Annotated in this window: 51 protein-coding genes and 1 tRNA gene; 39 read left to right on the plus strand and 13 right to left on the minus strand. The window is 68.7% G+C overall.

The features are described 5' to 3' along the window. Positions 1-444: 444 nt before the first annotated feature. The 6 genes from htpX to ABD481_RS19475 all read right to left on the minus strand — a co-directional run bounded on the left by htpX (position 445) and on the right by ABD481_RS19475 (position 7968). Positions 445-1329 carry a zinc metalloprotease HtpX gene (gene htpX, locus ABD481_RS19450; RefSeq protein ID WP_344667118.1) on the minus strand — a complete coding sequence of 295 codons (885 nt, stop codon included), beginning with the start codon at positions 1327-1329 and terminating at the stop codon, positions 445-447. Positions 1330-1480: 151 nt separating this feature from the next. Continuing rightward, positions 1481-2278 carry an ABC transporter permease subunit gene (locus ABD481_RS19455; RefSeq protein WP_344667119.1) on the minus strand — a complete coding sequence of 266 codons (798 nt, stop codon included), beginning with the start codon at positions 2276-2278 and terminating at the stop codon, positions 1481-1483. A gap of 10 nt (positions 2279-2288) precedes the next feature. Continuing rightward, complete coding sequence (locus ABD481_RS19460) at positions 2289-3572, minus strand: LolA family protein (protein ID WP_344667120.1); 1284 nt, start codon at positions 3570-3572, stop codon at positions 2289-2291. Continuing rightward, positions 3569-4060 carry a YajQ family cyclic di-GMP-binding protein gene (locus ABD481_RS19465; protein WP_344667121.1) on the minus strand — a complete coding sequence of 164 codons (492 nt, stop codon included), beginning with the start codon at positions 4058-4060 and terminating at the stop codon, positions 3569-3571. The genes ABD481_RS19460 and ABD481_RS19465 overlap by 4 nt, the downstream gene beginning before the upstream one ends. Before the next feature lie 100 nt (positions 4061-4160). Further along, on the minus strand, positions 4161-5780 hold the full coding sequence (locus ABD481_RS19470) for a S53 family peptidase (protein ID WP_344667122.1): 1620 nt from the start codon (positions 5778-5780) through the stop codon (positions 4161-4163). 97 nt (positions 5781-5877) lie between these two features. After that, complete coding sequence (locus tag ABD481_RS19475) at positions 5878-7968, minus strand: S53 family peptidase (RefSeq protein ID WP_344667123.1); 2091 nt, start codon at positions 7966-7968, stop codon at positions 5878-5880. An 81-nt stretch (positions 7969-8049) separates the two neighbouring features. On the opposite strand from ABD481_RS19475, the gene ABD481_RS19480 reads away from it, so the two are divergent. Continuing rightward, positions 8050-8712 (plus strand): SIMPL domain-containing protein, encoded by a 663-nt coding sequence (locus ABD481_RS19480; protein ID WP_344667124.1) that lies wholly within the window; start codon positions 8050-8052, stop codon positions 8710-8712. A gap of 8 nt (positions 8713-8720) precedes the next feature. Here the strand turns inward: ABD481_RS19480 and ABD481_RS19485 are convergent, their stop codons facing one another. After that, positions 8721-10829 (minus strand): alpha-galactosidase, encoded by a 2109-nt coding sequence (locus ABD481_RS19485; protein ID WP_344667125.1) that lies wholly within the window; start codon positions 10827-10829, stop codon positions 8721-8723. Positions 10830-10918: 89 nt separating this feature from the next. Here ABD481_RS19485 and ABD481_RS19490 point away from each other — a divergent pair, with 89 nt between their 5' ends. The 6 genes from ABD481_RS19490 (at position 10919) to ABD481_RS19515 (ending at position 23678) form a co-directional block, all read left to right on the plus strand. Further along, positions 10919-12850, plus strand: a complete 1932-nt coding sequence (locus ABD481_RS19490) for a glycoside hydrolase family 5 protein (protein WP_344667126.1) — start codon at positions 10919-10921, stop codon at positions 12848-12850. A 184-nt stretch (positions 12851-13034) separates the two neighbouring features. Then, positions 13035-15023 (plus strand): DNA/RNA helicase domain-containing protein, encoded by a 1989-nt coding sequence (locus ABD481_RS19495; RefSeq protein ID WP_344667127.1) that lies wholly within the window; start codon positions 13035-13037, stop codon positions 15021-15023. A 93-nt stretch (positions 15024-15116) separates the two neighbouring features. Beyond that, positions 15117-16973, plus strand: coding sequence for a DNA/RNA helicase domain-containing protein (locus ABD481_RS19500; RefSeq protein WP_344667128.1), 1857 nt, complete (start codon positions 15117-15119; stop codon positions 16971-16973). 158 nt (positions 16974-17131) lie between these two features. Continuing rightward, complete coding sequence (locus tag ABD481_RS19505; protein WP_344667129.1) at positions 17132-18946, plus strand: sigma-70 family RNA polymerase sigma factor; 1815 nt, start codon at positions 17132-17134, stop codon at positions 18944-18946. 158 nt (positions 18947-19104) lie between these two features. After that, the gene (locus tag ABD481_RS19510) at positions 19105-22029 is read left to right on the plus strand and encodes a glycosyl hydrolase 2 galactose-binding domain-containing protein (RefSeq protein ID WP_344667130.1); all 2925 of its coding nucleotides are present in this window, start codon (positions 19105-19107) and stop codon (positions 22027-22029) included. Continuing rightward, positions 22026-23678, plus strand: a complete 1653-nt coding sequence (locus tag ABD481_RS19515; protein WP_344667131.1) for a beta-N-acetylhexosaminidase — start codon at positions 22026-22028, stop codon at positions 23676-23678. Before ABD481_RS19510 ends, ABD481_RS19515 begins: the two co-directional genes overlap by 4 nt. A 132-nt stretch (positions 23679-23810) precedes the next feature. On the opposite strand, the gene ABD481_RS19520 is transcribed toward ABD481_RS19515, so the two are convergent. Continuing rightward, complete coding sequence (locus ABD481_RS19520) at positions 23811-24491, minus strand: TetR-like C-terminal domain-containing protein (protein WP_344667132.1); 681 nt, start codon at positions 24489-24491, stop codon at positions 23811-23813. Between the two features lie 140 nt (positions 24492-24631). Here ABD481_RS19520 and ABD481_RS19525 point away from each other — a divergent pair, with 140 nt between their 5' ends. The 6 genes from ABD481_RS19525 to ABD481_RS19550 all read left to right on the plus strand — a co-directional run bounded on the left by ABD481_RS19525 (position 24632) and on the right by ABD481_RS19550 (position 30240). Then, a complete protein-coding gene (locus ABD481_RS19525; protein ID WP_344667133.1) occupies positions 24632-25645 on the plus strand; it encodes a zinc-binding dehydrogenase in 1014 nt (337 codons plus the stop codon). Positions 25646-26089: 444 nt separating this feature from the next. Then, on the plus strand, positions 26090-27037 hold the full coding sequence (locus ABD481_RS19530; protein WP_344667134.1) for a YdcF family protein: 948 nt from the start codon (positions 26090-26092) through the stop codon (positions 27035-27037). A gap of 103 nt (positions 27038-27140) precedes the next feature. Then, positions 27141-27728: a 3'-5' exonuclease gene (locus ABD481_RS19535; protein WP_344667135.1), complete on the plus strand. Its 588-nt coding sequence runs from the start codon at positions 27141-27143 to the stop codon at positions 27726-27728. A 73-nt stretch (positions 27729-27801) separates the two neighbouring features. Then, complete coding sequence (locus ABD481_RS19540; RefSeq protein WP_344667136.1) at positions 27802-28383, plus strand: hypothetical protein; 582 nt, start codon at positions 27802-27804, stop codon at positions 28381-28383. A 90-nt stretch (positions 28384-28473) separates the two neighbouring features. Continuing rightward, positions 28474-29520 (plus strand): redoxin domain-containing protein, encoded by a 1047-nt coding sequence (locus ABD481_RS19545; protein WP_344667137.1) that lies wholly within the window; start codon positions 28474-28476, stop codon positions 29518-29520. 51 nt (positions 29521-29571) lie between these two features. Then, the gene (locus ABD481_RS19550) at positions 29572-30240 is read left to right on the plus strand and encodes a TetR/AcrR family transcriptional regulator (RefSeq protein WP_344667138.1); all 669 of its coding nucleotides are present in this window, start codon (positions 29572-29574) and stop codon (positions 30238-30240) included. Positions 30241-31214: 974 nt separating this feature from the next. Here ABD481_RS19550 and ABD481_RS19555 read toward each other — a convergent pair. Further along, positions 31215-31291, minus strand: a tRNA-Tyr gene (locus tag ABD481_RS19555). Between the two features lie 423 nt (positions 31292-31714). Next, positions 31715-32509, minus strand: coding sequence for a hypothetical protein (locus ABD481_RS19560; protein WP_344667139.1), 795 nt, complete (start codon positions 32507-32509; stop codon positions 31715-31717). 355 nt (positions 32510-32864) lie between these two features. Here ABD481_RS19560 and ABD481_RS19565 point away from each other — a divergent pair, with 355 nt between their 5' ends. After that, positions 32865-33524, plus strand: a complete 660-nt coding sequence (locus ABD481_RS19565; RefSeq protein WP_344667140.1) for a GntR family transcriptional regulator — start codon at positions 32865-32867, stop codon at positions 33522-33524. A 2-nt stretch (positions 33525-33526) separates the two neighbouring features. On the opposite strand, the gene ABD481_RS19570 is transcribed toward ABD481_RS19565, so the two are convergent. The 3 genes from ABD481_RS19570 to ABD481_RS19580 form a co-directional block, all read right to left on the minus strand. Beyond that, a complete protein-coding gene (locus ABD481_RS19570; protein WP_344667141.1) occupies positions 33527-34075 on the minus strand; it encodes a GNAT family N-acetyltransferase in 549 nt (182 codons plus the stop codon). Then, entirely contained in the window at positions 34072-35997 is a 1926-nt protein-coding gene (locus ABD481_RS19575; RefSeq protein WP_344667142.1) for an FAD/NAD(P)-binding protein, read from the minus strand. Before ABD481_RS19575 ends, ABD481_RS19570 begins: the two co-directional genes overlap by 4 nt. A gap of 111 nt (positions 35998-36108) precedes the next feature. Next, positions 36109-37476, minus strand: a complete 1368-nt coding sequence (locus ABD481_RS19580; protein ID WP_344667143.1) for an NsdA family TPR-like regulatory protein — start codon at positions 37474-37476, stop codon at positions 36109-36111. 295 nt (positions 37477-37771) lie between these two features. Here ABD481_RS19580 and ABD481_RS19585 point away from each other — a divergent pair, with 295 nt between their 5' ends. From ABD481_RS19585 to ABD481_RS19705, 25 genes are all read left to right on the plus strand, one after another. Continuing rightward, positions 37772-37975: a hypothetical protein gene (locus tag ABD481_RS19585; protein WP_344667144.1), complete on the plus strand. Its 204-nt coding sequence runs from the start codon at positions 37772-37774 to the stop codon at positions 37973-37975. Positions 37976-38228: 253 nt separating this feature from the next. Beyond that, complete coding sequence (locus ABD481_RS19590) at positions 38229-38759, plus strand: hypothetical protein (protein WP_344667145.1); 531 nt, start codon at positions 38229-38231, stop codon at positions 38757-38759. 142 nt (positions 38760-38901) lie between these two features. After that, positions 38902-39264 (plus strand): hypothetical protein, encoded by a 363-nt coding sequence (locus tag ABD481_RS19595; protein ID WP_344667146.1) that lies wholly within the window; start codon positions 38902-38904, stop codon positions 39262-39264. Next, the gene (locus ABD481_RS19600) at positions 39264-39512 is read left to right on the plus strand and encodes a hypothetical protein (RefSeq protein WP_344667147.1); all 249 of its coding nucleotides are present in this window, start codon (positions 39264-39266) and stop codon (positions 39510-39512) included. The genes ABD481_RS19595 and ABD481_RS19600 overlap by 1 nt, the downstream gene beginning before the upstream one ends. 179 nt (positions 39513-39691) lie before the next feature. Next, the gene (locus ABD481_RS19605) at positions 39692-39850 is read left to right on the plus strand and encodes a hypothetical protein (RefSeq protein ID WP_344667148.1); all 159 of its coding nucleotides are present in this window, start codon (positions 39692-39694) and stop codon (positions 39848-39850) included. Next, complete coding sequence (locus ABD481_RS19610; protein ID WP_344667149.1) at positions 39850-40374, plus strand: ATP-binding protein; 525 nt, start codon at positions 39850-39852, stop codon at positions 40372-40374. Before ABD481_RS19605 ends, ABD481_RS19610 begins: the two co-directional genes overlap by 1 nt. Further along, positions 40371-41195 (plus strand): hypothetical protein, encoded by an 825-nt coding sequence (locus ABD481_RS19615; RefSeq protein WP_344667150.1) that lies wholly within the window; start codon positions 40371-40373, stop codon positions 41193-41195. Before ABD481_RS19610 ends, ABD481_RS19615 begins: the two co-directional genes overlap by 4 nt. Next, positions 41183-41587: an RRQRL motif-containing zinc-binding protein gene (locus ABD481_RS19620; protein WP_344667151.1), complete on the plus strand. Its 405-nt coding sequence runs from the start codon at positions 41183-41185 to the stop codon at positions 41585-41587. Before ABD481_RS19615 ends, ABD481_RS19620 begins: the two co-directional genes overlap by 13 nt. Before the next feature lie 96 nt (positions 41588-41683). Beyond that, entirely contained in the window at positions 41684-42079 is a 396-nt protein-coding gene (locus ABD481_RS19625) for a hypothetical protein (protein ID WP_344667152.1), read from the plus strand. A 102-nt stretch (positions 42080-42181) separates the two neighbouring features. After that, positions 42182-42625, plus strand: coding sequence for a hypothetical protein (locus ABD481_RS19630; RefSeq protein ID WP_344667153.1), 444 nt, complete (start codon positions 42182-42184; stop codon positions 42623-42625). A gap of 326 nt (positions 42626-42951) precedes the next feature. Continuing rightward, positions 42952-43251 (plus strand): hypothetical protein, encoded by a 300-nt coding sequence (locus ABD481_RS19635; RefSeq protein WP_344667154.1) that lies wholly within the window; start codon positions 42952-42954, stop codon positions 43249-43251. Next, a complete protein-coding gene (locus tag ABD481_RS19640) occupies positions 43248-44168 on the plus strand; it encodes a hypothetical protein (protein ID WP_344667155.1) in 921 nt (306 codons plus the stop codon). Before ABD481_RS19635 ends, ABD481_RS19640 begins: the two co-directional genes overlap by 4 nt. 85 nt (positions 44169-44253) lie before the next feature. Continuing rightward, positions 44254-44853, plus strand: coding sequence for a hypothetical protein (locus tag ABD481_RS19645; protein ID WP_344667156.1), 600 nt, complete (start codon positions 44254-44256; stop codon positions 44851-44853). Then, on the plus strand, positions 44850-45782 hold the full coding sequence (locus tag ABD481_RS19650; protein ID WP_344667157.1) for a hypothetical protein: 933 nt from the start codon (positions 44850-44852) through the stop codon (positions 45780-45782). Before ABD481_RS19645 ends, ABD481_RS19650 begins: the two co-directional genes overlap by 4 nt. Beyond that, positions 45779-46234, plus strand: coding sequence for a hypothetical protein (locus ABD481_RS19655; RefSeq protein WP_344667158.1), 456 nt, complete (start codon positions 45779-45781; stop codon positions 46232-46234). Before ABD481_RS19650 ends, ABD481_RS19655 begins: the two co-directional genes overlap by 4 nt. Before the next feature lie 84 nt (positions 46235-46318). Further along, a complete protein-coding gene (locus ABD481_RS19660; RefSeq protein WP_344667159.1) occupies positions 46319-47281 on the plus strand; it encodes a phosphoadenosine phosphosulfate reductase domain-containing protein in 963 nt (320 codons plus the stop codon). 1284 nt (positions 47282-48565) lie between these two features. Then, a complete protein-coding gene (locus ABD481_RS19665; protein WP_344667160.1) occupies positions 48566-49276 on the plus strand; it encodes a hypothetical protein in 711 nt (236 codons plus the stop codon). Between the two features lie 108 nt (positions 49277-49384). Further along, positions 49385-51613, plus strand: a complete 2229-nt coding sequence (locus ABD481_RS19670; RefSeq protein ID WP_344667161.1) for a hypothetical protein — start codon at positions 49385-49387, stop codon at positions 51611-51613. Positions 51614-51957: 344 nt separating this feature from the next. Next, a complete protein-coding gene (locus ABD481_RS19675) occupies positions 51958-52128 on the plus strand; it encodes a hypothetical protein (RefSeq protein ID WP_344667162.1) in 171 nt (56 codons plus the stop codon). 97 nt (positions 52129-52225) lie between these two features. Beyond that, positions 52226-53203, plus strand: a complete 978-nt coding sequence (locus tag ABD481_RS19680; protein ID WP_344667163.1) for a DUF5131 family protein — start codon at positions 52226-52228, stop codon at positions 53201-53203. Continuing rightward, a complete protein-coding gene (locus ABD481_RS19685; protein ID WP_344667164.1) occupies positions 53200-53583 on the plus strand; it encodes a hypothetical protein in 384 nt (127 codons plus the stop codon). The genes ABD481_RS19680 and ABD481_RS19685 overlap by 4 nt, the downstream gene beginning before the upstream one ends. Beyond that, positions 53580-54839, plus strand: coding sequence for a DNA cytosine methyltransferase (locus ABD481_RS19690; RefSeq protein WP_344667165.1), 1260 nt, complete (start codon positions 53580-53582; stop codon positions 54837-54839). Before ABD481_RS19685 ends, ABD481_RS19690 begins: the two co-directional genes overlap by 4 nt. A gap of 11 nt (positions 54840-54850) precedes the next feature. Beyond that, positions 54851-55285 carry a single-stranded DNA-binding protein gene (gene ssb, locus ABD481_RS19695; protein WP_344667166.1) on the plus strand — a complete coding sequence of 145 codons (435 nt, stop codon included), beginning with the start codon at positions 54851-54853 and terminating at the stop codon, positions 55283-55285. 121 nt (positions 55286-55406) lie between these two features. Next, the gene (locus ABD481_RS19700) at positions 55407-55580 is read left to right on the plus strand and encodes a hypothetical protein (protein ID WP_344667167.1); all 174 of its coding nucleotides are present in this window, start codon (positions 55407-55409) and stop codon (positions 55578-55580) included. A gap of 162 nt (positions 55581-55742) precedes the next feature. Then, the gene (locus tag ABD481_RS19705; RefSeq protein WP_344667168.1) at positions 55743-57590 is read left to right on the plus strand and encodes a DUF927 domain-containing protein; all 1848 of its coding nucleotides are present in this window, start codon (positions 55743-55745) and stop codon (positions 57588-57590) included. Positions 57591-57671 lie beyond the last annotated feature (81 nt).

Raw genomic sequence — 57671 nt, forward strand, 5'->3', positions numbered from 1 at the left:
GCCCAGGCGGTATCAAGGCGACCCTTCAGGCTTGTGCCCCAGCTCATGCGAGCCTTGACACCGCCTGGGCGGCGCGATTGGCTACGCCCGCCGAAGCGACGGAAAGACCGGAACCGAAGACCTAACTCTGGGTCAAACCAAAACCGGGGCGACCGGTCGTGATGGTGTCCCGTTCTGCTGGCCGCCGCCGGTCGCGATGCTGGTAAGGCGACCAGTCGCGATGCCAATCGGTCTGGCTGGCCGCCGCCGGTCGCGAGGCTTGCCGGTCCTGCTCGTCGCCGCCTGTTGCGATGTCAATTGTTCGGTTGCTAGCCGACACTGTCCTGCTGGCTGCTGCCGTTCGCGATGCGGGCAGCGCGGTTGGTCGCGGTGCCGAAATCATCTTGCTGGCTGCTGGCTGCTGGCTGCTGGCTGCTGGCGGCGATGGCGGTCGGGCTGCTCTCCCTACCGCAGCGACTGTCCCGCCAGGTCCTCCAGCCGCCGGACCCGGTCCGGGATCGGCGGGTGGGTTGAGAACAGCTTCGACATTCCGGCGCCGCCGCCGAAGGGGTTGGCGATCATCATCGAGCTTGTTGTCATCAGTTCCGGCTCGGGCGCCAGGGGCTTGTTCTTCGTGCCGTGTTCCAGCTTTACCAGGGCGGAGGCGAGGGCTAGGGGGTCGCCGGTCAGGCGGGCGCCGGAGGTGTCGGCTTGGTATTCGCGGGAGCGGCCGATGGCTAGTTGGATGAGGCTGGCGGCCAGGGGGCCGAGGAGCATGATGGCCATCATGCCCAGGAGGCCGGGGCCGTCGTCGTCGTCCGAGCGGCCGATGGGGATCAGCCAGGCGATGTTGACCAGCCACATGATTACGCTCGCCAGGGCGCCTGCTACGGAGGCGATGAGGATGTCGCGGTTGTAGACGTGGGACAGTTCGTGGCCCAGGACGCCGCGTAGTTCGCGTTCGTTGAGGAGGTTGAGGATGCCGGTGGTGCAGCATACGGCGGCGTGGTGGGGGTCGCGGCCGGTGGCGAAGGCGTTGGGGGCGTCGGTGTGGGAGATGTAGAGGCGGGGCATGGGTTGGCGGGCTTGGGTGGACAGTTCGCGGACGATGCGGTACATCGCCGGCTGTTCGACTTCGCTGACCGGTTGGGCGCGCATGGAGCGTAGGGCCATCTTGTCGCTGTTCCAGTACGCGTAGGCGTTGGTGCCGACGGCGATCAGCAGGGCGATGGTGATGCCGGTGCGCCCCCAGAAGCTGCCGATCACGATGATGATCCCGGACAGCAGGCCCATGAGGGCCGCGGTCTTCACCCCGTTGTGCCGGCCGTGACCGATAGTGCTGGCTGTCATCGATGTCCTTGCCCGTTTGTGGTTCCTTTCGTTCCCCTTGTGTCCAACGTAGGTGAAGATCTCTTCAGTTCCCGGATGTGTGGGCCGGGAGAGTGAGGTGGCGTTCGGTGCGCTACCCCGCGCCGGTGGGGGCGGGGGTGCGCCGTCCGGGTCAAAGGGCCAGGTCGCGGGAGGTGAAGCGGGCCCAGGCCAGGGAGGTGCAGATGAGGGCGTAGACGGCCTGGACCCAGAGGCTGTGGGTGATCGTGGTCCAGTACATCGGGGTGCGCAGGAGGTCGGCGAAGGACAGCCAGTCCTCGGAGAACAGCCAGGGCTGGAGGGTTGCGAGCTGGGGGATCGAGCCGGCGATCTCGGCGGCCACGATCAGGGCCACGGTGCCGGCCAGGGCGGTGGAGGGGGAGTCGGTCAGGGTGGAGATGGTCAGGCCGATGATGGCGACGCCGGCCATGCAGCAGGTCACGACCAGGGCGATCAGCAGGGCTCGGGCGAAGGCGGAGCCGAGGGGGATCGTCGCTCCGCTCAGCAGGGTCACGTCGCGCATGGGGAACAGCGCCGCGCCGGCGGCCAGGGCGGACAGGGCCACGGTGAAGGTCGCGGCCACGGCGAAGGCCACCGCCGCCAGCAGCTTGGCGGCCAGCAGGCGGGTGCGGCCCACGGGCCAGGCGAGCACGGTGCGCAGGGTGCCGTCCGCGGCGTCGCCGGCGACCTGGTCGGCCGCCACGGCGCCGACGGCCACCGGCAGGAACAGCGGCACGGTCAGGGCGAGGGAGGCGAAGACCAGGAACAGGCCGTTGCGCGCCACCTGGTTCAGCATTCCGGTCCCGGTCCCGGCGCCGAGGCCGGCCACCCGGACCGCGATCCCGACCAGGACCGGTAACAGGGCCAGGACGGCCAGGATCAGCAGGTTGCGGCGGCGCCGGAAGGTCAGCGCGAGTTCGATGCTGGGCATGGCTGCCTTCCTAGTTCCGGTCGGCCGGGGCGGGGGCCGGGGCGACGCCGGGAATGTGGCCCGGGGCGACGCCGGGAATCGGGCCCGGGGCGGGCACCGTGATCTGTTTTTGGTCCGGCGGGGTGCCGGTGGCCGGCCGCAGGCCGTCCGCGGGCGGCTGGGCCTTGTCCGCGGCGACGGTCGCCACCAGGGACTCCGGCGTCGCGAACGCCGCGTAGAGCCGCTGGTCCGGCGTGAAGACCAGGCTGACCAGGCGGCTGCTCCACACCAGCCCCACGGCGCTCTTGTCCCCGGCCGCCATCATCATCCGCAGGTAGCTCTGCAACGGCGTGCCCGGGGTGCCGGCCAGGGCCGCCAGCACGGCGGCGGTGCCCTCCGGGGCCGGCTGGTTCTTGGACTTCTCGGTGCCCAGCCCCGCGATCAGGCTGTCCGGGTCCACCCCGCCGATGGCGACGGCGGCCGTCCAGCCCTTGCCCGCGCCGCGCACGGGGTTCGCCGGCAGGTCCGGCTCCGGCTCGTCGACCACGGTGGCTCCCGGCGGCGGGATGAACCGCAGTTCGGCGGGATCGGCCTGGAAGCTGAGGGATTCGAACTCGGCCTTGATGGCGGGCTTCGAGGATCCCGTCGGGTAGACGGTCACGCTGACCGGCACCCCGGTCGCCGCGTCGACCGCGACGCGTACCGAGCCGACCGTGGTGCCCGGGCTGTTCGGCGTGATCCGCAGGACGTAGCAGTCACGCCCGGCGACGCGGGTCGTCCGCCCGGCCATGTAGTCGGTGTCGAACACCGCGGTCTGGATCGCCGACGGGCCGGTGAAGGTCTTGGCCAGCTCCGCCGGCGAGGCGAAGGACAGCAGCACCTCGGTCAGCGCGTCGACCGTGCCGTGGCGGGCCAGCTGCCGCGTGGAGTCCCACATCCACAGCTCGCTGTCGTCACGGACGATGTCGTACTCCGACATCGTGTCCAGCAGCGCCACCCGCTCCCGCTGTTCGCCGTCGGTGGCGTCGGCCACCACGCGCACCAGGTGGTTGCCGGACAGCAGCCGCAGGGGATCCGCGCCGCCGTCGGTGCCGAGCTTCGGCAGCCGGGGCAGTCCGATGTCGACGCTGAGCCGCACCGTCCCGGAGAACGCCCGGGCCGGCGACTTCCCCACCTTCTGCACCAGCCCTATCAGGGATATCCGGGGCAGGGCGGGAGAACCGGGCGCGCTGAGCACCTGCGAAAACGTGGTGACGGCCACGACTGCGACCGCCACCACGACAGGGGTCAGCAGACGCCAGCGCGGTCGTCTCACCTGTAGTTGGTGAACTGGATCGCGAAGTCGTAGTCCTGCTCCTTCAGGAGGGTCTGCGTCGCCTGGAGGTCGTCGCGCGACTTCGACGACACCCGCAGCTCCTCACCGATGATCTGCGCCTTCACACTCTTCGGCGCCTCGTCCCGGATCAGCTTGGAGATCTTCTTCGCGTTCTCCGAGGAGATCCCCTCCTTGATCGCGACGCTGATCCGGTATTCCTTGCCGGACACCCGGGGCTCCGAGGCGTCCACCACCTTCAGCGAGATCTTGCGCTTGATCAGCTTGTCCTTGAACACGTCGAGTACCGCCGCGACCCGCTCCTCGGAGTTGGCCCGCATCTCGATGCCCTCACCGGACCAGCGGATCTCGGCGTCCACCCCGCGGAAGTCGAAACGCTGGGCGATCTCCTTCGACGCCTGGTTGAGCGCGTTGTCGACCTCCTGGTGCTCGACCTTGCTCACCACGTCGAACGACGACTCCGAAGCCACAGTCCGGACCTCTTCTCTCTAACTCTCATCAGCGTCCACGTCCAGCGACGGACGTCCACATCCAGCGACGAACTGTCGTCGAACGATCCTAGACGCGTCCTCACCGCCATGAGCGCAAGTAGGACAGCGAAGGCGATCCCAGCCCGGTCACGGCGTCGTAACCGGCGCCCGTGCTGAGCAGGCCGTCGTCCCCCATCTGGTAGAGCCGGGCCTGGTGCACCCCCGCGCTGTCGTCGCCCAGGTCGACCACCGTCGCCGGGGGCATTCCCGGCCGTGACAACCCGGGGCACAGCGAAGTCGGGGTCACATCGTGGAACGCACCGGTGGCGGCCTTTCCGTAGAGTGCCGGGTTCAGGAACCCGAACGGATGACCCGCTCCCTGCTGCGCGTCCGCCATCAGCCCGGCGAACAGCGGCGTGGCCAGCGAGGTGCCGCCGATCGACGCCTCGCCGTACCCGGGCAGCCCGTTCGCCTGCTTCGTGGTGACGCCGACCAGGAAGCCGGTCATCGGATCGGCGTCCAGGGCCACGTCCGGCACCACCCGCATCGGCTTGGTCGCCTTCGCCCCGGACATCAGCGTCGTGCTCAGCGCGGTCGGGACCACCCCGTCCTGGTACGCCGGCTGCGGCACGTCCTCGCTCGTCCCGCCGCCGCCTCCGTACCGCCACTGCCCGGCCCCGGCCGCCGGGGCCCAGCCCTGGCCGTCCGGCGCCAGCATCGAGCGCCGGTCGCCCCAGCCGACCTCGCCGCCGTAGTTGTCGAACGGCCCGATCGCCAGGCTCGTCCCGCCGACCGCCGTCACCCACGGATCCTGCGCCGGATACTCGGTCTGCGGCCGTGCCGAGCCGGTGGCGCACTCGGCGGCCGGATCCACGGCGCCGCAGTCGCCGGAGGCGAACAGGAAGCTGATTCCCTGCTGTCCGCCGCGCTGGAACAGGGCCGAGTAGGCCGCCATCGTTGCGGGATCCTCGTCGCCGTAGATGCTGTGCGGGACGCCGCCCCACGAGTTGGAGACGATCGTCGCCAGGTGCTGATCCACGACCTTCTGCAAGGCGGCCATCAGATCGGTGTCGTCGCAGGAGGCGGCGGCGACGTAGACGATGTTCGCCTGCGGGGCCATGGCGTGCACGGCTTCGACGTCCAGAGCCTCCTCCGTCGCCCACGACGACGGCGACTCGCAGACGCCGTCGGTGAGGTGGTTGTAGGAGGGCGGAAGGACTTCGCGGTATTGCAGCGGTGTCAGCAGACGCTCGTCGTGGTTCATCGCGTAGCGGTTGGCGTCGGCGAGCATGGTGGGGGAGGCGTAGGCGTCGACGATGGCGACCGTCACGCCCGCGCCGCGTTCATGCGCCTGCGTGACGCCATAGGCGAAGCGCAGCTGCTCGGGGGTGTAGCCGCAGACGGAGAGCGGGTTGTGGCCGCCGAAAGCGTCGGGGACGTTCCTGGCCCGGTGCTCGCCGTAGTACCCGGAGCAGAGCTTGGGGCCCAGGTAGTGCGCGTCCGGATCGTTGGGCTCGTCCGTCTCCTCGGCCTGGTCGGTCTCTTCGAGGCTGTCGAGCTGGACATGGTTCGTGCGCATCGCGAGATGGTGCGGGGCGCCGTGCGGCGGCGTCGGCGGTGCCGCCGATTCCGACGGCGCCGCCGACGAGACCGGGCTCAGCGCGACGGATATCAGGGCCGCGGCCGCGACGGCGGCGGCCAAAGCGGTGCGAACGGACATGGACCCTCCCGGACAGTACGTCGATGTCCGTTACGTACCGTCCGGGTGATCGCGGGATGCGCTGACACCTCGAAAGGATGACCGCGCGTCCCGCTTTCTAGTGTTTGAAGGATTCGAGGTAGCCCGCGCGAGGGGCGCCGAGGCCGGTCGCCAAGTCGTAGCCGGGTCCGGCGGGCAGGCCCTGGTCGGATCCGAGCTCGAACAACCGCGTCCGGGCCTTGCCCTGCGCGTCCGGCCCGAGGTCCAGGACCGCGGAGATGATGGTCGGGGCGCCGGCCGGATGCGCGACGACGTCCATGAACGTGTTCTGGTTCGCGTGCTGGTAGATGACCGGGTTCGCGAAGCCGATCGCCCCGCCGCCGGCCGCGACCCTGGCCTGCTGGGCAACAGCCTGCACGCCCGCGAACATCGGCGTGCTCGCCGAGGTGCCGCCGATCGGGGTCTCGTCGTACCGGCCGGTGGTCGCGTCCGTGGCGCCGACCAGGACCGCGGTCATCAGGTCGCCGTTCATGGCGACGTCCGGGAGCGTGCGCATCGGCTTGGCCGCGCGGCGCCCCGTGGAGAGGGTGCGGGCGAGCCGGTCGGGCACCACGCCGCGCTGGTAGGACGGCTGCTGGAAGTCCTCGCTGGTCCCGCCGCCGCCACCGAAGTAGAAGTCGCCGGGGAACGGCACCCAGCGCTTGCCGTCGTCGGACAGCACCGACCGCCGGTCGCCCATCGACGACTCCCACAGCGGAGCCGCGTCGGGTCCGAGCGCCAGCGCCGTCCCGCCGACCCCGGTCACCCACGGCGAGGACACCGGCCACTCGGTCTGCGCCCGCGCCGACTCCGGATCGCAGCTCGGACCGGTCCGCACCGAGTCGTTGCCGCAGTCCCCAGTGGCGTAGTAGAAGCCGATGCCCTCGGCGGCGCCGTACGCGAACAGCTGCGTGGCCTGGGAGATCAGCGCCGGGTCGATTCCCCCGGTGGTGCGGTGCATCGTCTCCCCCAAGGACGAGGACACGATGTCGGCCGCACGGGTGTCGACGATCTGCGCGACGGTGGCGTTGATGTCCTCGTCGGAGCACGAGTTCGAGCCGAAGTAGTGGACCGTCGCCCCGGGCGCCATGCCGTGCACGGTCTCGACGTCCAGCGCCTCCTCCCCGGCCCAGTCCGCCGGCGTCTGGCACACCTTGTCGTTGGTGTGGGTCCACCTGGCCGGGGTGACCGTCTCCAGGTACTGGCCATCGGCGAACGGCGCGTCGCCGTGCGCCCGGGCGAAGCGATCGGCGTCGGCCCGCATGGTCGGCGAGCCGTAGGCGTCGATGACGGCGACCCGCACCCCGGCGCCGGTGAGGCCGGAGGCGGCGACGCCGTAGGCGGTGCGGAGCTGCGACGGGGCGTAGCCGCAGACGTCGAGCGGCTCCGGGGTGGTGTAGCCCGGAGGGAGCTTCGGGTCGGCGGTGACGGCGCCCCAGGTGGGGGAGCAGTTGATTTTGTTACTGCTCGTGGTGGTCGGTTTGGCGCCCGGCTTGGCGCTCGGTGCGGCCGGGGTGGTGTCGGCGGGCGGGTGGGCGGTCGGCTTGGCGCTGGGAACTGCTCCAGGCGAGTGAACGCCGTCCGTCGCGACACCACTGTCGACGTGCGCTGAGACCCGCGTGGGCCCACCCATTACGCCGCCCGAGTGACTCGTCCTCTCCTTCCGGGCCTGGAGGGCGGCGCTCGCACCCTCGCGCACACCCCGCTGCCGCGCCTGCCCGATCCGTGCCACGGTCGTCACGGCTCCGGTGACGTCGGCGGGCAGCGTCAGGGTCCGTAGGCCCAGGCCCAGGCTGCTGCCGAACGCCGTCCGCGCCGCTACGGGGCTCCCCGTGGCGTCGATCCAGTGCGTGCTTTGCCCGGTCACGCTCATCCCGGCCCGGCCGAGCCACCGCCGTACCGCCGACACCTGTGTGTCCGTCGCCCCGAACCGGGCCCGGGCCTGCTCCGGCGTCAGGAACCGCCCGTACTCCGGGCTGCCGGGCGTGGACACGGCCCGCGCGAACGCCTCCAGCCCGGCGGGGTCCCGCCCGGCCAGACCGATCCGCACACTCACCGATCCGTCACGGTCCGCCGACGCGCCACGGTCCACAGGCCGTCCGGTGGCGCCCTGCGCCGTCCCCGCCGTCAGAGCGACCGCCGCGACGGCGCATCCCAGATATCGAAGCATGAAACGGTCTTTTCCATCACGAAACGTTTCATGTCGGCAATCCATGAGTATGCCAATGGGTTCATCCGCTTTCCTGTCCTCATGACGCAATCCATCAAGAAGCCCTGGGGCATCTCCGTGTTCGGCGCCGCCAGCGTCGACGCCGCGCCCGACCTCGCCCGCCTCCGCCTCGCCTGCAACCAGACCGAGCCGACGCCCGCCGCGGCCTTCGCCGCCACCCGCGCCGCGACCACGGCCATCCGCGAGGCGCTGCGCGATCGCGGCGTGGCCGACGCCGGCATCTCCTCCTCGCGCCTGAACCTGAGCACCGCCTGGCGTTACCAGGAGGGCACCCGCATCCAGGCCGGCTACGACTGCTCGGTGTCCTTCGTGATCGAGATCCGGGATCTCGACTCCCTCGAACAAGTCCTCATCGACGCGGTCGCCGCCGGGGCGAACTCCGTCGAGGCGGTCGAGTTCGACGTGTCGACGAAGAAGGAGCTGCGGGCGAAGGCGCGCGCCAAGGCGGTCGCGGCCGCGCGTGAGAAGGGCGCGCTGTACGCCGAGGCCGCGGGCGTCGAGCTGGGCCCGGTCGTCCACATCGAAGACGTCGACTCGGACGCGTTGGTCAACACCTACCGGAGCCACACCCGCGACAGCGCCGGCGGCGACGCCGAGAGCAACCTGACTCCGGGCCGCATCACTGTGCAGGCGGCGGTGCACCTCGGGTTCGCGCTGGCCGGGGCTGTCGTGACGGATTTCTGAGTGCTTCCTCAGTCCACCCGCCGCAACCGGATCAACCGGCTCGCGTAGTCCCCCGCTGGCAGCCCCAGCTCCAGTCCCCGCTCCCGCAACAGCCGCCCCGAATACACCGCGCCCCAGAACAGGTCCTGATACGTCGACTCGTCCCGCAGCCCGACCAGCCGCACCGGTGCCGGCTCGTGCCCGAACCGCATCGTGGTCCGCCACACCAGCACCGCGTGCTCGGCGTCGTCCTGCGCCGCGTAGTGCACGCCGTTCACGCCATCAGCACTCTGCAACCGGTACGCGATGCCGCGCTGCACCAACGGCCGCACCTCCTTGTACTCGGCCACCAACTCCGCCGCCTCGGCCAGTTCCTCCGCTGACCACTCCGTCAGATCGCCGCCGATCCCGAGCACGCCGGCCATCGACACGTGGAAGCGGAACCGGAGCGGCGTCTCCCGGAACGTCATCGGGTTCGGGCTGTCCGTCACCCATGCCACCATCGCCGCCGCCGGATACAGCTGCCCGAACCCGGCCTGGATCCCGATCCGGTCCACCGGGTCGGTGTTGTCCGACGTCCACGCCTGATCGGTGCGCGCCAGCATGCCCAGATCCACGCGCCCGCCGCCGCCCGCGCAATCCTCGATCCGCAGCCCGGGGTGCTCCGCGCGCAACCGGTCCATGATTTCGTAGACGTTCCGCACGTGGTCGATCCACAGCCGGTCCGGATCCGCGTGCCCCGGCCACCCGGCCTCGGTCACCACCCGGTTCGCGTCCCACTTCAGGAAATCGACGGCGTGCTCCCGCACCAGCCGGTCCAGCGTCGCGTACACCCACGCCGCCACGTCCGGGCGCCCCACGTTCAGCATCAGCTGGTTCCGCAACTCAGTGGCCTGACGTGTCGGCGCGTGCACCACCCACTCCGGATGCGCCCGGTACAGGTCGCTGTCCGGATTCACCATCTCCGGCTCCACCCACAACCCGAACCGCATCCCCAGCCGGTGCACCTCGTCGGCGAGCGGTCGCAGCCCGTGCGGGAACGCGTCCTGGCGCGGCGTCCAGTCGCCCAGACCGGCATGGTCGTCCCGGCGCGCGCCGAACCAGCCGTCGTCGACGACGAACAGTTCCGCGCCGATCCGCGCGGCCAGTCGCGCCAGCTCGGTCTGCCCGGCCTCGGTGACGTCGAAGCCGGTGGCCTCCCACGAGTTGTAGACGACCGGCCGGTCCTCGTCCGGATGCGGCAGGACGTGGCGCCGGACGTGGTCGTGCCAGGCCCGGCTGGCCCCGCCGAAGCCGTCGGGGGAGAAGAGGCCGGCGAACACCGGAGTCACGACGCGCTCCGACGGCGCGAGGCTGAACGTCAGCGCCTCGTGTCCGAACCCGCCGGTGAACGTCACCCGGCCCACCGCGTCCCGGTGCACCGTGATCCGCCAGGTCCCGCTCCAGGCCAGGGCCGCGGTCCAGACCTGGCCGGAAGTCTCGGTGGCCTCGCCGGCGTCGAGGGCCAGCCACGGGTGCGCATGGTGGCTGGTGATGCCGCGTCGGGAGGTCAGCACGGTCTCGGCGACGGCCAGCCGGTCGCGCTGGAGCTGCATCTCGCTGGCCCAGCCGCCCGCGAGGTGGGTGAGGCGGTAGTCGGCGCGCTTCGGCAGCGCCCAGGCGGCGCTGTCGCAGCGTTCGACGACGATCGGGGCGGAGTCCGCGCCACCGGTGTGCGAGATCTCGGTCCAGCGCTCGATCACGTCGCTGTCGGGGCGGACGCGGTAGACGAGTTCCAGAGCCAGGGGATAGACGCGGTCGCGGAGGCGGAGACGCAGAACTCTGCCTTCCTCCTCGATGTCGTGCTCCACGAACGTCCACTGCGCCCCGCGGACGCCGTCGCCGAACCGCACGCGCAGCCCGGCGGGTCCGTAGCGGGCGCCGGTCTCGATCGGCATCTCGTCGGGGGCCGGGTCGGCCTCGAAGACGCTGTCGGCGGGGGAGCGCCAATCAGGGAGCTGTGTCACGTCGAGCGGCGGGCCCCAGTAGATGTGCCGCGGACTGCCGTCGGTGCCGATCCGTAGTGCGTAGACCGAGTTTGAGGTGCTGAGGAGTGCGGTTCCGTGGTCGGCGTCGAAGGTCACTTGCGAGGGGCTCATGGCGGCCGACCCTAAAGCTGCGTGATCGGTCTTGTCCATGTTTGTTGATTCCCCCACTATCAATGCGGGTTGATTCATAGGGAGGGTTCATGAAGGTCCGTTCCATCCTTTGTTCGTTGGCGTTGCTCGGTTCTGGGTTGTTCGCGCCTGGGTTGTCGGTGTCGGCGGCCTCGGCGGCCTCGGCGGCGTCGTCGGTCGCACCCTCGCCCGGGTCCTCGCTGGCCGCGTCCTGGACCGGGCCGCTGAGCACCAGCGGACGCTACGTCGTGGACGCGAACGGCAACCGCTTCAAGATGATCGGCGGCAACTGGGACGGCGCGCAGGGCCACTACCTGGGCAGCGGCTCTACCACCGACCCGGCGGACAACCAGGCCGGGGAGGTGTCGTACAACGTCCCGCTGGCCCTGGACCGGACGCCGATCGCGCAGATCCTGTCCGATTTCCACACCCTGGGGATCAACACCATCCGCCTGCCGTTCGCCGACGCGCTGATCCACGACACCTCGACCGTTCCCGACGCCGCCGTGGCGGCCAACCCGCAGCTGCGCGGCGAGACGCCGCTCCAGGTGTTCGACGCGGTGGTCAAAGCCCTGACAGACGACGGCTTCGCGGTGGTGCTGAACAACCACACCACCTCCTACCGCTGGTGCTGCGGGCTCGACGGCAACGAGCGCTGGAACAGCGGCCAGAGCACGCAGCAGTGGGAGTCGGACTGGCTGTTCATGGTGAACCGCTACAAGGCGAACAAGCGCGTCGTCGGGGCGGACCTGCGCAACGAGGTGCGGCGTGACACGTGGGACGACCCCAACTGGGGTTGGTACGACGCCCACGACGAATACGCGGCCTTCGAGGAGGCGGGCAACCAGATCCTCGCCGCCGACCCCGACCTGCTGGTCGTCATGGAGGGCATCAACTGGTACGGCATCCCCTTGGCCGGCCTCAACCACGGCCGCCCGATGCTCACCCCGGTGGCGAACCTGTCCAACACCCTGATCACGTCCAACAAGCTGGTCTACTCAGCACACTTCTACGCCTACACCGGCCCCGCCAACTCCGGCGCCGCCGCCGGCTCCACCGGAGCCACCAACGACCCCCGCTACGAGGACTACACCCCGGACCAACTCGCCTCGGTGGTGAACCAGGAAGCCCTGTTCGTCACCCAGTCCGGCCAGCACTTCACCGCCCCGGTCTGGATCAGCGAATTCGGCGCCGCCGGCCGCGGCTCCACCGACACCAAGGAACAGGCCTGGTTCGACCACTTCACCGACATCCTGGCCGCCAACGACACCGACTTCGCCATCTGGCCCCTCATCGGCTACACCACCCCCACCGGCACCCTCCAGGACAACTGGGCCCTCCTCTCCTACGACCCCACCGGCCACCGCACCGCCATCTTCGACACAGGCGACTGGCGCCTCCCCGACTGGAACAAGCTCCGCACAGCAACCACCCGCACCGGCCCCGTCCCACCCTCCACCCACTGGAACATGCTCGACCTCGACCACACCGACTACGACGTCTCCACCACAATGCTCAACCAACCCGACTGGTCCCCCGGCAACCGCAAAGCCGACTGCCCCGACACAGAACGCCTGACGGGCCTGTCCCGCAGCAACAGCCGCGGCCTATGCACCGACACCACCGAACCAACCAAATCCACCACCACCTGGACCACCGTCACCGACGAACGCTACGTGACCGAAGGCGACTGGGCCCCCGGCTACAGCAAACTCCAATGCCCCGACAACACTTTCACCGTCGGCTACAGCGTCCACAACAACGCCATGTCCGCCCTGCTGTGCGCCCCCTCCACCACACCCCTCCCAACCACCGGCCACACCGTGTGGTTCGACCACAGCGACAACCGCCCGGCTACAGGCGGCTCGACTGCCAGCGACTGGTCCCCGGGGTACTACAAGGGACAGTGCGCGGACGGGGAGTACGTGGCGGGGGTGGGGTATACGTGGCGGTGGAGTGAGGGTGGGGTGCCTGATGTGTTGTTGTGTCGGGGGCTCGCCTGACTGTTCGAAGCCGGTTCCACTCCGCATTCCCGGCGTGGCGCGACAATAGGCAGTTTCACGCATAGGAGTTGATAGGCTTCGTTGAGTCATTGCGGCCCGACGGGCTTCCGCGTCGTCGGATATGCTCCCACCCGCACGAGATTTTCGTGCTGCCATGGGGGGACGAACCGTGACGTTACTGCGCATGACCGCGCGCGAATTCGTATCCATTGACCGGGATGTGCTCGAGGCGCGGTTCCGCCTTGCCCATCTCTACAAGACGATCGGCGATGACCCGGATCGGAAGCTCGACCCTGCCGCTCCCTCGCCAGGGGATCTGGTGGCGTGGTGCGAGAGCGTCGTCGAGCTGGCCAGGGTGCTGGTCCGGGCCCGTCGGCCCGATCTGGTGATACTCGTCGAGTACCAAATCCCCAACATCCTCTACAACAGGAGCCCCGTCCGCATCGACGCTCTTGTCTGCGGGCGCGAGCCAGTGCGTGGCGATCCGCGCTATCTGGTGGTCGAGCTGAAGCGGTGGAGCGAGCCCAAGCAGGTGGCCACCGATCCCGAACTGGTCGCTATCGATGGGTACCGCAAGGACAAGGAGCATCCCGCCGCGCAGTCCAGCCGCTACAAGTGGCTGGCGATGGACGAGATCGACCAGTTCGCAGCATTCGAGGTCGACCTGCCGGCCATTGCTTACCTGCACAACGCGACCACGACCGAGGCCGATTGGTTGAAGTCGCTGAGCACCGCGAAGCCGAGTTGGGTTGTCCTGCGTGACGACGAGGACCAGTTCGTGAACTTCGTGCGCAAGACGTTCACTGAGGAACCGGGTGACTACGCTGCGGACGTCCTACGAGACAGCCGTGCCAAGAACGACGCCACGACCACGCTCACCAACAGCGCGGACGTGGTGGCGGGCAACGCGCCGTTCGCGTTGACCCCGCTGCAACGCGACGGGGTCAAGAGCATTGTGGAGGCCGGGTGCGATACCGCACCGCACGTCATCTTCGTGGAGGGCGGCCCGGGTACCGGCAAAAGCGTCGTCACCCTGCAGGCCTTGAGTCAGCTGCACAAGATGGGCAAGGCAGTACGACTTGTCACGGCGAGTACCGCCTATCGCGAGGCGTTGAAGAAGTCGCTGGCCGACAAAGGCATGAAGAAGCTGTCGTCGCTGCTCGCCACCACAGCGGATCTGCAGCGTCTTGACGAACCGCTGGACGTGTTGCTCTTCGACGAAGCCCAGCGGATGAACCAGTACCCGTCACGGACTCTGTCGTCGGCAGCGCGGGTGAACGACAATCGGTCGATCCACATCGTGATGCGCAGTGCCCGCGTGGTGTGCTTCGCGATGGACGTCGGACAAGTGGTGCGTGCCGACGAGCAGAACGACCATCGCAAGCTGCGGAAGCATGCCGAAAGCGCGCAGAAGAGAAAAGCCCAGCTATATGCGGCGGCCAATGGAGGTCTGGACGTCACGCACTTGCAGGACGTCAAGAAGGTCCACCTTCACGACCGTTTCCGGGCCGGGGGAACCGGCAACTACGAGATCTGGGTCGAGCGGCTCCTGGCCCCGAAGCCCGGTCCGGTCGCCTGGGTCCCGGGCGAGCGATTCCGGCTGCACGTCGCCGAGTCGCCGCAGTGGATGCACGGCTTTCTCCAAGAACGCATCAAGGACGGGCTTCGCGCGCGGATGGTGGCCGGGTTCTGCTGGAAATGGACGAAACACGGCAACCCGGAGGGCGACGGGCTGGCCTCGGACCACGTACACCTCAAAACGGAGGACGGCGTCTGGTCCTACCCGTGGAACGCCCACAAGCGCAGGGCTGATGCCCCCGCGTCGACACGCTGGGCGATCGACGACGAATTCGGTTTCGGCCAGATGGGCTGCGTTTTCACCTGTCACGGCCTGGAATTCGACTGGATCGGCGTCGTCATCGGTCCGGATTTCGTGTGGCGCGACGACCATTGGGTGGCGCGACGGCACGAACACAAGGACCGGATGACCGTGCAGGGTGTCCCGGCCGGTCAGAAGGACCAGAAGTTCGACGAACTTGTGCGCAACGTCTACCGCATCCTGCTCACTCGTGGCCTGCGCGGCGCGGTGCTGTACTCACCCGACTCCGAGACCCGTCAACACCTGGCCGGACTGGTCCACGGGATCACCCCTCCGGACCTGCCCGTGGCCTAGTCTTGGACCCGTCGAATCGGCGGCCCGACGGGCTTCCCACCGTGGATACGCCCCCACCCGCACGAGCCATTCCGTGTTGCCCAGGGGTGTCAGTTGCCGCTGTACCGCGTCCCCGCCGCGTCGCTCGCCGCCGAGGCGGGTCAGGATCCGGATACGCTCGTCTGCCGGCTGGGTGAGGCGTTCCTCTTCGCCTACGGCGGCGCCGCCGGCGAGGGTGAACGCAGAGCCTGGGCCCGGAGCCTGCCGGTGCTCGCGAGCGACTTGCTGGCAGCCGGGCTCGACAAGGTCGAGGTGCTGATCGAGTATCGGTTGCCGCAGTCGAGCAAGCGGGCCGACGTGGTCCTGTGCGGGGTCCACCCGCGGACCGGCGAACCGTCGTACGTCGTGGTCGAGCTGAAACAGTGGACGCAGGCCGAAGAACTGGCCGGTGCCGAGGACCTGTGCGTCGTTCCGGGTCTTGGCGAGCAGCTGCACCCGGTGGACCAGGTCGGCCGGTACTGCCGCTACCTCAGGGACTTCGTCCGGATCCTTGACGACGACGCCGTCCAACTGGCCGGCGCGGCCTACCTGCACAACATGACCGGGGCGGCGGGGGAGTGGCTCGCCGACCGGGTCGCCGACGACACCGGGCGGCTGTTCACCGGGTCCTCGCGCGACGATTTCCAGCAGTTCCTCGCCTCGCGGCTGAGCGCGGCCTCCGGCGCCCGCGCCGCCGACACGCTGCTGCGCAGCCCGGTCAGCCCCAGCCGGAAGCTGATGGACCTGGCTGCCGACGAGGTGCGGGACCGCGAGCAGTTCGTCCTGCTCGACGAGCAGCAGGTCGCCTTCTCGTTGGTGAACCGGGCCGTGCACACCGCGCGGGAGGCGAACACGAAGCAGGTGGTCATCGTTTCCGGTGGCCCGGGCAGTGGGAAGAGCGTCATCGCGTTGTCGTTGCTCGGCGAGCTCAGCCGTCTTCACTACCCGGTCGTGCACGCGACCGGCTCGCGGGCTTTCACCCTGACTCTCCGCAAGATCGTCGGAGAGCGGGCGCCGCGGGTGAAAGCGCTGTTCAAATACTTCAACGACTTCGCCGCCGCTCGCAAGAACGAGATCGACGTCCTGATCTGCGACGAGGCGCACCGGATCCGGGAGACGTCGGCGAGCCGGTTCACGAAAGCCGAGTTCCGCACCGGTCGTCCCCAGGTCGAGGAACTGATCGACGTCGCCAGGGTCCCGGTGTTCCTGCTCGACGAGCACCAGGCGGTGCGGCCGGGCGAGATCGGAACCATCGACGCCATCGAGACGGCGGCCGCCGACGCGGGAATCCAGACGGTACGAGTCGATCTGGACGGTCAGTTCCGCGCCGGTGGCAGCGCGGCGTACGACATGTGGGTGCGGCGGCTGTTGGGCCTTGAGGAGGGCGGACCGGTCCCCTGGGAGCCCGAGGAGGACGCCTACCGAGTGTTGCTCGCCGAGTCCCCCTCGGAGCTCGAGCAGTGGCTGGGCAAGTATCTCGAGGCGGGGCACGGCGCCCGGATGACGGCCGGTTTCTGTTGGCAGTGGAGCGATCCGGTGGCGAACGGACTGGTCCTCGACGTCCAGATCGGGGACTGGCACCGGCCGTGGAACGTGCGGGGCGAGCGCCGGGTCGGGGACGCGCCGCCGTCGCAGCTGTGGGCGACCGATCCGCACGGGTTCGGCCAGGTCGGCTGTGTCTACACGGCGCAGGGCTTCGAGTACGACTGGAACGGGGTCATCTTCGGTGACGACCTGGTCTGGCGGGACGGCCGATGGGTGTCGCGCCCGGACCGCAGCGCCGACCGGCAGGTCGCGCGAAGGGCGTCGCCGGACGAGTTCCACCGGCTGGTCCGTCACGTGTACAAAGTCCTGCTCACGCGCGGCATGGTCGGGACGGTTCTCTACTCGACCGATCCCGAGACCCAGGCCATGTTCCGGGAGCTGGTGTGAGGGCGCGGCCGCCGACCGAGTCGGCGCCCTGACCCATACCATGCCAATGGGGTGGCAAAACTTGCGCTAAAAATGCCCAGCAGAATTTCTGTGACCTTCCCCTTCGCGTACCGTCTCCCCAACGTCCGAACAAAAAAGTCGGGTGTTGGAGGTCCGGAATGATGATGGCGACGGAGACCGACGCGTACTTGGTGACCGCCGCGGCGGGTGGCGATCCCGCCGCCCTGGAGCGTCTGGTCTCCGACTTCCTGCCGTTGGTCTACAACGTCGTCGGGCGGGCGTTGCCTGTCGCGGCGGATGTCGACGACGTCGTGCAGGAGACGATGCTGCGCGTTGTGCGGGGGTTGCCGACGCTGCGTGATCCGGAGGCCTTCCGGTCGTGGTTGGTCGCTGTGGCCATGAACCAGGTGCGTGATCATGTGCGCGGCTATCGTGGGCGGCCGTGGCCGTTGGAGGAGGCGCTGGACGTCGCCGATCCCGGGGCGGACTTCGCGGATCTGACGCTGACCGAGCTCGGGTTGACCGGGCAGCGGCGCGAGGTGGCGATGGCCACCGCGTGGTTGGACGACGATGATCGCGAGCTGCTGTCGCTGTGGTGGCTGGTGGAGGCCGGGCATCTGACGCGCGGTGAGTTGGTCAGCGCGATCGGGTTGGATCCGCATCACGTGACGGTGCGGATCGCGCGGATGAAGGCGCAGCTGGAGATCTCGCGGGCGGTGGTGCGGGCGCTGTGCGCGGTGCCGATCTGCCTGGAGCTTTCGGACCTGGCGATGCATTGGCACGGACGGCCCGAGGCCGTGTGGCGGAAGCGATTCGCGCGCCACACCCGCCAGTGCCACACCTGTGCCTCGCTCGCCGTCGACTTCGTTCCGGCTGAGCGGTTGTTGGTACGGCTGGCGATGGTGCCGGTGCCGTTCGCGATGGCCGAGGGCGTACATCGGCGGGTTGCCAGCGCGTGGCAGAGCGGCGCGCTGCATGGCGGTGGTGTGAATGCGGGTGGTGGCGTGCACGGGGGCGGAACGCAGCCCACTGCGATGCAGTCCGGGCCAACGCAGCCTGCCCCAACGCACACCAGCTCCTTCCAACCCATGCCGACCTCCCACCGCCGAATACCCAAGCCCCCAGCCCGCACCGCGGCCTCCCACCTGGCCGCCAAAGCCGCCGTCGCCATAGCCGCCACGGCCGCCGTGGTCGGCGCCGTCGTCGTAGCCACCGGCATCGCCGACAACCCCAAGAACGAAGCCCTGGCCCAAGGCGCCACCGACGGCACCTCCTCCTCCGCTGCGGTTCCCGGCTCCACCTCCCCCGACGCGTCCTCGTCGTCGGCACCCGCGCCGTCCTCCGCCGCGAGTTCCTCGGCGTCCGCCTCCACCTCCGCCGCCAGCAAGTCGTCGACGGCCCCCTCGGCCCGCCCCGACAACCCCCGCACCAGCGGCGCCACGAAGCCCTCCACCTCCGCGAAGCCGTCCACGGCCGCCACCGGCAACCCGCCCCCGCCGTCGACCACCAGCGCTCCGCCCACGACGTCCACCGCGACCCCCGCCGGTCAGGTCTCCCCCGAGGACCAAGTCCTCGCGGTCATCAACCAGGCCCGCGCCGCCCAAGGACTCCCGGCCCTCACCCGCACCGCCGGCCTCAACAAGAGCGCCGCGGCCCACACCACGGTCATGGCGAGCGGCTGCGGCCTGTCCCACCAATGCCCCGGCGAGGCATCCCTCGGCGACCGCGAGACCGCGGCCGGCGTCTCCTGGAACGCTGCCGGAGAGAACATCGGCGAAGGCGGCCCGGTGGCGAACACCAACGACGCCATCGCCAAGATGGCGATCGGCCTGACGAACAGCATGCTCGCCGAGCAGCCGCCCAACGACGGCCACCGCCGCAACATCCTCTCCACGAGCTACCACCACATCGGCATCTCCATCTTCCGCGACAGCAACGGCACGGTCTGGATGACGCAGGACTTCTCGAACTGAAACAGCTCATTGACGATGCGCAACCGCGGTTGTACGGTCACGGCGAGTAAGGCAAGTTATCTTCCTTAACCGTTGTGGCACCCGACCCAGGAGCGCCCATGGCACGTCGCCGTACACGGGGAAGAACTCTCACGGGGGCAACCGCCGTCCTGGGCCTCATGGCCCTGACGGCCTGGCAGACCAGCGCATTCGGCTCGGTGGCGAACCGAGCGGGCACAGCGAGCACCACGAGCACCACGAACACCGCAAGCTCGACTGGCGCGGCGGCAGCCCGCTCAGGCGCCGACGCGGCAAGGCTCACCTCTTCCGCCTTCGCCGACCCCGCCGCCCTGGCCACCACCGCCACCCTCGCCCTGGCCCCCACCACCGACAACACCGCCGTCACCAACCTCGGCGCCACCACCGGCTGGAAGGTCCTCACCTCCACCACCGCCACCCAGACCGGCGCCCAGATCTCCACCCCCGGCTTCAACACCTCCGCCTGGCTCTCCGTCGCCGCCGACGGCGCCGGCGCCCCCGGCACCGAGATCAACGCCCTCCTCCAGAACGGCACCTGTCCGAACGTCTTCTTCTCCACCACCATGAAGACCTGCTTCGGCCAGATGACCAAGGTCGGCCCCGAAACCCTCGCCCAGTTCTCCGTCCCCTGGTGGTATCGCGCCGACTTCCCAGCCCCGACCTCCGGCACCGGCTCCGGCACCGCCACCAAGCTGATCCTCAACGGCGTCATCGGCACCGCCGACCTCTGGGTCAACGGCTCCCAGGTCGCCGCCTCCGTCACCGGCGCCTACGCCAAGAACGTCTACGACATCACCTCGAAGCTGGTCTCCGGCACCAACTCCGTCGCGATCGAGATGCACCCCAACGACCCCACCGCGATGCTGACCCTCGACAACGTCGACTGGAGCCAGATCCCGCCGGACAACAACACCGGCATCCAGTTCCCGGTCCAGCTCTCCACCGCCGGTCCGCTCGCCGTCGGCAACGCGCACGTCAACCAGGCCACCGCCGCCGACCTGTCCAGCAGTGCCCTGACGATCAAGACCGACGTCACCAACAGCTCGGCCACCGCCCAGACCGGCACCGTCACCGCGACCGTGACCCCGCCCGGCGGCGGCACCCCGATCACCGTCAGCCAGAACGCCACCGTCGCCGCCAACACGACGACCACCGTCACCTTCACCCCGTCGGCGTTCCCCGCCCTCACGATCACCGCACCGCGGATCTGGTGGCCCTACCAGCTCGGCGCCCAGCCGCTCTACAGCCTCGCGACCTCGGTGTCACAGGGCACGACGACACTCGACGCCACCTCCGGGACCTTCGGAATCCGTACCGTCAGCTCCTACCTGACCGGTGCGAGCTCCGCCGCGCCCTCCGGCGTCCGTGCCTTCAAAATCAACAACGTCCCCATCGTCATGCGCGGCGGAGGCTGGGATCCGGATCTCTTCCTGCGCTACGACCCCGCCGACACAGCCCGCCAGATCGGCGTCATCAAAGCGATGGGCCTGAACAGCATCCGCCTCGAAGGCCACCTGATGCCGCCGGACTGGTACCAGCAGATGGACGCCGCCGGGATCCTGGTCAACGCCGGCTACCAGTGCTGCGACTTCTGGGAGACAACGACCTACACCGCCGCAGACAACGCGGTCTATCAGGCTTCGGCCCAGGCCCAGGGCGTCGTCCTCCGCAACCACCCCAGCGTCTTCAGCTTCCAGTGGAGCGACAACGCTCCGACCGCCAATCAAGAATCGCTGGCCCTGGCCGGTTTCGCGGCCGCCGACTACGCCGGCCCCTTCATCTCCTCGGCCGAGTACAAATCGAGTCCACAGCTCGGTGCCTCCGGAGAGAAGGAGGGCCCTTATGACTGGGTCCCGCCGAGCTACTGGTACGACACCACCCACACCGGAAGCGGAGACCTGACCAACGCCGGCGGCGCATGGGGCTTCGACTCCGAACAGAGTGGCGGCAACACCGTCCCGACCCTGGACTCGATCAACCGCTTCCTGTCGGCCTCCGACCAATCCGCCCTGTGGCAAAGCACCGGCGCGAACCAGTACCACAACAACTACGAGGGCACGAAGCACACCGGCTACCACTTCGGCACGCTCTACAACTTCGACACCGCACTGAGCAGCCGTTACGGCACCTGGAGCAGCCTGGCCCAGTACGTCCAGCAGGCCCAGGTCCAGAACTACGAGGACACCCGCGCACAGTTCGAAGCCTTCATCGCGCACTCCACCAACACCTCGGCCCCGTCCACCGGCACCATCTACTGGCAGATGAACAAGGGCTGGCCCACGCTGCTCTGGTCGCTCTACAACAACGACTACGACCAGGCCGGCTCCTTCTTCGGCGCCCAGCAGGCCGACAAGCCGCTGCACGCGCTGTACCAGCTCGACACCGGCAAAGTCACCGTCGACAACCTCTCCGGCACCACCCAGGCCGGCGTCACGGTCGAATCAAAGGTCTACAACACCGCCGGCGCGCTCCTGGACGATCGCACCTCCGGCACCCTCTCCCTGGCTTCCCAGCAGGTCGCCAACGGTGTCCTCACGCCCACCACCCCGACGGCCTCCGGCACCGTGTACTTCGTCGAACTGCTGGTGCGCCAGAACGGCACCGTCGTCAACCGCAACGTCTACTGGCTCCCGACCACCGCCGACTCCGTCAACTGGAACAAGACCATCGGCAATCCGCAGGCCAGCATGTCGTCCTACGCCAATCTCAAGGCCCTGCAATCCCTGCCGTCGAACACCTCGCTCGCAGTGTCCGCCGTGACGTCGAACGCCGCCGGTCCGGCAGGATCGGACAAGCAGGTCGCCGTCACCATCACCAACAACTCGTCCACGACCGTCGGATTCTTCCTGCGCGCCGATCTGCGGCGCGGTACGGCGTCGGGCACCGAGCTCAGCGGCGACAACGAGCTGCGCACGTCGATCTGGGGTGACAACGACATCACCCTGATGCCCGGCGAGTCGCAGACCGTCATCGCTTCCTACAGCTCGGCCGACCTGCAAGGAGCGACACCGGTGGTCAGCGTCTCGGGATGGAACATGCCGAAGATCGATGTGGTGGCGTCATGAGCGACTCCACCGCCACCCCCATTTCCGCTTCCCCCATCACTCCTCACGCCCCGGGCCGAGCCGTCTCCAGGCGGCTCCGGTCCCGGATTCGCAGGGCCCTGCTGGCGGCCGTGGTCGTCGCCGCCACGGGCTTCGGCGGCGTGCTCGGCTCCCCGGCCCCGGCGATCGCCGCCGCGACCTTCCCCAACGTCGTGGTCCCGGCGCCGGCCAGCGAGGTCGCCACCGGTACCACCTTCACGCTGGCCTCGTCCGCGACCGTCACTTCCGACGACGCCAACGTCGGCGGCTACCTCGCGGCGATCCTGCGCAAATCCACGGGTTATGCCTTGCCGCTGACCGTCGGCGCGACCACGCCGGGCACGATCGCGCTGTCGCTGTCCGGCGCGCCGAGCAGCGTCGGCACCGAGGGCTACCAGCTGGTGTCCTCGCCGACCGGTGTCGTGATCCGCGCGACTCAGGCCACTGGCTTGTTCCACGGCGTGCAGACGCTGCTCCAGCTGATGCCCGCCTCCGTGATGAGCTCAGCGGTCAAGCCCGGGCCGTGGACGGTGCCCGGCGGCACCATCACCGACTGGCCGCGCTTCGGCTACCGGGGCGCGATGCTCGACGTTGCGCGGCACTTCTTCTCCGTCGCGCAGGTCGAGCACTACATCGACGAGATGGCGCTGTACAAGGTGAACTACCTGCACCTGCACCTGTCGGACGACCAGGGCTGGCGCATCGTCATCAACTCGTGGCCGAACCTGGCGACCCACGGCGGCAGCACCGAGGTCGGGGGAGGGGCCGGCGGCTACTACACGCAGGCTGACTACCAGGCGATCATTGCCTACGCCTCGTCTCGCTACATCACCGTCGTGCCGGAGATCGACATGCCGGGGCACACGAACGCGGCGCTGTCGTCGTATGCGTCGCTGAACTGCAACGGCGTCGCGCCCGGGCTGTATACGGGTACGGATGTCGGCTTCAGCTCGCTGTGCGTCTCGCTCGCGCTCACCTACACGTTCATCGACCAGGTGGTCGGCGAACTGGCGGCGCTGACCCCCGGCCCCTACATCCACATCGGTGGTGACGAGGCCAGCTCCACATCCGCGAGCGACTATCAGACATTCATCAACAAGGTGCAGCCGATCGTGGCCGCGCACGGCAAGGCGGTCATGGGCTGGCACAACATCGCCGCGGCTCCGCTGGCCTCGTCGACGCTCGCGCAGTTCTGGGACACGAACAAGTCGAACAGCGCGTTGGCGGCCGCTGCCGCCAACGGGACGAAGGTCGTCATGTCCCCGGCGAACCATGCCTACCTGGACATGAAGTACACGCGCAAGACAAAGCTCGGCCAGAACTGGGCCGGCTATGTCGAGGTCAACACCGCCTATGGCTGGGACCCGGGCAACTACGTGTCCGGCGTCACCGGATCCTCGGTGGCGGGCGTCGAGGCGCCGCTCTGGACCGAGACGATCGTGACCAGTGCCGACATCGACCAGATGGCGTTCCCGCGGCTGCCCGCGCTGATGGAACTTGGCTGGTCGCAGTACAGCACACACAACACCACGTCCTTCGACCAGCGGCTCGGGGCCCAGGGTCCACGCTGGGCCGCGATGGGCGTGAACTACTACAAGTCGACCCAGATCACGTGGCCTTCCGGCTCGTGAGATGACCCGACGACGCGGGCCCGCTCGTCTGTCATGGTGATGCGATGCAGAACGCTGACCGTGAAGGCGAGTGGGCCCGTCGTTGCGTATGGATCTGCTGAATCTGCGCGAGCGGCTGTGTTTCTCGTTGCGCTATGCCGTTACCCCGCGTAGTACCTGGTCCACCAGCCGCATCGCGTCCTCTATCGCCATGACTTCGTGGAACAGGGCAAGGCGTGCCAGCACTGGCCCGGAAAGGGCATCGACGACGAGCGTCGGGTCGGTGTCGGCGCGGAGCTGGCCGGTTGCAATGCCGTGCCGGACGACGTCGGCCGCGCGGTCCAGTCGCTGATGCCAGTAGGCGGTGCGCTCGCGGTCGAATTCCGGTGAGACGGTCAGGGTGCTGAGCCGGACGAGTGCGGACCCTTGTGGCGTGTTCAGATAGTCAATCAGAGCTCTGACTGTCGCGCGCAGATCCTCGGAGATGTCTTCGCCGGCCGGAAGCGGCGGCAAGGCTTCGTCGGAATAGCGGGTCGCGGCCTCGTAGATGAGCTTTTCGCGGGTGCCGAACTGCCGGTAGAGCGAGCTTTCGTGGACGCCGGCCGCCGCCGCGACGCCGGCCATCGTCACAGCCTCCGATCCTTGCTCGGTCAGCAGGCGGACCACGACGTCGAAGACCGCTCGACGCATCGATTCGCCGCGGCGGCGCAGTGGCGGTGCTTTGGGGGGCTCCTTCAGCGGCTCTGTTTGGTTCTTTGTCTGAGGCTCCGCTGCGGTCTTCGCTGCCGTCGCTGCTGCCGTCTCCGCTGTTCCGGACTTTTCCTGCCTGCTCACGGGTACCGACCGTAGTAGCCGCCCTCGGTCCACGCAACGCAAGCGATCTTGCATTAGCTCGATCGGGGGCGTAGCGTCCAATGCAAGGCGACTTGCAATAATGCCGAGCCGCAGCCTGTGACATGCGAGAGGAGTGCGTCATGGCGACGATGCGTGCCGCACGTCTGCACCTGCCCACCGGGACGCTGAGCGTCGAGGACGTCGAGAAGCCGTCGCCCGGGTCCGGCGAGGTGCTGGTGAAGGTCGAGGCCGCCGGGGTGTGCCTGTCCGACGTGCACCTGATCCAGGGCCACCTCGGCCGTCCGCCGCACCTCGCCGGGGACACCGTCACCCTGGGCCACGAGGTGGCGGGCACCGTCGCCGAGACCGGTCCGGACGTCACCGGGTGGAAGGCCGGTGACCGCGTGGTGTTGCAGGCCGGAGAGTTCCGGGACGGCGTGGTGTGGACCCGGGGCGTCGACTACGACGGCGGATGGGCCGAGTTCGCGCTGGCCCGCCAGGACACCCTGGTCGCACTGCCGGACTCGATCCCGTTCGAGCAGGGCGCGATCATCCCGGACGCGGTCTCCACGCCGTGGGGCGCCGTCACCACCACCGCGCACGTCGGCCCGGCGCAGTCGGTCGGCGTCTGGGGCATCGGCGGCCTCGGTGCGCATGGAGTGCAGCTGCTGCGGGCGATCGGGGCTTGCCCGATCGTCGCCATAGACCCGTCGCCCGCTGCTCGCGAGCGCGCGCTCGCTTATGGCGCCGATGTCGTTGTGGACTCGGCCGATCCGGATCTGCGGACCACCATCCGCGACCTGACCGGCGGCCTCGGCCTGGAGTTCGCGTTCGACTTCGCCGGGGTGACCCCGGTGCGGGAGCAGGCGCTGCGGCTGCTCGCCCCGGGCGGGAAGCTGGTCCTGATCGGCTTGAGCGGCCAGCCGATCACGATCGAGAACAGCACCCGGTTCCAGGCCGCGCAGCACCAGTTGCTCGGGCACTACGGGTCGCAGCCGGAGGCGGTCGCGCAGCTGATCAAGCTCCAGGCGGGCGGACGGCTGGACTTCTCGGCGTCGATCTCCGGGGTGTTGGGCTTGGAGGAGGCCGCTGAGGCTGTGGAGCGGCTGGACAAGAAGGTCGGCGACCCGGTGCGGCTTGTGCTTCGGCCTTGAGCGGGGGCCTGCCTGCGGCCTTGAGCCGGCGCTCCGACATTGATCCGGCGCTTCGGCCTTGATCCTGGGCTCCGGCCTTGAGCTGGCGCGCTTCGACTTTGAGCGGCGACTGCGGCCTTTTACCGGTGCCAGCGCCGGTGTCGCGGTCTTTGACCGGCGCGAAAGGCTTGAACAAGTGCTGTGGGGTTAAACGGTGCCATGAAATCGAACTGGCGCTGTGGCTTTGAACAGGGCCGCGATCCCGGATCGGCGCGGAGGCTGATCCAGGAATCGCTCCCGAGGATGAGAGCCGTGGGTCTCGTGGCCGACGCGCAGTCCTTACCGGCGACCTAAAATTGCCTGGTCAGGACAACCCGTCGGCACACCCGGCCCGCATCCTTGGGAACCACTCTGATCGCTTATCTGGTCGCCGTGCTTTTTGCGATCCTCCTCGTCCGTTCGGTGATGCGCGACCCGCGACGGTTCCGTAACGCTGTCTACCTGGGGTCGGCCCTGTTGTTTCTGGCGCTGGGGCTCGTGGCCGGGCTGTCCCAGACTTCCGGGATGGGGCGGAAGTTGGCGATCGGCACCGTGATCCTGTTGCCCACGCTGGGGTTGTTGGCGTTGGTCTGGTTCCTGACGCTCAACGGCCTGACCATGCTCCGCAGGGAGGGGCGGAACGCCTCCAACTTGCTGTCGCTGGTGTGCGCGGTCGGCATCGTCGGCCTGCTTCTGTTGCTGGCATTGGCCGCGGGGACGCGGCACCACATCTTCATCGCGCTGTCGGCCGGCGCGGTGCTCGTGGTCGGCTACGTGGCGTTCTTGTTCTTCTGCTACCTCAGCTACGGCTTCGTGTATCGGCGGATGCCGGTGTGGCGCGGCGCGGACTTCGTGGTCGTGCTCGGCGCCGGCCTGCTTGGTGGACGGAAGGTTTCGCCGTTGCTGGCCAGTCGTCTGGAGCGAGGCCGCGCGGTGTTCGCGTTGCTCGACGAGCGCAAGCAGCCGATGCTCATCGTCTCCGGCGGGAAGGGCACCGACGAGCGGCTCTCCGAGGCCGAGGCGATGGCGAAGTACCTTGTGGAGCGGGGGTTCCCGGCCGAGCGGCTGATCCTGGAGGACCAGTCGCGGACGACCGAGGAGAACCTCATCTTCAGCTCGCGACTGATGCGGGAGGCCAAGCCTCAGGGATTCCGGTCCGTCGTGGTCACCAACGATTTCCACAGCTACCGCGCGGCGTTGATCGCCAGCGACCTCGGAGTCCCAGCCCAGGTGGTGGGGTCGCCGACGGCCGGGTATTTCCTTCCCAGCGCGACGATCCGGGAGTTCATCGCGGTGTTCGTGCGGTACTGGAAGGTGAACGTGCCGATCTGTGCGTTGCTCGCCGTCCCGGCTCTGGCGTTGCTGGCGCGCTGACTGTGTTCTGATCGAGGTTCTGATCGAGCCCGAGTTCTGATCGAGCCCGAATCGGGAGGCGCGCCTACGCCATTGAGGTGTGTGCGCCCTCGAAGATAGGTGGGTGAACGGATACGCAGTCGTCGATGTCGAAACTTCGGGCTTCCACCCGCCGGTCGCGGAGATCGTGGAGATCGCGATCGTCCATGTGGACCTCACAGGTGCGGTGACCGGTAGTTGGGACAGCCTGATCCGCCCGAACTCCGGGGTCGGTGCGACGCGCGTGCACGGCATCACGCGCGACATGGTGGCGCGGGCGCCGAGCTTCGAGGACGTCGGCCGCGAACTGCACTCGCTGCTGACCGATCGCATTGTGGCCGCCCACAACCTGCCGTTCGACTCCAAGTTCCTCGTCTCCCACTTCGCGCGGATGGGACTGAACTCGCCGGAGATCGCCGGGGGAGTGTGCACGCTGCGCACCTCGCAGGCCCTGCTTCCGGGGCCCTCTTACAAGCTCGCAGACTGCTGCGACGCTGTCGGTATCGAATTGACCGACGCGCACAGCGCTTTGGGCGATGCGTTGGCGACCGCGCGACTCTTGGGGCGTTTCGTCGCGCGGGGTGTGAACCTCGGCGGGATGGCGGTGCGGCAGGTCTCGGTGCCGCAGCCGCGTTCCGAGTTCGGCGGGCAGTTCTTGTCGCGGGCGCGCTGATTCCAGCAGCTGATTCGAACTGCCCCCACATCACTGACAGAAGATGTCAGCGGTCATGCCGCATCGTGAAGTCATGACCGCAGACACCCAGTACTCGCAGCCCGCTCAGCTCGCCCAGTCCTCGCAGCCCTCGCAGTCCTCCCAGGGCTCGCAGGATTCCCAGGACCGCGCCACCGACGGGCGCCACGACTTCGACTTCCTGGTCGGCACCTGGGCCGTGCACCACCTGATGCTGGCCGATTTCGCCGACCCGGCCTGCACGGAGTGGGTGGAGTTCGACAGCACGCAGTGGATGATCCAGACCCTCGGCGGACTCGGCAATGTCGACAATGTCACGATCGAGAAGGGGCCGAGAGGCAAGCCCTACCAGGGGATGTCGGTGCGGCTGTTCGACGTCGAGGCCGGCTTGTGGCGGATCTGGTGGGCTTCGACCTCCGCGCCCGGACACCTGGACGCGGGGGTGACGGGACGCTGGACCGGGACGCACGGCGAGTTCTTCGGCGACGAGGTCCTTCAAGGCAAGCCGATCAAGGTCCGCTTCGACTGGAACGTCTTCAACCAGGACACCGCGCAGTGGGAGCAGTCGTTCTCCTACGACGACGGCGAGACATGGGTCCACAACTGGCGCATGTCGTTCACCAGGACCGCGGAGTGATCTCGACAGACCTGCACTGATCCTGTTGCCTTCCCGCGATAACGACGTTATCGTTCTTGTAACAACGTTATCGATGGCAGGGAGGCCGCGATGAACTTCACGATCCTGGACGACCACCGTCCGACGGTCGTCGACGCGGAGCTGGCCGCGGACGGCGAGATCCTGGTCGCGGTCTCCGATATCCCCGAAGCCCTGGGCTGGGAGCGCAAACCCCAGGGCTGGTGCCGGGGCGACGTCTGCATACCGGCGCGGGTCGCCGAGAGCGTCGAACGCGACGGCGACCGGGTCGAGCTGGCGGCCTTCGCGGACCTGGTCGACCGCCCGTACGCGGCCGCCCCGGCGCTCGGCGTCGCGGCGCTGGGAGTGTCGGTCGCGGAGCGGGAGTCCGCCCTGGCCGGCGGCCTGGCGCCGGACTTCGAGCTGCCGGACGTCGACGGCGTCCCGCACACCCTGAGCTCACTGCGCGGCCGGAAGGTGGCGCTCGTGTTCTGGGCGTCGTGGTGCGGATGCCGGTACGACCTGGCGGAGTGGGAGCGGCAGCACCTCGCACTGAGCCCGCACGGCTTCTCCGTGGTCAGCATTGCGATCGACCGGCAGCCCGCCGACGCCGAGCCGTGGATCCGCGAAGCCAAGGCGACACATCCGGCCCTGATCGACGCCGACGGCAGTGTGGCGGACCGCTACCAGGTCCTGAACGTGCCGACCGTGGTGTGGATCGACGAGGAGGGCAAGGTCGCCCGCCCCAACGACACCCAGTTCGCCACCGACCTGTTCCGCTCGATGAGCGGCCTGGACTCGGCGCAGGCGCTGGCGGCCCTGGAGCGCTGGGTCCGCGCCGGAGAAGGCGGCCTGACCACCGACGAGGTCGCCGAGCACGCACCCCAGGTGACCGCCACCCAGCAGCAGGCCCGCACCGAAGCGGCCCTCGCCCTGTGGCTGCACCGCTCCGACCACCCCGCCGAAGCCGCCGACCACTTCGCCGCCGCCGAGAAGCTGGCCCCCGAAGACGTCACCATCTGGCGCGGCGCGATGCCCCTGCTCGGCGTGGACCCGATGGGGGACGAGTATTTTCGGCGACGAGAAGCCCTCACCGAGGCCGGTATCCCGATCTACCGTCCACTGCCGATCTGGCAGTGAGGCGATGACCGGAAGCCCGACCAGCAGACTCGAACAGCGCGGGGTACGGAAATGACAGAGAACCCGGAAACGGCCGACAGCTACGAGCCCGTAGCCCCGGGCGTCTACGCCCGGGCCCAGGCCCGCGGCCAGGAGGTACTGCGGGCGTCACTGCTGGACGTCGCAGCCCGCCTGCTGGCCGCCGAAGGGCCGGCCGCCCTGACCATGCGCCGCATCGCCACCGAAGCCGGCTGCTCCACCATGGTCCTCTACAAACACTTCGGCTCGAAGGACGCCATCGCCACCGCCCTCTACCTGGAGGGCTTCGCCCGCCTCAAACGCCACCTGGACGCAGTCCCCCGCGGCGACGACCCCGCCGAATACCTCGCAGCCCTAGGCCGCGCCTACCGCGAAAACGCCCTCCGCGAACCAAACTTCTACGACGTAATGCACGGCCCCGGCATCCCCGGCTTCACCCCCGCCCCCGAAACCACCGCGGCCGCCAAACAAAGCCTCCAAGTCCTCCACGAAGCCGCCCGCTGGTGCATCGAAACCGGCCACTTCCACCCCGACTCCGACCCCACCGAAATCACCGACATCCTCTGGGCCGCCGCCCACGGCATCATCAGCCTAGAACGCGCCGGCCACTTCCCCCCCACCCTGGCCCCCCTCCGCTACCGCACCCTGACCACCGCCGCGGCAGCAGCCTTCACTACTGCGGCAGCTGAACCCCAGCCGTAGCTGGCTCACAATTGCCAACGTCCACACCATCAGGCTGAAGGCGGAGCCCTCAGCCCTGGCGTTGATTCATGCAAGCTGCCTGGTCGTCAATAAGCATCGCAGGGCGGTGCTTCACTGTGCGTGTCATGACGGGTGCTTACTGCGGTAGATTCTTCGCGCAACCTCCGAGAGCGACCACGGGGCCTGAGACATGACCCGTGCGCCGCAGGGCGACGGGTCATGGGCGTGTCGAGCGACATGCCTGGTCTCCTACAGGAGGTGCGTGTGATCGACGGTCCGATTCCGGACGGCGTCCAGCCGGTACGGGAGCAGCCAGACCAGAATCCGGAGAGCGCCACGCCGGAGGACGATCACCCGCCGCACGATCCTGACGGGTCACACTGGAAGCCACCGAGCGACAGCCTTGCTGGGTGGTCCAACGTCGTGGGAGCAGCGGCGGCGGTCATAGCCGCCGTCCTGGCGGCGATTCCAGTGCTTCACGCCCTCCGCTAGGGGCGAGAGGGACCTGGCCTTGCCCGGCCAAGTCCCTCCGCTCTGGATCGCGCGGCCAGCGGTCCCGAATGCTCCTGCCAGGGGTCTCGGGGCCGCCCCTTATTCTCTGTATCCAGATGCCCGACTAGCCTGCAGTTGATTCCCAGCAGTCGCATGTCATGCCGTTTGCCGAGTGCCCGCAACCGCGTTCACCGTTCTGACCAGCCGCTCTGTCACCTGCCGGCGCCCAATCGACATGACCGATGGGGCTAAAGTAATCTGCCTCGGCGCTCAACCACAAATACAGAAATTCTTATATATTCATAACCTGGATGGCTTCGACTCATACTGAGGAAACGTGCTCGTAGCTTGACTGTGAGCCTTGGCGCCGTCGACTCGGTAGGCGCCGAAGGTGCGAGTACTTCCAGCCAACGCTTAGGGCCCGGTACCGATGTAGTCGGTACCGGGCCCTAACGAGCACTTCGCCTTGCGATCAAACCAAGTGGCGGGTCCAGGATTCGAACCTGGGTAGCTTTCGCGACGGATTTACAGACGCCTCGCCGCCCTGATCATCAGGGCTGTGACCAGCAAATGAAGGAACGAGCCGTGCAAGCGACCCGCCAGGGAGCGCCCGGGGAGCGCGATCATCGAGCCTGCCCTGAGTGGCAGAGACTCGTCCTCCAGTACCCCAGCTGAGCTTGCTACTGGTGAGCCTGTCAGAAATCACCACAATTAAGAGTCTTGGGGTGACTGCGGTTCGGTCGCATTGGGCTGCGGTGCAGGGCAGAGCCGATGGTGCAGGGGGCGGCTACCGCCCGGTCGGCTCGCCCCCTGTTTGTAAAGCCCTGACTATGCCCTCGTAGATCAACTATCCGAGCACGCAAACCCGCTGACCTGCTCGCCTCCGACGTGATGCCCTTGAGTGTCCGCCAGTCACCGCGAGATCCGCTTCATACGGGCACGTGGCGGGCGCGACTACCCGCCGACCGCACGCGGCGGTACGTCAGCGAATGATCGGCATGGGAAGGGGCAACCCGTTCTGACAGTGACCAGAATACATATAGCCGCCGATGTTCAGGAATCCCGCGCGATTCGTCTTGCCGTGCTGCAAGTCCAGGCCAAATTCCTGGAGCCGGAGCCCGACCATTAGGATCGTACTTGGAAATTGCGCCCGCGATGGGATTTCCCCAAATAGGTTGGCGGCCTCTTCCCGAGAGGGTACTTCTCTAAATTCAAGTTTAATGAAGTCGCCGTCAGGGTAGACCACTTCCAATTCACGCCCCCTAGGCGGGCACGTTACTCGCGTCGCATCAGCGAGATCCGTCCAGGCATTGTCTTCCATGACGAACCTCCAGCCCTCCGGCCCAGGCAGCTTCAAGCTGATTCGAATCATGCCGTCAACGCGGCGCCACCAAACGATGGGCTCACCGTGAAGGAGTACAAGGTTGGGTGTTTCATGGAACCACAAATTGCCGAAAACGAAATCCAAATCTTGGCGAAGCCACTTAAATCGACCGCGTAGCTTCTTGGAATTTTCGATTCCGACCCTCTTAAGCTCCCTGAGCTGATCATCTGTAAATCCGCCGCTGTCCGCGTGGCCAGCGCACTCAACGCAAAGCGCAATCATGCCTTCAGGTCGGTGATGCTTTTCGACTCGCCATGGCGGATCGAAATGGTGCCAGCTCAGGAACGGACTCTCGCAATCGGGAACCGGACACACGAACCCGACTTCGGCGGCGAGGATCTCCCGAACCGCTTTGTACGGAGTTCGGGATCGGGGCGGGTTCGATGCGGCCATACGCATACGGTACGACGGGTGTTCACCGTCCATGCTGCGAATGCCGATCTTGCGTCCCGGACGCGCGCAGCTCGAACACGTCCTGGAAAGTGATCACACGCTGGTGAGACCTACGCGGCTCGCGCGTAGTCGCCCGGGTCGGGACGTAAGGCGACCACTGACTAGCTAGGCGCCCCTCAACGCTCGGGGTCAAACTCCAGCTTGAGTGCTTTGGTCAGCACGCTGACGAAGTGGCAGGACAAACTAGGAAGAAGGGATCCAAGCTGATACAAGTCGTAGTGGTTGCGTGGGGTCGTCACCTGCGGTTATTTGCCACACCTCGGTAAGCTCACCTTGAGGTCTCAAGGTTAGCCGCGTGGAGGACAGCCCGACGATGACATTGACGACGGAGCGAGTCGCCGCAGCGCTAGAGCAGCGCCTCGCCCAAGGTACCTACTCGCCCGGCGATCTCGTCCCGTCTGCTGGCGACCTCAGCGCTGAGTTCGGAGTGGCGGTAGGTACTGCCCGCCGTGCGCTTGCCCTGCTCGACGCCCGCGGTACGACGATCGGAGGTGGTCAGGGCCGGCGGCGCCGATTCGCGGACAAGGACCAGGGCACGGACCTCGCCACCGCCTTTGACCGCATCCGCGCCCACATTACGAACGGTATGCATCCCTCCGGCACGGACCTTCCCTCCGAGGCCGACTTGGTTGCGGCGACTGGGTTCTCCCGCTATGCAGTTCGCGAAGCATTGGCCGAGCTGGAACGAATTGGCGTGTTGGTGAACCGTCCCGGCCGCCGCCGCCAAGTTGCCGGCGATTACGAAGCAGCGACCGCGCGGTACGAGCAAATCGTGTCCGCGATCCGTGATGACGTGTGGCAGGGTCGACTAGCTCCTGGGGCCCGGACGCCTACCGAACTCGCGCTTTGCGAACGCTTCGAGATGAGCCGTGTTACGGTCCGGCGTGCACTTGCTGAGCTGGAGAAGATGGGCGTTCTCGTGAGAGATGAGGCTGGCCGGCGGATCGTGGCCTGACCTCATCGTTCAGGCTGTCGCCACTCGTCTTCAAGAATCACGTGGGTGATTGAGTCGCGCCATGCCCCATGAGTGAAGACGTGGTCCCGGATTCGGGCCTCTTCCACCATCCCGTTCCCGCTCATGGCCCTGGCCGAGGCAGCATTCTTCGGCGACCGTGCTCCCCATATGCGGTGTAACCCGAGCTGATCGAAGCCGAGTTGCAGCAGCAATCGCACAGTCTCGGTCCCGTAGCCCTGTCCCCACACTGACGGGTTCAGGGCGAAGCCGATCTGGCCGGCGCGATGTGCTTCAAGCGCCAACCGGGCGTAGCCGATCAGGCCCGGGTCTTCCTTCAGCGTCACAGCGAGCGCGTAGACGGTGCGTGGGTCAACCTGAGTGTCCGCGATCCCGCTCGCGATGACGCTAGCGACGGAGTCGAGGGGACGTGGGTCGAAGCTCAGATGCTCGGTCGCGACCTCACTTCCGTAGATCTCGAACAACGCGTCGACATCGTCCTCGCGAAGCTCGCGGAACGTGAGCCGCGGGCCTTCGAGCGTGATCGGGTTCATGAGTTGACCATAACGGCCCGCTCGCCGTTGGCGGTAGAACCCTGATCCGCGAGTCCTTTTAGGAGCTGGCGTGCCGTGACGTCGTTCTGCCGGAGGATGAGCGAGTTCCGTCCAGGGAAGATGAACGCCGCCTGCGCGCCAGACGTCGTGTACGACCCGAGCGCGTACCGGCGCGAGTGTGCAGTGCCGGCCGCAGATAGAACGCGGCCGTCAGAGCGATTCACCAGGAGTTGGCCACGGACATAGGACCGGTTTCCAGGGCCGGGCAGAACCTGCTCGGCAAGCTCACCACGGTTGTGTAGCGCGCGGACCAGTTCGTCGGCAGACCGTGACACAGTCGCGTCTGGCAGTCGACCTTCAATCAGCGTTCGGGCCGTGACGGTTTCCGGGCTACTCGCACTTCCCGCACGGAACAGCCCGGTTGCCGGGTCCGCCTCGACCCACATCCCGGCTCCGAGGAACCGCACGATTCCCGCTTCAGACAAGGCGATGAGCTGCCGCAGCCGCGTGGCCGGCGGACCTGAGCCCACCTGCTTCGCGAGACTGGCCAGCTGAGCATCTACCCGGTCCTGGACGTCCTGCGGGTCCAGGTGTGACAGCATCACCTCGTCCGTCAGCTGCTCCAACACCGATTCGACCCCGTGGACAATGCAGAGGTCCGCGGCGTAACGACGGTCAAGTCGTCGCGAGAGGTCACCTCGGATATAGCCCCGGACCCAGTCCTGTAACTGCTCCGGTTCGAAACTCTGATCACTCAACGGCCGAACCACAGCATCGAAGTCAAAGCGCTCGCGTGGGTCGGGAACGAACTCCGCGATGAGCGCACGCATCTTGCTTGACCCCCAGGCCGCGCCTGCGAACCGCGCCGCGAAGTCGTCAAGCGCCGCGGGCTCGATGCCATGCTGATGCAGGTACTCGTGGTAGTACGCCCACGCGATCTCTTTGACGACGAGCGGCGCGACGTCACGGTCGTAGTTGAGGCTGGCCGAGGTAGCCAGTTCCTCCGCGGCTAGAAACCGCGGCAGGTCCGCCGGAGGCGACGTCAGCCGGTAGTTCGGCTTGCCGTGATGGGGAACCCCTCGGCGCGAGCCTGCCACGATCACCGGCTCGCTGCCCGACGGGATGTAGTCCAGTGATCCATCCGCGCGCTCGCGGAATGAACCGCCCCGGCCCTCGGTGAGCATCGCGGTGAAGTCGATGAACGCGAGCCCCAATCCCCGGATGATGACCGTCTCGCGAGGCTCGACGGTGCACAGGTTCACGTCGGCGGAATACGCCGGCGGGACGTAGAAGAGATCCCTCTCCTCCGCGAAATCCTGAAGCGCCGCTTCGCGCGTCGCCAGCCTCGCATCGAGGTGGCCGACGGCCAGGACGACGGCGTCGACGACGATCGGGGCGTGATTGGTCAGCATGACCGACTGCTGGCCGGTCGGAAGGTCCGCGACATCTACCGCTTTGTCCTCGATCACGTGCAGCGCGACAGAGAGCGGCAACCGGTCACGAATCTCGGCAAACGCCCACGTCAGGTACGCGCTCACCAGCCTGCGGCTCGCGTAACTCCATTCCCCCAGCTCTTTGACCTCAGCGATCAACTCCGGGTCTTCGGGGGCGTCGTACAGCCCCGAGCGAACGGCCTCCGCCCACTCCGGAAACGACAGCCCGGGGCAGATCGGCCCCTCGCAGACGACGCTGTTGTCCGTGAACATCGTGAGGTTTCCAGCTATCGAGTTCGCCTGAAGTACGGGCGGCTGGTCAACCCTCCAAACCCGCCCTGGCCCAGCCGGGTACGGGTCGATCAGGTACAGGTCGATGTGCTGCCCAGGCAGCAATTCAGGCACGTTGGCGCCGATGCGCTCGACGAGGCTGACACCGCGGGTGCCGGCGCCGACGATGGCGATCGAGGAGCTAAGCTCGCGATCCAACTAGCTAACCCCCAAAAGAGCTGTTCTCGGGCCATAGCTGAACATTCCATTCCAGCGTAGGGCACGGGTCCAGCGTAGACGGCTGGCCGAGGTGGGTGAAGCAGAAGCGGATCAGCGGGGCAGCGCCGCGACAGCAGGAGTCTGGCAGAAGTCCTCGATCTGTTCGCGAATGTCGGCGGCTCCGGAGACCTGCCGGAAGGCGGCACCGCGGAGCGCTTCGTGGACATGCATCATGCTCGTCCGAATGCCGTTGATCCGTCGCTCGGCGGGGAGGTCGAATACCGGCCCGAGCGCGTCCACCGCGCCCTCCAACTCGCCGTTCGCTAGGCGGCCCAAGGCGAGGTCGGTCCTTGTCCCCGCCTCGTCGCTGAAGCTTCTGATGGTGGCTGGCGCATCCTCGTAGGCGCTCAGCGCGATGCCAGCCGCAGACTCGGAATCGACTGCTTCGCCCGGCAGCCAAACCAGCGCGTCCGCCGCGTAGTAGAGCTGCCGTGGCCGAGTGAACGTCAGGATCCCGCCGTACTGGTCCAAGTCATCGGGCAGCGTCTGATCCCAGGCCGATTCCGCCTTCAGAATCGCGGACTGCGTTCCCTCGACATCGCCGAGTGCTGCGCACGCCCGAGCCTCAAGCGACGAGAGCCAGATTCGCGCGGTGCCAGCGGTGCGGCTGGCGAATGGTTGCCCCATACGCGCGTACTTGATGGCGGTCTGATGCTGGCCAGCCCAGTACGCGACCATCGATTGCAAGCCGCGTATCCAACCCTGCATGCCGTCGTGAGCCGCATTCTCCGCGCAGATCACGGCGGTGCGCGCGTGGGTCATCGCTGACCGGGGATCCCCAAGGTCGTGGCTGGCCTTCGCCAACATGCCAGTGCCGATCGCAGCGAGCAGATACAGCTCACGCGCTTGCTCAGGACGCTGGCGCTGTTCCAAGTACTGGAACGTCTCGTTCTGGACGTCGATCAGGTCGTTGAGGATCAGGGCCAGCGGTTTCTGCGTGTAGTCGGTCGCGAGCCGCTGAAGCTCGAACTGGATGTTCTCGATCGTGTTGTTTCCCACGCCGCTCGCTTCCGCGAACTCGGCGAAACGCTGGGCTCTGCGCGCTGCCATTTCGAGCTGACCCTTCAAGTCCTGCCCTGGCTCCGCGCGTACAACTTCCAAGCTCCGGGACGGCAGGACAAGACCGCTTTCCCAGGGCTCGGCAGCCGTTGAAGCGTCCGAGGCCTTGGCGAACAGCTCCTCGACCGGGCGGTTGAAGAGGCGTTCGAGGACGCGGCACTGGTCAGCTTGCGGAAGTGTCTTCACCTGGCCCGACGTCCAGTTGCGGAAGGTTCGCACTGCGACAGTCAGCGTTTCGACACGTGGATCCCGCTCTTCCTCAGCCAACTCCCGAGCAGTCAGCTTGAACTGAGTGTGAAACCCCTCGTAGGTCCAGCGACGCTGGGCCACGAGGGCTTTGAAGAGTGTCCCCTCCGTCATAACCGCTCCAGACACTACGTCTCGACAGGTTCAGCGTCGCGCGTGATCGCCCAGCTCGCCAGGCTCGCCGCCGGAGATGCACCTGGAGTGCACCCAGATTGCCGCGAGTGCACCGAGGCCGCACTCGGGCGGCAACGCGATGGCACTAGCCGCTGATCGCATCATCGGATCAGCACCTCACCGAGGGTAGCGGATCGCAGGGTTCTACGAATGCCTGCCGATCGCTTGACAGTAGGGTCCGAAGGAGCTTGCATTAGCGATGTCGGACATCATTAATACAGAAGGGTTCACAGTCATGGCTCACTCGACGCGCTCGCGGTCGTGGTTCCCGGGTCGTCTCGTCGCGCTGACCAGCTTGACCGGCATCGAGGTGATCGACCCCCGCCAGCGGGCCGCGATCCAGGTGTCCAAGACCACGATCCACGGCACGCCCGCACAGCTCCGGCACTTCGCGCGTCAGATCATGGCCGCTGCCGAACTGGCCGAATCGGGTTCCTGACGCTCCCGGTCCAGCCCGCAGGGGCACTTGCGGACTGGAGCCGAGGCCGTCAGGCCGATGGTTCTCTAACCACCGAGTAAGCACGAGCCGGTTCTGCTCCATTCCGGGATTGACCTTCTTAGTCTCCCGGCGGGCCAGCTCAAAGACGGGACGCCGCGCGTGTCGTGGCGCCGTCTCCGATACCTGGCGTACGCGTTGGTCTCGGTCCTCAGATGCCGTCGGTACGGCGGCCGTGTCGCTTTTGGAGGGTCAGATGCCCCGTCACAACGGCGAGCAGCACATCATGATTTCGGAGTTGCCGGTTCATAAGTACGCGCTGATCTGGGCTGGTGAACATGTGGTTCCGCACGGGATGAGTGAGCGCAAGCAGGCGGCGTTGCGAGAGGAGCGGCCGGCGCCGAGCGTGGTGTGTCCGTCCTGCGGGCACTGGGGCATGTTGCACCGCGGCATGCTCCGGGGACACTGCGTTCACGGTCGGCGTGACCACGGATGCGCCGAACGTTGCGGCGGCTCCGGGCAGCGCTACATCCTCGATGTGGGCTTCCAGGACTGGTCAAACCGGCTTGCGCAGGCCACAGCTTCGACCGATACCCGTTCGTCGAAAGCGCCGCGAGGATTCCCGATCGGCTTCGTCTGCCGTGAGCCCAAGTTTCCGGTGCCGGTGCCGGTGCCGGTGTGCCGGCCGGTAGCGGCATCAAAACACGAGTGCACTTCGCCCCCTTGCCGGTGCGAACAGTGTGTGCATGACCGGCGCCGCTCGGCGACTTCCCAAGCGGTTGCGTAGCAGAACGTAGCGCGTACACCCAAGCCCGGCCTGAGCCTCTTGCGAGGTTCGGGCCGGGCCTTTCGGCGGTGAAGGATCGAATCTTCCCGCTTGCTGGAGGTGCCCTATGGAGCATGACCCGAAACTGTCTGAAAGGTCCGCGTTGAAGGCTCACGGTGTCGCCCGCCTGTCCTTGGCCGCTGCGGGTGCGTCGATCGTCGGCGCTGCGGCGACGGCCCAGTCCGGTGGGCCGGTCCACTTCGTGTTCGCGGTCGGCGCGTTGGGGTCGCTGCTGACGATGGCGGCGGCCCACGTCGCGAGCGGTTCGGACCGGACGCAGACCCGCGCCGGTGAAGGCCTCGCCGAGCAGGTGTCCAGTGTGCCCGCGCCGGCACCGGCCCGGGTCGCGGTGGCGTTCGCGGTGCCAGTCGCCGTCCCCGTCGCGGTTGCGGCCGAGGACGAGGCCGAGCAGGACGTGCCGGAGCTGGCCGGCCCGGCCGTGCCGCAGGCTCGGCGGGCCGCCTGATGGCCGGGATCGACTTGGCCACGGCAGCGTGGATAGAGATCGGAATCGGCGCTGCTGCGGACGGCGATCGTGCCCGTTCCGTGTCGGCACTGATGGCGATCTCCGATGAGGCCTGGGCGCGGATCCGCGCCCGTGTCGGCGATGAGTTGTTCGCGGCCTTCACCGCGCCGCTATCGGAGCCGACCGGATCGGAGAACTTCGACCGGCACGCCGACCAGGCTTTGGCCCTGGTGGCACCTCGGCACTAGGCGCGCCTGCTGCCTGGCGGTCGCGAACCAATAGCGAAGAAGGCACGTCTTGAGGCCTCGGCCACTGCCCTGACGGGGCGGTCGCCGGGGCCTTTCGCCATGCACGCATACCCATGCGAAACGCGGCCCCGTCCTGGGTAGACCGGCCGCGTTTCGCCTCCGTTGAGGAGGGTTCCATCATGGCCCCGATCGTCCGTGTGACGCCACGGCTGGACGCGCCCCCGCTGCACACCTGCGGCACCGTCCACCGCGCCGGTGTCGTCACCGTCGGCTGCCCCGGCTGCCGGCTCCGCACGCTTGCCCCCGCGCCGGTGCTGATGCCCGTAAGGGGGCTGTGATGACCAGCGTTCTGGACCGCGTCCCGGTGCTGCCGGTTGCGGAGACCTTCGGTGTCGCTGTGCGCGAGGTGGTCTTCGACACGGTGCGGGAGGCGCGGCTGGACCGGCGTACTCCGGCGCCGTTGGCCGATGCCCGCGCGTTCGCCGTCGGTTGCGCCTGGGACTGGCACTTGAGCGAATCGGACCGCTCCAGCCTGGTGCTGGTGGTCGATGAGCTGGTCGGCAACGCGCTGGTGCATGCCGTATGGCCGGCCGGGCGGCTGGTGCTGCCGGTCCGGTTGACGCTGCTCGGTCGGCACGTGTGCATCGAGGTCCGGGACTTCGATGCGCGTCTGCCGCGCTGGCCCGGCTCGCAGGTCTGGGACCTGTCGGTCATCGACGGCCCTGCCGGCCCGGATGCTGAGGAGTTGGTGCGCGGTCACGGGCTCGGGATCGTCTCGGCGCTGTGCGATGACCTGTGCGCGCTGCCCGAGCCCGGCGGCAAGGTCATGCGGGCCACCATCCCTGTCGGTGGTGGGCGATGACCGGTGCTACGACCCTCACTCGGATCGCCGGGCACCGGCGCAAGTGCGGGTGCGGGGGTTGCCGGGCCCGGCAGGCGCGTTACCTCAAGCAGCGTGAACTGGCGGTGCTGCGGGGGACCTGGCAGTACCCGGTGCCCGTCGAAGGCGTGGCCGCGCGGCTGGAGGAACTGCTCCAGGCCGGGTGGACCGTGGCGCAGGTGGCTGCCGCCGCGCGGTTGAGTACCGAGTGCGTGCGCAGGCTGGCCGGTGGGCCCGCCGTGTCGCGTCCGGCCACTGTCCGCGCGGCGACGGCCCGCGCGCTTGCTGCGCTGGGCCCGCGGTCCCGGCTCGCCCCGACGGTGCCGGACGGGATGCTGATCAATCCGGTCGGCAGCATGCGGCGGCTGCAAGCGCTGGCCGCGATCGGTTGGCCGCAGGCCGAGCTGGGCCGGCGGCTCGGCCTGGCGACCACACCGATGTCTACGGATCCTTCGATCACTGCCGGGCGTGCCCGAGCCATCGTGGATCTCTACCGCCAGTTGTGGGACGTGCCGGGCCCCTCGCACCTGGCGGCGGCTCGCGCCCGCGGCCGGGGCGCGGTGCCGCCGACCGCGTGGGATGACGACACGATCGACGACCCGCGCGCTATGCCCAGCGGAGCGGCAGACCCGTCAGCGGCACGGTCGCACGGCTGCCTCTCGCGTGAGTACACCTCGGGTGAAGTGGCGTTCCTGAGTGCGGCCGGTGAGACGAATGAGAACATCGCCGCACGGCTGCGGATCACGGTGAAGTACGTCGAGAAGATGCTCAGCGCACAGAACAAGGCGCGATGCCTCGCATAGCGGTCCGGTTCTACGACCCGACCGGGAGCCGGTACGGGATCCCGACCTACCCGTGGCGCCTGGCTCCCGACGGGCTGGCCACCAAACGCCAGCTTGCCGCTCTCGGCCTGCGCCCCGGCGGTGCCGCGGTGGTCGCACAGATCATGTGGAAGCAGCGCAGCGGTATCGGGGTCGCCTACCTGTATCGGGTGGCCGATGCCAAGCCCAAGCGTCCGCCGACCGCCGGGAACTTGAGGGCGGTCGCGGCGATGCTGGCCGCCCGCTCCACCTGTCAGCAATGCCGAAAGGTCTTCGAATACTGCCTGCCGGTCGACCGGGTGTGCCTGTACTGCACAGACCCGGAACAGTTCTCCAACCACGATGTGCCGATCGCTACGGCGGTCGCCGGATGAAAGGGGATCGCCGTACAGGCCCTGGTCACCGCTGATGTTGCGGTCGCCGGGGCCTTTCGGGCTGTCCCGGTCATCAAAGCCAGCCAAGGAGAACCCATGAGCGAGCAGATCCACGAAGGCCCCCAGTCCGGCGCAGCCGACGCGGCGCAAGTGTTGTCGCGGGTCATCGCGCTCGAAGACGGCGAGCACAAGCTGGACAGCTGCGACTTGCGGTGGACCGAACAGCGCGGCTGGGTGTTCAGCGCGCAGTCCGGCACCTACATCGACGAGGCCGACGACATCGACCTCATCCGCTGGTGGGCTGACGCGCTCGACGGCGTCACGCACCTGGCGGAGACCAAGTCCTATCAGCTCGGATCCGTGCGCCGCTTCTATCGCGAGCTGAGCGCCCGAGCCACCGTCTCGGGGATCGCCGTCGAGATCTGGAATCACATCGCCGTCCGCGAAGAATCCCTGGAGACCCCTGCCGCCGCCGTGGCGTACGCCACCTGACAGCACCCCAGCCCAGGCGCCGCCCAGGCCCGGCCCGCCCCCGCATGGGGGGTCGGCCGGGCCTTTCGGGCTGTCCGAACCCTGATGAGGAGGGGAAAGCCTATGCAGACCCGACGCTCGGCAATCCTGGCCTGGCTTACCGGCCGCACCAACCCCCGCCGGGCACCGGCCGCCGCACCGGCGAGGGGCCTGGACCCGGCGGTGCAGGCGCGAGCGACCGAGACAGTGCTGAACGACATCTGGCGCGAGCGGCAGGCCCAGCTGGACAAGTGGGGGGTTCAGCACCGCCTGCCCGGCACCGGCGCCCACAACGCGCGACACGACGCGAACGTGATGCGGCTGCGCTGCCAGGCCGCCGAGAACACCGGCGGCGCCACCTGGCGTGACGTGCTGCTCGAAGAGGTCTACGAGACGCTGGCCGAGATTCACCCGGCCAGCCTGCGCAAAGAGCTGGTGCAGGTCGCCGCGGTGTGTGCGGCATGGATCGAGGACATCGACTCCGACGCCCCGCACCCGAGCTCCGCCGAGGAGGCGACGGCCCAGTGATCGCACAGGCTGTCATCGCCGCACTGCTCACGATCGGGACTCTGGCAGTGGCCAAGGCCGCCTCTCGCTGGTCCCGGCCGGTGCTGACCAGGCGGCGGCGCGACACGGCCGGGGCCGCCTCCGCCGATGCCGCCTCCTTTGCGACGGCTTCCGCTGATGCCTTGGCCGGCGGTGAATCCGCGCCTGACGAACCACACTCCACGACGTAGAACCCTGCTCCCTCGATCAGCCCCGGCCCGGTGCCGGGGCTTTTCGCGGTGTCCGTGACTCCACCGGCGGCGCACAGGCGCCAGGTGCCGCACCCACTGACTAGGGAGCTGATCTGTATGGGAATGGTCGTCCTGCTCATCATCGCCGCCGCCGCTGTCTTCACCGTTGCCAAGGGCACGCTGGGCGCCTGGTTCGCCAAGCCCGGCGACCCGGCGCAGCGCGTCGTCATCGTCTCCCCGGCCGGGCCGACCCTGTGGCAGCGCACCGCCGGGTTCATCGTCGGCGCGTTGTTCGTCGCCGTGCCCGCGGTGCTGCTGCTCAAGCAGACCGGCCAGCACCACGAACCGGTCACGAACTACTTCGCCCCCACGGTCACCTCCACCACGCTCCCGAACACCGCCGGAGGTAACCGATGACCATCAACCCGGACGAGGTCGCCGACCCCGTTCTGGCAGGGCTGCGGCGGGAATGGGCGACGGCACGCCGGGCCAACCGGACCGTGCAGATCATCGTGCTCATCATCGCCGCCATCATCACCGCCGTGGGCACCGGCAACGCCCACGACGCGCTGCATCACTCCACCGCCGACCCGTGGGCATGGCTGCTCTACCCCGGGGTGGAGGGTGCGCTGATCGCCGAGCTTCAGATCTCCGCGCACCTGGCCGAGATGGAAGCCCGCAAAACCGGCGAGGCGAAAACCGACGGATTCGACTGGGGATTCGGGCTGCGCATCGTCACCGGCATCGCAGCCGTGGTCTTCAACGTCTTCTATCCCGCACAGCACAAGGATTACTCCGGCGCCGCTTTGCATTCGCTCGGGCCGATCATTCAGGTATTCGTTATCGAAGCGCTGGCGCAATTCCGCAAGCGCTACTCCCGCATCATCATCGACCGGGCAACCAAAATCGCCGAACGGGAAGCGAAAACCGCTGCCCGCAAAGCCCGCACCCAAGAATCCGCCGTACCCGGCGCCGTACTCGGCATCGGGCCCCATGGCGTACCCGGACAGCGGCCGAGCCCGTACCTGATGCCTCCGCAGGGCCCCGGGTACAGTCCGCCGCCGCCCGCCGCGAACCCCGCCGGCGGACCGGTCTCGTCGGTCGCTGCCGGGGCGCCCAACCCCGGCGGCGGGGCGAGCCCCGAGACGCTGAAGGCACGGGCGATCAAGCTCGATGCCGAGTACCGGAAGGCGTTCGGACGCCCGGCGTCCATCAGGGCCCTGAAATCCGGTCTGGGGATCGGCCAGGACAAGGCCGCCGAGATCCAAGCGTGGCTGGCTGACCAGCCGGACCCCGCGCCCACAACCCGCCCCAGCATGCCCGCCCAGCCCTGAGGCGTGGTGCCGGACCCGGGCCGGGTCCGGCACCACGCCTCAGGGCTCACCTCGTACTGCCACAGACGAAAGGGTCTTCTCTGTCATGTCTGAACAGCTGGTCGTCATCGATGACGTCTCTGACCGCTCTCGCGCCTCCGATCGGATCTCCCGGTACGGGGCCTACCTGCGCAACAGTGCCGAGGAGTTCCGCGACGCCTGGGACGGCACCGTGGCCGGGCCGGTCGAGTTCGCCGCCGCCGCGTGGCGCAACGCCACCGGCCCGGTCATGGGGCCCGGCTATGCCGAGATCCGCAACGACATCGACAGCATCCGCGTCATCACCGGCGACTCCGGCGACGGCGACTGGGCGATCGAGGTCACCATCGCGCTGACTCACAGCGCGCTCAGGCCGCTCTTCCCCAGCCACCTGGGCCTGGGCGACTTCGGCGACTGGCACACCGAGCGCTCCCCGTTCAGCGAACACTCCAGCTACTGGAACCCGGAATACACCCGTCCGGCGCTGCTGACCAGCACCCGGCTGATAATCCCGCTCGTCGCCACGATGCTGCCCACCCCCAGCCCGGACACCCCGGTCGGCACCGTGTGCTTGGCCGATGCCAAGGCCGCGGTGCGGGCGGTCGCCGACATCGTCAACCGCCAGGCCGGGCCGGTCGTGGAGGCGCTGCGCGGTGGTGCCCGATGAACACCCCCGCGGTCTACTTCAGCTGGATCGAGGTCCCGAACTACCTGGTGCTGGAATCCCAGCTGGCCAAGTTCGACCTGCCGCGCACCGTAAACGGGCCGGTACACGCCCTGATCCGCACCTACAACGCCTACGGCAAGAAGGACGAGTTCGCGCTGTACGACATGCGCGAGTCGGCGCCGTCGGGCGGCACGGCCGCCACGCTGGAAGCCGCCGCCGCCCGGCGCACCCGCGTCTACCTGTGTGATGACTGCGGGGCGCACACCGAGGCTGAACTGGGCCTGCACCACCCGTGCGGACGCACCACGATGGGGCACCCCAGCCCGTGCCCGTGGACGGGGCGGCGCTGTGCGATGTGCCGACGCGTCGCGCAGCTGGCCGCCGCAGTCCGCACCGCCACCGCCGCCCGCGCCGACGTCACCGCATGGGCCGCGCAGATGATGCGCGACCGCGCGGTGGTGGTGCGGGTGACGGCCGTGTCTCCGAGCCCGGCCACCACGGCGGGCGGGCGCCGCCGACCTGTGACGGGCTGGCTCGTCGATGCCGTCGACGTGCACGGCACGACGATCCCGGTGCCTGCGATCGCCCGCGCCTCACGCAAAACCCCGGGTCTGGGCCCGGCCCCGGTGGACACCGTCGCCGGCGCGGCCCGGCTGCACACAGCGCTGGACGGGCGCACCGTCATCGCCTACACCGACACCGAACGGGAGCTGCTCGCCACACTGCTGGCCGCGCAGCAGCCCGCTGACCCGGACGCGCGACCGCGGTTCGCCACCGATCTGCGTACTCAGCTCACCGCCTGGCGGGGCCTGATCGACCCGGACACCGGACGGTTCATCCTGCCGCTTGACCCCGGCCCGGCCGACCGGTGCGCGCTGCTCATCCGCCGCATGACCGACACCGCGCCGACTGCGAAGGAGCAGGGGTGAGGATCACGCTGTCTCCCGGGGAGGTCTCCGACTTCGACCGGCAGGCCGCGATGGCCGCTGACCTGTCGGCTTTCCTGGCCCGGCACCGGCCCGGCAGTCCTACCCCGGTACCGCCGGTGCCCTACCAGATCAACCGGTGGGCGATCTCGGTACGTCTGGAGCCGGACGACGTCGACTACATCGGTGAGGACCTGTTCGGCACCCCGTGCCGTAGCCGAGCCCAGGTGGTTGCTGCCTGGGCCGCCGCGCTCGGCGTGCCGGTCGTCAAGCACCGGTGGCGCGACGGGCGGCTGGAGCTGGCCGTGGGCGCGGACATCGGCAAACCCCGGCGTGATGGCACACCCCGCACCGCCATCGGCATCAGAACCATGATCAGCCCCGGCGACGACGGCTGGATCCCACCGGGCCAGGATCCGACCGAACGCGACCTCACGGCAGCGCACCACGCCTAACAGTCTCCTGTGAGCGGCCCTGGCCTTGCTGCCAGGGCCTTTGCGGGTGTCAGCACATTCCGCGCCCAGCAACGGAGGTCTGCTGTGCCAGCTGCTACAGGTAGCCCGTCCCTCGCCGACTACGACACCGTTCTCATCAACTCCTCCGCGGGCAAAGACAGTCAGGCCATGCTCACCCACCTGGTGGACCTCGCCGACCGGCAGGGCGTCCCGCGCAGGCGGCTGGTGGTCGTCCACGCCGACCTGGGCCGGGTCGAATGGCCCGGCACCCGGGCCCTGGCCCAGGAACAGGCCGCCGCATATGGGCTCCGGTTCGAGACTGTGGCCAGGAGCGAAGACCTCTTGGACCAGGTCCGCACCCGCCGTCGCACCCTGGACGCGGTCGCGGCTGCCTTGCACCAGGAGGCTGCGGCGCTGGCCGCCGCCGGCTACCCGGGCTTCGCCGGCCTGGCTACCGAGCTGGCGGGCAAGAAGACGAACACGCCCGCCTGGCCCTCATCCACCGCCCGTTTCTGTACCAGCGATCAGAAGACATCGCAGGTGGCCAAGCTCATGACACGGCTGGCCGCAGAGCATCGCACGGCACACCCTGCGGCTGGGCCCGTCAGGATCCTGAACTGCCTGGGGATCCGGGCTGTCGAGTCTGTGGCCCGTGCGAAGAAGGTGCCGTTCGGCCTGGACGGCGCCGCAACGAACGGCCAGCGGATCGTCGACCGGTGGCTGCCGATCTTCGACTGGTCCGATGAGCGGGTCTGGGCCACGATCCGCCGCTCCGGGGTCCGTCACCATCCCGCCTATGACGCTGGCATGCCGCGTCTGAGCTGTGTTTTCTGTGTTCTCGCTGGGCGTCGTGAGCTGGTCCTGGCGGCCCGAATGAACCCGGGACTGCTCCAGGACTACCTCGCGGTGGAGCAGCAGGTGCGCAGCGACTTCAAGCACGGCCTGAGCATGAAGGACATCGCTGCGGCGGCTAAGGCGATCGGCCCGGTGTCCCCGGCCCGGCCCGACGACCCCGACGGCAGGTTGGACTCCGACACCTCGCCCTGATGGTTGATCTCCGCCGGGTGAGGCTTGGCACCGTCCAACCAAGACCGCCCAGGCGTCCCAGGGCGCACCCGGCGCCGCTTCGGCCCGCACGCCCGGGTACGGCCCCGGGTACGGCCCTCAGGTACGGCCGATGCCGCCGGGGTACGGCTGCCGCCCGCGTCCGGGTACGGCCCGTCTTCTCTTTTCTGGTTTTCGCCGTGACGTATTCCGGCGGTGATGTCTATTCGCTTTTTCTTGTGGGATTGGAGGTTTGCTGTGAGCGTCAGTGAATTCGAAGATGTTCAGTCCGGAGTAGTTTCGGCTGCGCCGGTGATTCCCGCGCAGCGGGGCAGCATCGAGACAGATGCCGGTGATTCCCGGCCGCCGGTCGTCGATTCGTCACCGGATTCTGCGGCGGGTGCGCCGATGGAGTTCGACGGGCACACCCCTGGGGGTGTGCCGGTGGCTGCGGTGGCGTCGGTGGGTGCCGGTTCGGCGTTGGCGGGGGTGTCGACGCTGGGGATGCTCGGCGGTCCGCTGGCTTTGGCCGGCGGGGGGCTGTTGGCTGCTGCCGGGGTGGTGGTCGCGTCGGTGCGCAAGCACCGGACGGGGGCGCCCCGGGCGCGTATCGGCAGTGGGCGGTGGCGGCGGGCTCGCGCCGCTGCGGTGCGTGGCGCCTCGGGCCGGGGCGTCTCGGGCCGCGGTGGCCGCGCCACGCGTTCGGGTGCCGGTGCGGGTGCGGCGGCTGGTGGGTTGCCGTCGCGGTCGCGTCGGCAGGATCGGCGGGCGCGTACTGCTGCTCGGCACGGGGTCGCCGATGCCCGGCGCGGCATGCGCCGCGCCGGGAGTACGGCTGGGGCGTCCGGCGGTGCCGTACCGCGCGGTATCTCCCGGCTGCGGCGGCGCTCCGCCGCTGCCCCGGGCGGTAGCCCGGCCAGCAAGAGCGGTGGGGCCGGTTTGCGCGGTGGCCTGCGGCGCCGGAGCGGCGCGGCCGGTGGTGTCGGCCGCCGTGGTTTCGGTCGCCGGGACGCCGCGGGTCGCTTTGGTTCTCGCCGTGCCCGTGGTGCCGGCGGCGGTTTGGGTCGCGCTTCGGGTGGTGCGGGTGCCGGGCGGGCGAAACGTCGCGGTCACCACTCCACCGGTGCCGGAGCCGGGGGTACGCGGGGCGGGTGGGCGCAGCGCAGGGATGCCCGGCGCACAGCCCGCCGGACCAGGCGGGAGGCTCGGCGGACCCGCAAGGCTAATGCCCGCCGTTTCGGCGGGTCGGCGCGGCGCCGCTGGCGCCTGGCCCGCTCGGCGGGGCGGATGCGGGCCCGTCTGGGCCTGGCCACCGCGATTGCCGCACCGTTCGGGGTCGCATCGGCGCTGTTGGGTCCGCTGCTCAAGCGGAAGCTCCAGTGGGGGCGCAAGGTCTACCGGCGCCTGGCCGATCGGGCGCGGGCCGCGCGCAAGGAGCGTGACGCGGTCATCGAGGCGCAGCACCAGGACGAGGCAGGGCTGGCCGCCGCCCCGGAGAACACGCAGCTGCCTGGGACGACCACGCCGACCGGCCGTGGCGGCGCCATCGATGTTGATTTGGACGATCTGTTAGCGCTTGCCGACGTGCTCGGCGCCGAGACGGTTTCCACCACCACATCTGAAGGGACTGGATCCATGGAGTTTTTCGACTTCCGGCAGCAGGCCGAGGACATGTATCAGGCCGCGCTGTCCGGCGAGGCCGAGGGCCCCGGGGCGATGATGCGCGTGCTGAACGCGTTCGCCACGATGCCCGAGACGCTGGAGCTGATCGCCAAGACCTTCGAGGTGGTGGCGCAGCGCTGCGACGACGAGTTGCCGCTGGACCCGCAGGTCACCGAGGAACTGGAACAGGTGCGAGGCCACATCCGGTCCGCTGCCTCGGCGGCGGAATCCCTGGAACCGACGTTCCGCAGCCGTCACGAGGCCGACATCGCCCGCCACGAGGACCCCCGCACCGGCGAGGACAAGTGGGACGTAGGCCCCGGCGGCACCGACTGACCCAGCCCGTCCCGCCCGGGGTGGTGACCGCTACGGCCCCGGGCCCTCTCCTGCACCGCAGGAGGCGCCCCGGGGCCTTTTCCGGTTGTGAGCAAAGGAGACAAGGACATGACGCCACCGCAGCACACCAATACCGCCCCGCCCGCCGCAACCCGCACCAGCGGCAACAGCAGCGGTAGTAGCCGTAAGAAGCCCGGCACCGGCGCCAAGAAGCGGGCGGCCGGCCCGGTCCCGATCGACTGGGAGGCCGGGCACGGCACCGTGTCCGGGCCGTTGGCAATGGCCGCCAACGCCGCCGGGGCCGCCGCGTTCGGCACCGCGACCGGGGTTCCCGCTACCTGGCCGTTGGCGATCGCCGCCGCCGGTGCGGTGGGGCACGGGCTGATCGCGCCATGGCGGCGCGGCGCCACCGGCGCCACCTACGGCGCCCGACTGGCCGGCTGGGCCATCGGCGGGACCTGGTCGGCCTCCGTCATCGCCTCCGACCCCCGGCACTGGACCGGCTCTGGGTTCGGCTGGGCGGCCGGCACCCTGGCCGCCGGGGCCCTGGTGGCCCACGGCCTGGCCGCCGAGGCCGAGTTGCAGGAGGAGGCCCGCGACGAGGACGCTCGCGCCGAGGTGGCGCGGGCCGAGAACGCCAGCCGCTGGGCCCTCGCGAATGAGTGGGTGGACCGTATCGAGCGGGTCACGAACATCCGCGTTGCGGTGGTCGCGCTGGCGCAGCGTCCCGACGGAACCGGCTTCGCGCTGGAGGTGGCGCTGCCCGACGGCATCACCGCCTCCCGGCTCGCCGGGTTCAACGTCGCCCTGGCCGAGGCGGCGCGGCTGCCGGTCGGCTGCCTGGTGCAGGTGGTGCCCACCATCATTCAGGGCCAGGTGCTCATCGAGGTGGACACCCAGGACGCCTCCGACCGCGTCCAGTCCTACGGCGAGGACTTCTCCCCGCTCAGCGTCCTGACAGGGATCCCGTGGTTCCTGGGCCGGGACTCCAAGCCGGTGCCGGTGTTCCTGCGGGAGGCGTGCGCGCTGATCCTGGCACCGCCCGGCGGCGGGAAATCGACTCTGCTCGATGCCGTCTTCGCCGGTTTCTGCCGCTGCCCCGATGCTCTGACGTGGGCTATCGACTTGGGTAAGAACGGGAACGCGGCCCGCGCGTTCATCAACCCGTGGCTGGAGTCCACCGGGGTGCTTGCTCCGCCGCCGGGTGCGGACCGGCTGCCCGGCGGCATCAGGCCCGGTATCGACTGGGTAGCTGCCGATGCCGAAACCGCGCTGATCATGCTCAGTGTCGCTTTGGCGCTGGGCGAGTGGCGTCTGGGCGCCTACGCCGAGCTGATGCGCCGGGCAGACACCACGCTGCTGCCGGTCAGCGCCAAAATCCCGTTCCTGACCATCCTGGTGGATGAAGGCGCTGAAATCCTGGGCTACACCGGTTCGGACCCGGTGAAGAAGAAGCTCAAGGAACTGCTGCTGCGGATCATGCAGACGCTCCGCGCCATGGGGATACGTCTGGTGCTCACCGCGGTGGATGGGAACTTGACCGTGCTGGGCGACTCGCAGATCCGCAAGTCCTCCAACGTGCGCATCGCACTGACCGCCACCGACCCCGAAGGTGCCGGAACTGCCAAGTTGTTCCCGGGGCTGCGGGGCATCGACCGCAAGCAACTGCTCGCCAAGGGTGCCGGTGTGGCCGAGGCGACCACCGACCCCGGCGGGTTCGGACGCATCCCCATGCGCACCTTCAAAACCGCGCCATCCTTCGCGCGAGCAGCGGTGGCCGCCACCAACTCCTGGCGTGCCAGCCTGGAGCCGGAAGCGGTCCGGATGATTGCCGCACGGTTCGGGGATGTCTACGACCGGCGCTGGGAGAGGGAGAACCTGGGCTGGCTGTTCGGCGACACCCCGCCGGCGGCCCCGGCGGCGCCCGCCTCCCGCGCCAGTGGCGGGCTGGAGCCGCTGCCGTGGCGGCACAGCCGCACCCCCAAAACCGACACCGGCCCGGGGCCTAAGCCGTTGTCCGCCGCCGACCAGCACACGCTCGACGCCTTCCACCAAGCCTTGGGCATGATCCCGGAAACCGACGAGCCACCGGCCGCCCCAGCGGCGGATGCGCCGATCGGCTGGCAGGGAAAGGTCGTGCAGATCCTGCGCACCGCCGGTGCCGACACCTGGATGTCGGCCGGTGAAGTCCGTGACGCCCTGGCCGAACACGGCACCGATCTGGCCCGGCAGACCGTCTCCACAGCCCTGGCCAAGATGGCCCGGCGGGGCCAGATCCGTACCCAAGGCACCGGCACCCACACCGTGTATGCCGCACTGGAGCACACCGGCCGGTAATACCCGCCGATGTGCTTGTCACTTGTCACGTGACAAGCGACAAGCGACGGACTTGGTCACCCCCGGGGGCCCTCATGGTGCTTGTCACGTGACAAGCGACAAGCGACAAGCCGAGGCCGTACCGAACCACAGTTTTCCCAGGTAAGCGCTCTAATCCGTGCCCGTCTGGCGTCGTTTGACTTGTCACCCCTTACCGATTCGCGCTTGTCGCCTTGTCGCGTCGGTCGCTGAAACCGCAGGTCAACAGGCAAGGCGACAAGCGACAAGCGTCCATCCGCCGCCGTCCGCTACCTGCGGCGTACGGCTCATCCACTCAACCGAAACCGCCCTTTGGGAGGCAAATCATGGTCACCGTTCCGCTGATCGGCATCCTGGCCGCGGTGGTGTTCTTCGCCGTCCGCAGCGGCTACACCACCGTGCTGGTCGCCTTGGTCGTGGCGCTGTTCGGGTTCCTGCTCGCCGACTCCTCGTTCGCCCCGACCATCAACCACATGCTGGCCAGCATCCGGCACTGAACACCTGAAACCAGGCCCCGCACCGCCCCCGACTCGTGGGGCGCGGCGGGGCCTTTCGGGCTGTCCGCACCTTCCGCATCGCTGTGAGGGACAGCCCATGAACACCACCACCATCGAGTGGACCGACCGCACCTGGAACCCGGTCACCGGATGCACCCGGGTCTCGCCCGGCTGCGACCGCTGCTATGCCGAGAACATCGCCCGTCGCTTCGCCGGCGGCGCGGCGTTCCCCAACGGCTTCGCCGTCACCTTGCACCCCGAGCGGCTGGACGCGCCGCGCCGCTGGCGCCGTCCGGCGCGGGTGTTCGTGAACTCCATGTCGGACCTGTTCCACAACGACATCCCGGACGAGTTCGTGCTGGCCGTGTTCCAGACCATGGCCGACACCCCGCAACACACCTTCCAGATCTTGACCAAGCGTCCTGCCCGGATGCGCGCGTTCTGCGACCGTCTCGGGTTCCGTGACCCGACCCGGGCCGAAGCCGCCGCCGGGCATCTGTCGATCGCCTACCTGGAAGACCACCCCGCCGACGTCGCGCCGTGGGATGCCTGGCCGCTGCCGAACGTGTGGCTGGGGGTGTCGGTGGAGGACCAGGCCCGCGCCGAGCTGCGCATCCCCGCGCTGCTGCGCACCAACGCCGCGATGCGGTTCATCTCCGCCGAGCCGCTGATCGGCCCGCTGGACCTGGAAACTTGGTTCAAGCACGTGCAGACCCCGGCCTGCGACCGCTGCTCGGTCAAGGGCGCGCTGGACTGGCACTCCGGGCACTTGTGGGGCCGCTGCGACTGCACCTGCCACCCCGGTTCGCGACCGAACCGGCTCGACTGGGTCATCATCGGCGGCGAGTCCGGACCCGGCGCCCGACCCATGGACCTGACCTGGGCCCGTAACCTCATCGAACTAGGGCGCGTCGCCGGATTCGCCGTGTTCATGAAGCAGCTCGGCACCGCCTGGGCCCGCCGCCACGACTGGTGCCGCAGCCCCAAAGGCGCCGACATGGAGGACTGGCCCGAACGGCTGCGGGTCCGCCAGATGCCCGCCCAGGCCGCATCGGCGATCGGCAGTGCGCGATGACCAGCCGACCGCGACACGCACCCGTCCCGCTCGCCGAACTGCTGGCCCTGGCCGACGCCATCCCGGCTGATCTGGTCGCCCTGGAGCTGCGGCGCCGCCGGATCAAGGCGGTCACCACGCCGAACGGCTGCCGCTACCGGCTCTACCGTGCCGAAAAGGCCATCGCCGCCCACGCCTGGATCGTCGCGCGCAAGGACGACTGGCGCCTGGCCCGCAAGGCCCTGAAGTTCGCCGCCGACCGCGTCGAGCAGCTGCGCACCCGCCGCACCGTCAGCCGCGCCGCCGACCCGGACCTTTCGGGAGTCGACATGAGCATTGCCTTCACCGGCATCTTCCGCGGCGCACATGGGCCCTCGACTTCTCGCGGCGGTCCCGCATGACCGCACCGGACACCATCGACCTGTTCGCCGGCCCCGGCGGCTGGTCCGTTGCCGCTGCCGCGCTTGGCCTGCGTGAGCTCGGAATCGAGCTGGACCCGTGGGCCTGCGCCACCCGGGCCGCCGCCGGGCACCTCACCGTCCGCGCCGACGTCGCGACGCTCCCAACCACCCGCATGAGAAACAAAATCAAGAGGCTGATCGGCTCGCCTCCGTGCGGCACGTTCTCCGCCGCGGGAAAGGGCGAAGGCGTCGGGGACTTGCCACTACTGCACCAGGCACTCGATGACCTGGCGGCCGGATACAACACCATCGACCGGCTGACGACGGCATGCTCGGACCCGCGCACGCCGCTGGTCGTGCAGCCGCTGCGGTACGCACTGGACCTGCGCCCCGAATGGGTCACGCTGGAGCAGGTACCCGCGGTTCTGCCGCTGTGGCAGCACATCGTCCGCATACTTCGGGGCCGTGGCTACTCGGGGTGGGCCGGGGTCCTCAACGCCGCCGACTACGGCGTGCCGCAGACCCGCCGACGGGCAATCCTGATCGCCTCCCGAATACGCGAGGTCGCGCCCCCGGAGCCGACACACGCCCAGGTTCCAGAGGAGGCGACACTGTTCGGCCCCGCCCGCATCCGATGGGTATCGATGGCTGAGGCCTTGGGATGGGACACCGCACGAGTCGTCAACACACGCGGGGCACGCACCACCCCTGGTGGTAACGAGTTCCCGGTAGACCAGCCTTCCTGGGCGCTGACCGAGAAGGCTCGGTCCTGGACCGTCGATGTACGGGCCAGCAGCTATCAGCGCGGCTACGAACGCACCCTGGACAGGCCGTCACCGACCCTGATGGGCCAGACCTACAAGTGGATGCTGCGGAACAACACGCAGGCGAACTCATCCGCGCGGACTCTCGACGAGCCCGCCGGAACCCTGTTCTTCGGTGCCCGCGGCAACGACGTGTCCTGGGTCGCGGGGCGGCCGGCAACCACGCTCGCGGCTACCGGCCGTGTCGCCAAAGCCGGGCATCGGGACAGAGAAGGTGGCGAGCGTCAATTCGAGGATGCGGTGCGTATCACGATCGAGGAGGCCTCAGTTCTCCAGTCGTTCCGGCCGGACTACCCATGGCAGGGCCCGAAGACAAGGAAGTTTCTCCAGATAGGGAACGCGGTGCCACCGCTTCTGGCCCTGCACGTCCTCGCCGCCGCCACCGGAATCGACCCGGCCGATGCGCCCAACCCCTCTTCCGTCCACACGTAAGGAGTTTCACCATGTCCTACGGCGACACCGTCCTGACCCTGACCGGGAACCTCACCGCCGATCCCGAATACCGCGTGCTGGACAGCGGCCAGTCCGTGGTCTCGTTCAGCATCGCCACTGCCCGCCGCATCTTCGACAAGACCTCGGGCCGCTGGGAGGACGGCGACAAGCTGGTGCTGCGCTGCTCCGCCTGGCGCAACCTCGCCGACAACATCGCCGGATCCCTGACCAAGGGCGCCCGCGTCGTGGCCGTCGGCCGCCTCAAGCAGCGCATGTGGGAGGACGAGAACGGCGTGAACCGGCTGATGACCGAACTGGAGCTGGAAGACGTCGGCACCTCGCTGCTGTACGCCACCGCCACCATCGCCAAGGCCACCCGTCGCAACTCCGGCGGCGGCGACGCCTGGACCACGGGAACGGCCACCAGCCCCAAGCCGCCGTTCTGACCTAGGCTTCGGCCCCGGCCCGGACCGGCCCGCATCGTGCGGGCCGGTCCGGGCCTTTGTGCGTGTCGGCATCGCACGCGCCGTCGGGACGCACCGGCGGCCCAACCCCAGGAGTCCTTCGATGTCCTTTCACCTGTTCACGCAGATGCTCGGCACCGCGGTGGAGTTGGTCTTCGCCGTCGATGCCGTGGCTCACCTCATTCACCACGTCGAGGTGCGCTGGCAGCAGCGCAAGGCCACGCGCGCCCTGCTGCGCGACCTCACCCGGTCCGACGACACCCCCGGGCGCTGGTGACCCCGGTCCCTGCTGCCTGCGCCGTGCCGGGCACGTACTGCCCCTCCTGGATTTGGAGTCTTCATGGTTTCCACGAACGCTGATCCCGGCGGTAGCCCGCCGGATGAGGGAGGACCCCAGAACCCCCGACAAGGCGCCTGGTCGCTACCTGCCGGACACCAGATGCCCGAGGGCTACGAACTTCGGCGTGACGGCATCTTTCACGTGGTGCCGCGCTTCGACACCAAGGGCGACGCGGTGGAGCCGAAGTATGTGCGCGTCTCCTACGGCCCGCTGGCGGTGGTGCGCAAGTACGCCTCCGCCGACGGCGAGCAGTGGTTCGACCTGGCCTGGCACGAAAGCCGCCGCCGCACCACCAAGCGCCGGGTCTCCGGGGCGACGCTGCGCTCCGGCGTGCGGCTGGTCCGCGAACTCGGCAGCGTCGGCATCCCGGTGTTCGAGGGCAACGCCGGCAAGGCCGAACAGTTCCTGGCCGCCTACCTGGCGGCCAACACCGACCCGATCGAGGACAACACCATGAGAATCGCCCGCGTCCTAGGCTGGCAGTCCGACGGCACGTTCGTCTCCTCCGATGGGGCGCCGTGTCCGGTGGAGGTCGCTCACACCGAGCAGAAACCGATCCTGGACGCCTACCACCCCGCCGGAACCCTGGCGCAGTGGCAGGCCGCGATCGCACCGGTCCAGGCCTACCCGGTCGTGCGGATCGTGCTGGCCGCCGCGTTCGCCCCGGTCCTGTTCCACCCGCTGCGGCTGCGATCGTGCACCGTGGACGTCTCCGGCCGATCCACCCGCGGCAAGTCCACGGCCGCTGCCGTGGGGCTGTCGGCGTGGGCGAACCCCACACCGGAGTTCCAGGCCTGGGGCACCTGGAAATCCGGAATGATCGGCATCGAGAAGCGGCTGAACCTGATGCGCGGGCTGCCGGTGGTGCTCGATGAAACCCGGGTGGTGAAGTACCCGGACATCGTCGACCAGGTGCTGTATCAGGTGCCAATGGACCAGGGCACCTCACGGGGCGGCAACTACACGTCGTCGTCGCTGCTGCCATGGAACACGCTGGTGATCTCCACCGGAGAACAGCCCGCCCTCAGCTTCACCTCGCACGAGGGCGCCGCTGCCCGGGTGCTCTCGCTGCGCCGGCCGCCGTTCGGGCTGGCCGGGCAGCGCTCCGCCAGCGACGCCACCACCGTGGCCGAAGGCATCACCACCGCGTTCGGCACCGCGGGCCCGGCGTTCGCCGAACGGCTGACCGTCATGCTCGCCGAGTCCGACGGGCTGGCACAGCTGCTCAAACGGCACGACGTCCTGGCCGATCAGCATTCCGACGCCGCCACCAACGATGTGGCGCGCCGCCGGGCCCGACACGTCGCCGCCATCCACCTGGCCGCGCAGTTGGCCCACGAGTGGGGCATCGTGCCGTTCGGCGCGCTGGAGGTCGCCGAGTGGACCGAGCTGCTCTCGGAGGAGGAAGCCCGCGAGGACCGCGGCGCGATGGCGCTGGAAGTCGTGCGCGCCCTGGTCGCCTCACAAGGCCACCGCATCCATCCGCTGTCCACCGGAAAGGTCGGCACTGGCGCCGGTCCCCTCGTCGTCCCTCCGCCCGGTGGCTGGATCGGCGCCCACGTCGAAGACCGCAAAGGCCAAGCCGCGATCGCGCTGCTGCCTGGTGAGCTTGACCGGGCCCTGTCAGCCCACAAGCCCCCGATTGTGCTCGACGCGGTCAAGGAGGCTTGGACCGAGGCCGGGACGATCGCGATGGACCCCGACCCGAAGAAGTCCAAGGCGCTGGACCGGGCATACATCGGCGGAAGGCGTGTACGCGCCTACATCTTCACCAGCGCCACTCTCGACGGCTCCGACGACGAGAACCGCCCCGGAACGCCCAGCGGTAACGCTGCGGCCCCCACGGCTCGGCAGGTGGCATTGCCCGCGCCTTCGGCGCCGCCGGCCCAGTCCCCACTCGACAACGGCTGGGGCCCCGGCACCATCGGCGAACAAGCCAACTCCTGACCCGTCGACCTTCTTTTTCGTATGGGCCCGCGTTTTCATGTCCCGGTGTCCCGTACTACATGAAAATGAGTGTTCTACCTG

This window comes from Catenulispora yoronensis, from assembly GCF_039531695.1.
Lineage (GTDB): Bacteria > Actinomycetota > Actinomycetes > Streptomycetales > Catenulisporaceae > Catenulispora > Catenulispora yoronensis.

Bases quoted from the DNA above. Each gene is read 5' to 3' on its own strand.
- htpX (WP_344667118.1), bottom strand. From the start codon at position 1,329: ATGACAGCCAGCACTATCGGTCACGGCCGGCACAACGGGGTGAAGACC.
- ABD481_RS19455 (WP_344667119.1), bottom strand. From the start codon at position 2,278: ATGCCCAGCATCGAACTCGCGCTGACCTTCCGGCGCCGCCGCAACCTG.
- ABD481_RS19470 (WP_344667122.1), bottom strand. From the start codon at position 5,780: ATGTCCGTTCGCACCGCTTTGGCCGCCGCCGTCGCGGCCGCGGCCCTG.
- ABD481_RS19475 (WP_344667123.1), bottom strand. From the start codon at position 7,968: ATGCTTCGATATCTGGGATGCGCCGTCGCGGCGGTCGCTCTGACGGCG.
- ABD481_RS19480 (WP_344667124.1), top strand. From the start codon at position 8,050: ATGACGCAATCCATCAAGAAGCCCTGGGGCATCTCCGTGTTCGGCGCC.
- ABD481_RS19485 (WP_344667125.1), bottom strand. From the start codon at position 10,829: ATGAGCCCCTCGCAAGTGACCTTCGACGCCGACCACGGAACCGCACTC.
- ABD481_RS19490 (WP_344667126.1), top strand. From the start codon at position 10,919: ATGAAGGTCCGTTCCATCCTTTGTTCGTTGGCGTTGCTCGGTTCTGGG.
- ABD481_RS19495 (WP_344667127.1), top strand. From the start codon at position 13,035: ATGACCGCGCGCGAATTCGTATCCATTGACCGGGATGTGCTCGAGGCG.
- ABD481_RS19505 (WP_344667129.1), top strand. From the start codon at position 17,132: ATGATGATGGCGACGGAGACCGACGCGTACTTGGTGACCGCCGCGGCG.
- ABD481_RS19510 (WP_344667130.1), top strand. From the start codon at position 19,105: ATGGCCCTGACGGCCTGGCAGACCAGCGCATTCGGCTCGGTGGCGAAC.
- ABD481_RS19515 (WP_344667131.1), top strand. From the start codon at position 22,026: ATGAGCGACTCCACCGCCACCCCCATTTCCGCTTCCCCCATCACTCCT.
- ABD481_RS19525 (WP_344667133.1), top strand. From the start codon at position 24,632: ATGGCGACGATGCGTGCCGCACGTCTGCACCTGCCCACCGGGACGCTG.
- ABD481_RS19530 (WP_344667134.1), top strand. From the start codon at position 26,090: ATGCGCGACCCGCGACGGTTCCGTAACGCTGTCTACCTGGGGTCGGCC.
- ABD481_RS19540 (WP_344667136.1), top strand. From the start codon at position 27,802: ATGACCGCAGACACCCAGTACTCGCAGCCCGCTCAGCTCGCCCAGTCC.
- ABD481_RS19545 (WP_344667137.1), top strand. From the start codon at position 28,474: ATGAACTTCACGATCCTGGACGACCACCGTCCGACGGTCGTCGACGCG.
- ABD481_RS19550 (WP_344667138.1), top strand. From the start codon at position 29,572: ATGACAGAGAACCCGGAAACGGCCGACAGCTACGAGCCCGTAGCCCCG.
- ABD481_RS19560 (WP_344667139.1), bottom strand. From the start codon at position 32,509: ATGGCCGCATCGAACCCGCCCCGATCCCGAACTCCGTACAAAGCGGTT.
- ABD481_RS19570 (WP_344667141.1), bottom strand. From the start codon at position 34,075: ATGAACCCGATCACGCTCGAAGGCCCGCGGCTCACGTTCCGCGAGCTT.
- ABD481_RS19580 (WP_344667143.1), bottom strand. From the start codon at position 37,476: ATGACGGAGGGGACACTCTTCAAAGCCCTCGTGGCCCAGCGTCGCTGG.
- ABD481_RS19585 (WP_344667144.1), top strand. From the start codon at position 37,772: ATGGCTCACTCGACGCGCTCGCGGTCGTGGTTCCCGGGTCGTCTCGTC.
- ABD481_RS19590 (WP_344667145.1), top strand. From the start codon at position 38,229: ATGCCCCGTCACAACGGCGAGCAGCACATCATGATTTCGGAGTTGCCG.
- ABD481_RS19600 (WP_344667147.1), top strand. From the start codon at position 39,264: ATGGCCGGGATCGACTTGGCCACGGCAGCGTGGATAGAGATCGGAATC.
- ABD481_RS19605 (WP_344667148.1), top strand. From the start codon at position 39,692: ATGGCCCCGATCGTCCGTGTGACGCCACGGCTGGACGCGCCCCCGCTG.
- ABD481_RS19610 (WP_344667149.1), top strand. From the start codon at position 39,850: ATGACCAGCGTTCTGGACCGCGTCCCGGTGCTGCCGGTTGCGGAGACC.
- ABD481_RS19615 (WP_344667150.1), top strand. From the start codon at position 40,371: ATGACCGGTGCTACGACCCTCACTCGGATCGCCGGGCACCGGCGCAAG.
- ABD481_RS19620 (WP_344667151.1), top strand. From the start codon at position 41,183: ATGCCTCGCATAGCGGTCCGGTTCTACGACCCGACCGGGAGCCGGTAC.
- ABD481_RS19625 (WP_344667152.1), top strand. From the start codon at position 41,684: ATGAGCGAGCAGATCCACGAAGGCCCCCAGTCCGGCGCAGCCGACGCG.
- ABD481_RS19630 (WP_344667153.1), top strand. From the start codon at position 42,182: ATGCAGACCCGACGCTCGGCAATCCTGGCCTGGCTTACCGGCCGCACC.
- ABD481_RS19635 (WP_344667154.1), top strand. From the start codon at position 42,952: ATGGGAATGGTCGTCCTGCTCATCATCGCCGCCGCCGCTGTCTTCACC.
- ABD481_RS19640 (WP_344667155.1), top strand. From the start codon at position 43,248: ATGACCATCAACCCGGACGAGGTCGCCGACCCCGTTCTGGCAGGGCTG.
- ABD481_RS19645 (WP_344667156.1), top strand. From the start codon at position 44,254: ATGTCTGAACAGCTGGTCGTCATCGATGACGTCTCTGACCGCTCTCGC.
- ABD481_RS19650 (WP_344667157.1), top strand. From the start codon at position 44,850: ATGAACACCCCCGCGGTCTACTTCAGCTGGATCGAGGTCCCGAACTAC.
- ABD481_RS19665 (WP_344667160.1), top strand. From the start codon at position 48,566: ATGCGGGCCCGTCTGGGCCTGGCCACCGCGATTGCCGCACCGTTCGGG.
- ABD481_RS19670 (WP_344667161.1), top strand. From the start codon at position 49,385: ATGACGCCACCGCAGCACACCAATACCGCCCCGCCCGCCGCAACCCGC.
- ABD481_RS19675 (WP_344667162.1), top strand. From the start codon at position 51,958: ATGGTCACCGTTCCGCTGATCGGCATCCTGGCCGCGGTGGTGTTCTTC.
- ABD481_RS19680 (WP_344667163.1), top strand. From the start codon at position 52,226: ATGAACACCACCACCATCGAGTGGACCGACCGCACCTGGAACCCGGTC.
- ABD481_RS19685 (WP_344667164.1), top strand. From the start codon at position 53,200: ATGACCAGCCGACCGCGACACGCACCCGTCCCGCTCGCCGAACTGCTG.
- ABD481_RS19690 (WP_344667165.1), top strand. From the start codon at position 53,580: ATGACCGCACCGGACACCATCGACCTGTTCGCCGGCCCCGGCGGCTGG.
- ssb (WP_344667166.1), top strand. From the start codon at position 54,851: ATGTCCTACGGCGACACCGTCCTGACCCTGACCGGGAACCTCACCGCC.
- ABD481_RS19700 (WP_344667167.1), top strand. From the start codon at position 55,407: ATGTCCTTTCACCTGTTCACGCAGATGCTCGGCACCGCGGTGGAGTTG.
- ABD481_RS19705 (WP_344667168.1), top strand. From the start codon at position 55,743: ATGCCCGAGGGCTACGAACTTCGGCGTGACGGCATCTTTCACGTGGTG.